The organism is Pararhizobium sp. DWP3-4, from assembly GCF_049898205.1.
Taxonomy (GTDB): domain Bacteria; phylum Pseudomonadota; class Alphaproteobacteria; order Rhizobiales; family Rhizobiaceae; genus Pararhizobium.
On the sequence record NZ_JAFCXF010000001.1, the window covers coordinates 621,924 to 676,432 of the forward strand.

At 60.5% G+C, this 54,509-nt stretch carries 58 protein-coding genes and 1 other RNA gene (2 of these 59 cut by a window edge); 37 read left to right on the forward strand and 22 right to left on the reverse strand.

Annotation, left to right across the window (positions count from 1 at the left end):
- The 3 genes from ACP7E6_RS02890 to ACP7E6_RS02900 form a co-directional block, all read left to right on the forward strand.
- Window positions 1–45: the 3' end of a nucleobase:cation symporter-2 family protein gene (locus ACP7E6_RS02890; protein ID WP_426227719.1), read on the forward strand. It extends 1,452 nt beyond the left edge of the window; the window shows 45 of its 1,497 coding nt (coding positions 1,453–1,497); the start codon falls outside the window, past its left edge; the stop codon is at window positions 43–45.
- Window positions 46–225: 180 nt separating this feature from the next.
- Window positions 226–504 carry a CopG family ribbon-helix-helix protein gene (locus ACP7E6_RS02895; protein ID WP_426227721.1) on the forward strand — a complete coding sequence of 93 codons (279 nt, stop codon included), beginning with the start codon at window positions 226–228 and terminating at the stop codon, window positions 502–504.
- Window positions 492–782 (forward strand): type II toxin-antitoxin system RelE/ParE family toxin, encoded by a 291-nt coding sequence (locus ACP7E6_RS02900; protein WP_426227723.1) that lies wholly within the window; start codon window positions 492–494, stop codon window positions 780–782. The genes ACP7E6_RS02895 and ACP7E6_RS02900 overlap by 13 nt, the downstream gene beginning before the upstream one ends.
- 89 nt (window positions 783–871) lie before the next feature.
- Here the strand turns inward: ACP7E6_RS02900 and ACP7E6_RS02905 are convergent, their stop codons facing one another.
- Together ACP7E6_RS02905 and ACP7E6_RS02910 are read right to left on the reverse strand one after the other, a co-directional pair.
- On the reverse strand, window positions 872–3,343 hold the full coding sequence (locus tag ACP7E6_RS02905; protein WP_426227725.1) for an ATP-dependent helicase: 2,472 nt from the start codon (window positions 3,341–3,343) through the stop codon (window positions 872–874).
- A 103-nt stretch (window positions 3,344–3,446) separates the two neighbouring features.
- Complete coding sequence (locus tag ACP7E6_RS02910; protein WP_426227727.1) at window positions 3,447–3,857, reverse strand: carboxymuconolactone decarboxylase family protein; 411 nt, start codon at window positions 3,855–3,857, stop codon at window positions 3,447–3,449.
- Between the two features lie 221 nt (window positions 3,858–4,078).
- Between ACP7E6_RS02910 and ACP7E6_RS02915 the strand changes: the two genes are divergently transcribed.
- From ACP7E6_RS02915 to ACP7E6_RS02930, 4 genes are all read left to right on the forward strand, one after another.
- Window positions 4,079–5,299, forward strand: coding sequence for an efflux RND transporter periplasmic adaptor subunit (locus ACP7E6_RS02915; RefSeq protein WP_426227729.1), 1,221 nt, complete (start codon window positions 4,079–4,081; stop codon window positions 5,297–5,299).
- The gene (locus ACP7E6_RS02920) at window positions 5,296–8,436 is read left to right on the forward strand and encodes an efflux RND transporter permease subunit (protein WP_426227731.1); all 3,141 of its coding nucleotides are present in this window, start codon (window positions 5,296–5,298) and stop codon (window positions 8,434–8,436) included. Before ACP7E6_RS02915 ends, ACP7E6_RS02920 begins: the two co-directional genes overlap by 4 nt.
- A 226-nt stretch (window positions 8,437–8,662) precedes the next feature.
- Window positions 8,663–10,072, forward strand: coding sequence for an FAD-binding oxidoreductase (locus ACP7E6_RS02925; RefSeq protein WP_426227733.1), 1,410 nt, complete (start codon window positions 8,663–8,665; stop codon window positions 10,070–10,072).
- Window positions 10,073–10,155: 83 nt separating this feature from the next.
- Window positions 10,156–13,965, forward strand: a complete 3,810-nt coding sequence (locus tag ACP7E6_RS02930; protein WP_426227735.1) for an AsmA-like C-terminal region-containing protein — start codon at window positions 10,156–10,158, stop codon at window positions 13,963–13,965.
- A gap of 50 nt (window positions 13,966–14,015) precedes the next feature.
- On the opposite strand, the gene ACP7E6_RS02935 is transcribed toward ACP7E6_RS02930, so the two are convergent.
- The 4 genes from ACP7E6_RS02935 to ssrA all read right to left on the reverse strand — a co-directional run bounded on the left by ACP7E6_RS02935 (window position 14,016) and on the right by ssrA (window position 15,627).
- Window positions 14,016–14,231: a ribbon-helix-helix domain-containing protein gene (locus tag ACP7E6_RS02935; protein ID WP_426227737.1), complete on the reverse strand. Its 216-nt coding sequence runs from the start codon at window positions 14,229–14,231 to the stop codon at window positions 14,016–14,018.
- Between the two features lie 99 nt (window positions 14,232–14,330).
- Window positions 14,331–14,528: a DUF4169 family protein gene (locus ACP7E6_RS02940; RefSeq protein WP_426227739.1), complete on the reverse strand. Its 198-nt coding sequence runs from the start codon at window positions 14,526–14,528 to the stop codon at window positions 14,331–14,333.
- A gap of 25 nt (window positions 14,529–14,553) precedes the next feature.
- A complete protein-coding gene (locus ACP7E6_RS02945; RefSeq protein WP_426227741.1) occupies window positions 14,554–15,084 on the reverse strand; it encodes an SspB family protein in 531 nt (176 codons plus the stop codon).
- 162 nt (window positions 15,085–15,246) lie between these two features.
- Window positions 15,247–15,627, reverse strand: a transfer-messenger RNA (tmRNA) gene (ssrA, locus tag ACP7E6_RS02950).
- 141 nt (window positions 15,628–15,768) lie between these two features.
- On the opposite strand from ssrA, the gene ACP7E6_RS02955 reads away from it, so the two are divergent.
- From ACP7E6_RS02955 to ACP7E6_RS02995, 9 genes are all read left to right on the forward strand, one after another.
- Complete coding sequence (locus ACP7E6_RS02955) at window positions 15,769–16,077, forward strand: DUF2853 family protein (RefSeq protein WP_426227743.1); 309 nt, start codon at window positions 15,769–15,771, stop codon at window positions 16,075–16,077.
- Between the two features lie 105 nt (window positions 16,078–16,182).
- Window positions 16,183–16,977 (forward strand): thymidylate synthase, encoded by a 795-nt coding sequence (locus ACP7E6_RS02960; RefSeq protein ID WP_426227745.1) that lies wholly within the window; start codon window positions 16,183–16,185, stop codon window positions 16,975–16,977.
- Window positions 16,978–17,039: 62 nt separating this feature from the next.
- The gene (locus ACP7E6_RS02965; protein ID WP_426227747.1) at window positions 17,040–17,645 is read left to right on the forward strand and encodes a glutathione S-transferase family protein; all 606 of its coding nucleotides are present in this window, start codon (window positions 17,040–17,042) and stop codon (window positions 17,643–17,645) included.
- Window positions 17,638–18,153: a dihydrofolate reductase gene (locus ACP7E6_RS02970; protein WP_426227749.1), complete on the forward strand. Its 516-nt coding sequence runs from the start codon at window positions 17,638–17,640 to the stop codon at window positions 18,151–18,153. The genes ACP7E6_RS02965 and ACP7E6_RS02970 overlap by 8 nt, the downstream gene beginning before the upstream one ends.
- A 149-nt stretch (window positions 18,154–18,302) precedes the next feature.
- The gene (gene hflK / locus ACP7E6_RS02975; RefSeq protein ID WP_426227751.1) at window positions 18,303–19,418 is read left to right on the forward strand and encodes an FtsH protease activity modulator HflK; all 1,116 of its coding nucleotides are present in this window, start codon (window positions 18,303–18,305) and stop codon (window positions 19,416–19,418) included.
- The gene (gene hflC / locus ACP7E6_RS02980; RefSeq protein ID WP_426227753.1) at window positions 19,418–20,335 is read left to right on the forward strand and encodes a protease modulator HflC; all 918 of its coding nucleotides are present in this window, start codon (window positions 19,418–19,420) and stop codon (window positions 20,333–20,335) included. The genes hflK and hflC overlap by 1 nt, the downstream gene beginning before the upstream one ends.
- Before the next feature lie 8 nt (window positions 20,336–20,343).
- Window positions 20,344–20,529 carry a DUF2065 domain-containing protein gene (locus ACP7E6_RS02985; protein ID WP_037096230.1) on the forward strand — a complete coding sequence of 62 codons (186 nt, stop codon included), beginning with the start codon at window positions 20,344–20,346 and terminating at the stop codon, window positions 20,527–20,529.
- A 3-nt stretch (window positions 20,530–20,532) separates the two neighbouring features.
- Complete coding sequence (locus ACP7E6_RS02990) at window positions 20,533–20,919, forward strand: ACT domain-containing protein (protein WP_426227755.1); 387 nt, start codon at window positions 20,533–20,535, stop codon at window positions 20,917–20,919.
- Between the two features lie 207 nt (window positions 20,920–21,126).
- Complete coding sequence (locus ACP7E6_RS02995; protein WP_426227757.1) at window positions 21,127–22,665, forward strand: DegQ family serine endoprotease; 1,539 nt, start codon at window positions 21,127–21,129, stop codon at window positions 22,663–22,665.
- Between the two features lie 52 nt (window positions 22,666–22,717).
- On the opposite strand, the gene ACP7E6_RS03000 is transcribed toward ACP7E6_RS02995, so the two are convergent.
- Both ACP7E6_RS03000 and serB read right to left on the reverse strand, forming a co-directional pair.
- Window positions 22,718–23,275 (reverse strand): GNAT family N-acetyltransferase, encoded by a 558-nt coding sequence (locus tag ACP7E6_RS03000; protein WP_426227759.1) that lies wholly within the window; start codon window positions 23,273–23,275, stop codon window positions 22,718–22,720.
- Window positions 23,272–24,159, reverse strand: a complete 888-nt coding sequence (gene serB, locus ACP7E6_RS03005; protein WP_426227761.1) for a phosphoserine phosphatase SerB — start codon at window positions 24,157–24,159, stop codon at window positions 23,272–23,274. Before serB ends, ACP7E6_RS03000 begins: the two co-directional genes overlap by 4 nt.
- Here serB and miaA point away from each other — a divergent pair.
- Window positions 24,158–25,063: a tRNA (adenosine(37)-N6)-dimethylallyltransferase MiaA gene (miaA, locus tag ACP7E6_RS03010; protein ID WP_426227763.1), complete on the forward strand. Its 906-nt coding sequence runs from the start codon at window positions 24,158–24,160 to the stop codon at window positions 25,061–25,063. The genes serB and miaA overlap by 2 nt on opposite strands.
- 18 nt (window positions 25,064–25,081) lie before the next feature.
- Here miaA and ACP7E6_RS03015 read toward each other — a convergent pair whose 3' ends face one another.
- A complete protein-coding gene (locus ACP7E6_RS03015) occupies window positions 25,082–27,136 on the reverse strand; it encodes an ATP-binding protein (protein ID WP_426228528.1) in 2,055 nt (684 codons plus the stop codon).
- Between the two features lie 320 nt (window positions 27,137–27,456).
- Here ACP7E6_RS03015 and ACP7E6_RS03020 point away from each other — a divergent pair, with 320 nt between their 5' ends.
- Window positions 27,457–29,265 carry an acetolactate synthase 3 large subunit gene (locus ACP7E6_RS03020; RefSeq protein WP_426227765.1) on the forward strand — a complete coding sequence of 603 codons (1,809 nt, stop codon included), beginning with the start codon at window positions 27,457–27,459 and terminating at the stop codon, window positions 29,263–29,265.
- A gap of 23 nt (window positions 29,266–29,288) precedes the next feature.
- Entirely contained in the window at window positions 29,289–29,861 is a 573-nt protein-coding gene (ilvN, locus tag ACP7E6_RS03025; protein WP_113316728.1) for an acetolactate synthase small subunit, read from the forward strand.
- 67 nt (window positions 29,862–29,928) lie between these two features.
- Here ilvN and ACP7E6_RS03030 read toward each other — a convergent pair whose 3' ends face one another.
- Window positions 29,929–30,774, reverse strand: a complete 846-nt coding sequence (locus ACP7E6_RS03030) for an aldo/keto reductase (protein ID WP_426227768.1) — start codon at window positions 30,772–30,774, stop codon at window positions 29,929–29,931.
- 84 nt (window positions 30,775–30,858) lie between these two features.
- Here ACP7E6_RS03030 and ACP7E6_RS03035 point away from each other — a divergent pair, with 84 nt between their 5' ends.
- From ACP7E6_RS03035 to ACP7E6_RS03065, 7 genes are all read left to right on the forward strand, one after another.
- Window positions 30,859–31,128 (forward strand): AbrB/MazE/SpoVT family DNA-binding domain-containing protein, encoded by a 270-nt coding sequence (locus ACP7E6_RS03035; RefSeq protein WP_426227770.1) that lies wholly within the window; start codon window positions 30,859–30,861, stop codon window positions 31,126–31,128.
- The gene (locus tag ACP7E6_RS03040; protein WP_426227772.1) at window positions 31,121–31,480 is read left to right on the forward strand and encodes a type II toxin-antitoxin system PemK/MazF family toxin; all 360 of its coding nucleotides are present in this window, start codon (window positions 31,121–31,123) and stop codon (window positions 31,478–31,480) included. The genes ACP7E6_RS03035 and ACP7E6_RS03040 overlap by 8 nt, the downstream gene beginning before the upstream one ends.
- Window positions 31,481–31,561: 81 nt before the next feature.
- Window positions 31,562–32,155, forward strand: a complete 594-nt coding sequence (locus ACP7E6_RS03045) for a LysE family translocator (RefSeq protein WP_426227773.1) — start codon at window positions 31,562–31,564, stop codon at window positions 32,153–32,155.
- A 34-nt stretch (window positions 32,156–32,189) separates the two neighbouring features.
- On the forward strand, window positions 32,190–32,987 hold the full coding sequence (locus ACP7E6_RS03050) for a hypothetical protein (protein ID WP_426227775.1): 798 nt from the start codon (window positions 32,190–32,192) through the stop codon (window positions 32,985–32,987).
- Window positions 32,988–33,016: 29 nt separating this feature from the next.
- Window positions 33,017–33,640 carry a nitrile hydratase subunit alpha gene (gene nthA, locus ACP7E6_RS03055; RefSeq protein WP_426227777.1) on the forward strand — a complete coding sequence of 208 codons (624 nt, stop codon included), beginning with the start codon at window positions 33,017–33,019 and terminating at the stop codon, window positions 33,638–33,640.
- A complete protein-coding gene (nthB, locus tag ACP7E6_RS03060; protein ID WP_426227779.1) occupies window positions 33,637–34,296 on the forward strand; it encodes a nitrile hydratase subunit beta in 660 nt (219 codons plus the stop codon). Before nthA ends, nthB begins: the two co-directional genes overlap by 4 nt.
- On the forward strand, window positions 34,283–34,648 hold the full coding sequence (locus ACP7E6_RS03065; protein WP_426227781.1) for a nitrile hydratase accessory protein: 366 nt from the start codon (window positions 34,283–34,285) through the stop codon (window positions 34,646–34,648). Before nthB ends, ACP7E6_RS03065 begins: the two co-directional genes overlap by 14 nt.
- A gap of 63 nt (window positions 34,649–34,711) precedes the next feature.
- Here ACP7E6_RS03065 and ACP7E6_RS03070 read toward each other — a convergent pair whose 3' ends face one another.
- From ACP7E6_RS03070 to ACP7E6_RS03085, 4 genes are all read right to left on the reverse strand, one after another.
- A complete protein-coding gene (locus tag ACP7E6_RS03070) occupies window positions 34,712–35,512 on the reverse strand; it encodes an anti-sigma factor family protein (RefSeq protein ID WP_426227782.1) in 801 nt (266 codons plus the stop codon).
- Window positions 35,509–36,063 carry an RNA polymerase sigma factor gene (locus ACP7E6_RS03075; protein ID WP_426227784.1) on the reverse strand — a complete coding sequence of 185 codons (555 nt, stop codon included), beginning with the start codon at window positions 36,061–36,063 and terminating at the stop codon, window positions 35,509–35,511. Before ACP7E6_RS03075 ends, ACP7E6_RS03070 begins: the two co-directional genes overlap by 4 nt.
- A complete protein-coding gene (locus ACP7E6_RS03080; RefSeq protein WP_426227786.1) occupies window positions 36,047–36,421 on the reverse strand; it encodes a COG4315 family predicted lipoprotein in 375 nt (124 codons plus the stop codon). The genes ACP7E6_RS03075 and ACP7E6_RS03080 overlap by 17 nt, the downstream gene beginning before the upstream one ends.
- 102 nt (window positions 36,422–36,523) lie before the next feature.
- Window positions 36,524–37,624 carry an AbrB family transcriptional regulator gene (locus tag ACP7E6_RS03085; protein WP_426227788.1) on the reverse strand — a complete coding sequence of 367 codons (1,101 nt, stop codon included), beginning with the start codon at window positions 37,622–37,624 and terminating at the stop codon, window positions 36,524–36,526.
- A 218-nt stretch (window positions 37,625–37,842) separates the two neighbouring features.
- Here ACP7E6_RS03085 and ACP7E6_RS03090 point away from each other — a divergent pair, with 218 nt between their 5' ends.
- Window positions 37,843–38,973, forward strand: coding sequence for an ATP-dependent DNA helicase (locus ACP7E6_RS03090; RefSeq protein WP_426227790.1), 1,131 nt, complete (start codon window positions 37,843–37,845; stop codon window positions 38,971–38,973).
- Window positions 38,974–38,976: 3 nt separating this feature from the next.
- On the opposite strand, the gene ACP7E6_RS03095 is transcribed toward ACP7E6_RS03090, so the two are convergent.
- Window positions 38,977–39,657, reverse strand: a complete 681-nt coding sequence (locus ACP7E6_RS03095) for a MerR family transcriptional regulator (RefSeq protein WP_426227792.1) — start codon at window positions 39,655–39,657, stop codon at window positions 38,977–38,979.
- A 350-nt stretch (window positions 39,658–40,007) separates the two neighbouring features.
- Window positions 40,008–41,120, reverse strand: a complete 1,113-nt coding sequence (locus ACP7E6_RS03100; RefSeq protein WP_426227794.1) for a hypothetical protein — start codon at window positions 41,118–41,120, stop codon at window positions 40,008–40,010.
- Between the two features lie 372 nt (window positions 41,121–41,492).
- Here ACP7E6_RS03100 and ACP7E6_RS03105 point away from each other — a divergent pair, with 372 nt between their 5' ends.
- Entirely contained in the window at window positions 41,493–42,245 is a 753-nt protein-coding gene (locus ACP7E6_RS03105; RefSeq protein ID WP_426227795.1) for a pyridoxine 5'-phosphate synthase, read from the forward strand.
- Between the two features lie 52 nt (window positions 42,246–42,297).
- Here the strand turns inward: ACP7E6_RS03105 and ACP7E6_RS03110 are convergent, their stop codons facing one another.
- Window positions 42,298–43,185, reverse strand: coding sequence for an SDR family oxidoreductase (locus ACP7E6_RS03110; RefSeq protein ID WP_426227797.1), 888 nt, complete (start codon window positions 43,183–43,185; stop codon window positions 42,298–42,300).
- Window positions 43,186–43,338: 153 nt separating this feature from the next.
- Here ACP7E6_RS03110 and ACP7E6_RS03115 point away from each other — a divergent pair, with 153 nt between their 5' ends.
- Window positions 43,339–43,743: a winged helix-turn-helix transcriptional regulator gene (locus ACP7E6_RS03115; RefSeq protein WP_426227799.1), complete on the forward strand. Its 405-nt coding sequence runs from the start codon at window positions 43,339–43,341 to the stop codon at window positions 43,741–43,743.
- Window positions 43,744–43,826: 83 nt separating this feature from the next.
- Window positions 43,827–45,116: an FAD-dependent oxidoreductase gene (locus ACP7E6_RS03120; protein ID WP_426227801.1), complete on the forward strand. Its 1,290-nt coding sequence runs from the start codon at window positions 43,827–43,829 to the stop codon at window positions 45,114–45,116.
- On the opposite strand, the gene ACP7E6_RS03125 is transcribed toward ACP7E6_RS03120, so the two are convergent.
- Together ACP7E6_RS03125 and ACP7E6_RS03130 are read right to left on the reverse strand one after the other, a co-directional pair.
- Window positions 45,059–46,051, reverse strand: coding sequence for a bifunctional helix-turn-helix transcriptional regulator/GNAT family N-acetyltransferase (locus ACP7E6_RS03125; RefSeq protein ID WP_426227803.1), 993 nt, complete (start codon window positions 46,049–46,051; stop codon window positions 45,059–45,061). The two genes, ACP7E6_RS03120 and ACP7E6_RS03125, sit on opposite strands and share 58 nt — an antisense overlap.
- Window positions 46,052–46,115: 64 nt before the next feature.
- Complete coding sequence (locus ACP7E6_RS03130; RefSeq protein ID WP_426227805.1) at window positions 46,116–46,835, reverse strand: aspartate/glutamate racemase family protein; 720 nt, start codon at window positions 46,833–46,835, stop codon at window positions 46,116–46,118.
- Window positions 46,836–47,008: 173 nt separating this feature from the next.
- Between ACP7E6_RS03130 and ACP7E6_RS03135 the strand changes: the two genes are divergently transcribed.
- Window positions 47,009–47,473 (forward strand): Lrp/AsnC family transcriptional regulator, encoded by a 465-nt coding sequence (locus ACP7E6_RS03135; RefSeq protein WP_426227807.1) that lies wholly within the window; start codon window positions 47,009–47,011, stop codon window positions 47,471–47,473.
- A gap of 108 nt (window positions 47,474–47,581) precedes the next feature.
- Complete coding sequence (locus ACP7E6_RS03140) at window positions 47,582–48,877, forward strand: NAD(P)/FAD-dependent oxidoreductase (RefSeq protein ID WP_426227809.1); 1,296 nt, start codon at window positions 47,582–47,584, stop codon at window positions 48,875–48,877.
- 72 nt (window positions 48,878–48,949) lie between these two features.
- Here the strand turns inward: ACP7E6_RS03140 and ACP7E6_RS03145 are convergent, their stop codons facing one another.
- On the reverse strand, window positions 48,950–50,005 hold the full coding sequence (locus ACP7E6_RS03145; protein WP_426227810.1) for an SDR family oxidoreductase: 1,056 nt from the start codon (window positions 50,003–50,005) through the stop codon (window positions 48,950–48,952).
- A gap of 95 nt (window positions 50,006–50,100) precedes the next feature.
- Between ACP7E6_RS03145 and ACP7E6_RS03150 the strand changes: the two genes are divergently transcribed.
- Window positions 50,101–51,006 (forward strand): LysR family transcriptional regulator, encoded by a 906-nt coding sequence (locus tag ACP7E6_RS03150; protein ID WP_426227812.1) that lies wholly within the window; start codon window positions 50,101–50,103, stop codon window positions 51,004–51,006.
- Between the two features lie 75 nt (window positions 51,007–51,081).
- Here the strand turns inward: ACP7E6_RS03150 and ACP7E6_RS03155 are convergent, their stop codons facing one another.
- Window positions 51,082–51,393, reverse strand: coding sequence for a hypothetical protein (locus ACP7E6_RS03155; RefSeq protein WP_426227814.1), 312 nt, complete (start codon window positions 51,391–51,393; stop codon window positions 51,082–51,084).
- A 16-nt stretch (window positions 51,394–51,409) separates the two neighbouring features.
- Window positions 51,410–51,859 carry a hypothetical protein gene (locus tag ACP7E6_RS03160; RefSeq protein WP_426227816.1) on the reverse strand — a complete coding sequence of 150 codons (450 nt, stop codon included), beginning with the start codon at window positions 51,857–51,859 and terminating at the stop codon, window positions 51,410–51,412.
- A gap of 75 nt (window positions 51,860–51,934) precedes the next feature.
- On the opposite strand from ACP7E6_RS03160, the gene ACP7E6_RS03165 reads away from it, so the two are divergent.
- From ACP7E6_RS03165 to ACP7E6_RS03180, 4 genes are all read left to right on the forward strand, one after another.
- Entirely contained in the window at window positions 51,935–52,117 is a 183-nt protein-coding gene (locus ACP7E6_RS03165) for a hypothetical protein (RefSeq protein ID WP_426227820.1), read from the forward strand.
- Between the two features lie 14 nt (window positions 52,118–52,131).
- Window positions 52,132–52,782, forward strand: coding sequence for a TetR/AcrR family transcriptional regulator (locus tag ACP7E6_RS03170; RefSeq protein ID WP_426227822.1), 651 nt, complete (start codon window positions 52,132–52,134; stop codon window positions 52,780–52,782).
- Window positions 52,783–52,830: 48 nt separating this feature from the next.
- Entirely contained in the window at window positions 52,831–53,850 is a 1,020-nt protein-coding gene (ilvC, locus tag ACP7E6_RS03175; protein WP_426227824.1) for a ketol-acid reductoisomerase, read from the forward strand.
- Window positions 53,851–54,366: 516 nt separating this feature from the next.
- Window positions 54,367–54,509 carry the start of a PLP-dependent aminotransferase family protein gene (locus tag ACP7E6_RS03180; RefSeq protein ID WP_426227826.1) on the forward strand. The gene runs 1,087 nt beyond the window's last position, so only the first 143 of its 1,230 coding nucleotides appear in the window; its start codon is at window positions 54,367–54,369; its stop codon lies off the right edge, out of view.

Below are 54,509 nucleotides of genomic sequence, written 5' to 3' on the forward strand. Positions count from 1 at the left end.
GAGGTGCCGATTGTGGCTCAGCCGGAGCGGGTGAGCGGGCATTAGGGCGCCTTATGTGGTCGAGTGACCTTACCCTTATCTGCCCTCCCTTAAGGAGGAGGGTTGGACATGGCTGTTCAGGGGCGATGAGAGGTGTCCTGGCGCCAGACATTCGCTTTGCCTATGCGGTTGGTGTTTTCTCATGTAAAGTAGTGGGAGGTATTACCTGGTATTGAGGAATGGCAAATGGCAGTGGCGACATCCGTCAAACTTGAGGATGAGCTGAAGGAGCGCGTGCAGAGTTTGGCCACCGCGCGGCGCCGCACATCTCACTGGATCATGCACGAAGCGATCGCGCAATATGTCGAGCGCGAGGAGAGGCGCGAAGCCTTCCGCGAGGAAACCCTCAAGGCCTGGGAAGAGTTTCAGCAAACCGGCCTGCATGCCAGCGCCGAAGACGTTGAAAAATGGCTGTCGAGCTGGGGCACTGAAAATGAGGTGCCGGCACCTAAATGCCAACCGTAATCTTTGCTCCTGCCGCAATCCGCGATCTCCAAAGACTGCGTGAATTCCTACGGACGAAGAACCCGCAAGCGGCGCGGCGGGCCGGCGAAGCGATATTGCAAAGTATCCGTATCCTTGGCTTACAACCGCGTCTCGGCCGCCCTGTAGAAGACTTGCCGGAAGAGTTTCGGGAACTGCTTATCGATTTTGGTGACAGTGGTTATGTGGCTCGTTATCGGTTTTCTGAGGACGCGGTAACAATCTTGGCGGTGCGTCATCAGCGGGAGGTCGGCTTTTAGGAGCGGCGCAATTCACAGATATCGACGGGAGATCTTGTTGTTACTTGAAGGGAATCCTCGGGCTCGACCCGAGAATCCAGTTCCGATCCTCACACCTTCTCCACAAACCCGTCCAGCACGCGTTTCTGCCCGGCCCGGTCAAAATCGATCGTCAGCTTGTTGCCCTCTATCCCGGCAATATTGCCGTTGCCGAACTTGATATGAAACACCCGGTCGCCGACGACAAATTTCGAGGGTTCGTCGATCTTTGATTTGGCGATCAGTTCGCCGTCGATGGTGCGGGCCTTGGGGCCACTCTCGCCGTAGCCGATGCGGTCGATCGAGACGCCGGAGCGGTTGCCCCAGTTGTCGCGGGTGGCGTCGGTCTTGTTGGCCTGGGCGCGTTTCCAGCCGGGGGTGGAATAGGTGTTGGTGAAGGGTTCCTGCTTGTCGAAGCGCGACTGGCCGTAGCCGCCGCGATTGTAGCCACCATAGGATTGTTCGGCTTCCGACACCTCGACATGGGCGGTGGGCAGTTCGTCGAGGAAACGCGAGGGCAGGGTCGATTGCCACAGGCCGTGGATGCGGCGGTTGGAAACGAACCAGATGTGACAGCGGCGTTTTGCCCGCGTCAGGCCGACATAGGCAAGGCGGCGTTCTTCCTCAAGCCCGGAGCGGCCGCCTTCGTCGAGCGCCCGCTGGTGCGGAAACAGGCCTTCTTCCCAGCCGGGCAGGAAGACTGTCTCGAATTCGAGGCCCTTGGCCGAATGCAGGGTCATGATCGAGACGGCGTCGAGCTCGGCATTCTGCTCGACATCCATCACCAGCGCGATGTGTTCGAGGAAGCCGCGCATGCTCTCGAACTGTTCCATCGAGCGGATCAGTTCCTTCAGGTTTTCCAACCGGCCCGGCGCTTCGGCTGATTTGTCGTTCTTCCACATGTCCGTATAGCCGGACTCTTCGAGAATGGTCTCGGCAAGCTCGGTATGCGGTGTGTTTTCGAGCAGGCCCTGCCAGCGCTGGAACATCGAGACGACATCGAACAGCGACTTGCGCGGTTTTGGCTTCATCTCGTCGGTTTCGATGATATCGGCCGACGCTGCCAGCATCGGGATGTCGCGCTTGCGGGCATAGTCGTGCAGCGCACGCACCGTGGTGTCGCCAAGGCCGCGCTTCGGCGTATTGACGATGCGCTCAAAGGCCAGGTCGTCGGCCGGCTGGCAGACGAGGCGGAAATAGGCCAGCGCATCGCGGATTTCGAGGCGCTCGTAGAAGCGCGGGCCGCCGATGACGCGGTAGTTGAGGCCGAGCGTGACGAACCGGTCTTCGAACTCGCGCATCTGGAAGGAGGCGCGCACCAGGATCGCCATATTGTTGAGCGGGTGCTGCGTGCGCTGGAGCTGTTCGATCTCCTCGCCGACGGCGCGGGCTTCCTCTTCCGAATCCCAGGCGGCGTGCACCTGCACCTTGTCGTCGTTGGGATCGACGCGGTCGGTGAACAGCGTCTTGCCGAGACGGCCTTCATTATGGGCGATCAGGTGGCCGGCGGCACCCAAAATGTGCTCGGTGGAGCGGTAGTTGCGCTCAAGCTTGACCACCTTGGCGCCGGGGAAATCCTTCTCGAAGCGCAGGATGTTGTCGACCTCGGCTCCGCGCCAGCCATAGATCGACTGGTCGTCGTCCCCAACGCAGCAGACGTTCTGTGGAACGCCCTTCGGCCGCTGGGCAAGCAGGCGCAGCCACATATACTGGGCGGTGTTGGTGTCCTGATATTCGTCGACGAGGATATAGCGGAACTTGTCGTGATATTCGCGCAAGACATCCGGATTGATGCGGAACATGCGAATGGGATGCAGCAGCAGATCGCCGAAATCGCAGGCGTTGAGTGTCATCAGCCGGGCCTGATAAGCGGCATAGAGTTCGCGGCCCTTACCATTGGCAAAGGCACGGGCGTCACCCTCGGGAATCTCGGCGGGACCGAGGCCCTTGTTCTTCCAGCCGTCGATCATCTGGGCGAACTGTTTGGCCGGCCAGCGCTTGTCGTCGATGCCGTCCGCCTGGATCAACTGCTTGATCAGCCGCACCACGTCGTCGGTATCGAGGATGGTGAACGAGGATTTCAGCCCGACCAGTTCGGCATGGCGGCGCAAGAGCTTGACGCCGATCGAATGGAACGTGCCCATCCACGGCATGCCTTCGACGGCGCCACCGACGAGAACGCCGACGCGCTCCTTCATCTCGCGCGCCGCCTTGTTGGTGAAGGTGACGGCAAGAATCTGTGATGGGAAGGCGCGGCCGGAGGCAAGGATATGGGCGATGCGGGTGGTGAGAACGCGGGTCTTGCCGGTACCGGCGCCGGCGAGCACCAAGACCGGGCCATCCAACGCTTCCACGGCTTCGCGCTGTTCCGGGTTGAGGCCGGAGAGATAATCGGGAATACGGTGCTGGTCGCGGGCTGCCATGGCGCGCGCGGCGATGCCGCCGCCGGGCGCAGGCGGTGCCGGCTGCGGGCTCAGGCCACGCTGCGGGCGTGGCGCCGGTTCCTCATCGAAGAAGGGAATATCGTCAAAACCATTGCTCATGCGGCTCAATGTAGTGATTCGGAGCCGAAAGGCCAGAATTCCGTTCTGCTTTTATTCCAGAATGTCCAGCTTGCTTGTGGAGACAACCGCTTTTTGGCCGCGATCAACGCCGATGATCGGCATCGAAGACGGGATCGATGGGAAGCTGCAGGGCCGTTGCCAGCTGATTGGTCTTGGCGGCAAGCGCGATGACGCGCAGCAGATCGGCGTGCTGTTCATCCGTCATGCCCTTGGCTTTGGCGGCTGCCGTGTGGGAATGAGCGCAGTAACCGCAGCCATTGGTGACCGAGACGGCGATATAAAGCATTTCCTTGACGAGCGGGTCGAGCGCCGATGGGGTCGCCATCACGGTTTTGACCTCGGCCCAGGTGTTTTCGAGCAGGCCGCTGTCAAAAGCGAGATAGTGCCACATATTGTTGATGAAGTCGGATTTGCGGGTCGCGCGAATGTCGTCGAAGACGGCTTTGACGCGCGGATCGCTCTCCGGGTCCGGGTGTTTTGCGATGGTGCTCATGAGATCTCCGATTGTCTAGGCTAGTTGTCTGCGGCTAGGGGCAGTGCAGGGTCTTGTCGGGTCCGGGCAAGGGCTTGCGGGGCCAAAAAGGGCTTTTGTTACAATTGCGTAATGATGCCATTCTAGCATTGCCTGCAGTGCAGCAAAAAGAGATAGTTGCCGCAATATCGGGCTTCGCGCGCCAGAATGGCCGAAACCCGCTTAATCAATTGGAGTTTTGCATGCGGCTTTGGAAGCAGCTTTTGATCTGTCTGGTCATTCTTGCCGTCGGCCTTGGCATCTGGGTTCGCTTCGTACCGGGGGCCGGTGCGATGCTGGCCAAAGCCGGCGTGCCGGAGACGCTGCTTGCCTATGTTGCGAAACCTGCGGATGCCGCCAAACAAGGTGAAGCGCAAGGGCAGGGTGGCCAGAACCAAGGCGGGCGCGGTCAAGGTGGCGGTGCGCCGCTTGTCGTCATGCAGCCGGCCGATACCGCCGTCGTCAACGATAGGCTGAATGCCATCGGCAGCGGCGAAGCGATTCTTTCGGTCAGCGTCACGCCGCTGGCGACCGGCAATCTCTCGGAAATACTGGTGAGATCTGGCGATCGCATCGAGAAGGGGCAGGTCGTTGCCAAGCTCGACAGCGACGAGCAGAAGATTGCCGCGGCCCAGGCCAAGGTTGCGCTGGACAGCGCCCGCGAAAAGGTCGAGCGCAACCGCAAGCTCGGTAATGCCGTTTCGGTAGCCATCCTGCGCGAAGCCGAATTTGCCATGCAGGCCGCCGAACTGGCGCTGCAGACGGCGGAACTGGATTTGAAGCGCCGCGATATCGCGGCTCCCTCTGGCGGCATCGTCGGCATCATCACCGCCCATCCGGGTGACTACGTCACCACATCGACGCCAATCGCCGTGGTCGACGATCGCTCGCAGATCCTCGTCGATTTCTGGGTGCCGGAGCGGTTTTCGACCAAGGTCGAGGTCGGTCAGGATATTTCGGCGACCGCCATCGCGCTGCCGGCCTCGGAGCTTTCCGGCGTCATCGACGCCATCGACAACCGTGTCGACCAGGCCAGCCGGACGCTGCGGGTGCGGGCGCGGATCGACAATCCCGACGATACGCTGCGGGCCGGCATGTCGTTTTCCGTTTCGGTGCGGTTTGCCGGCGACACCTATCCGACGGTCAATCCGCTGGCGATCCAGTGGAGTGCCGACGGGTCTTTCGTCTGGCGTGTCGAGGACGAGAAGTCGCAGCGGGTTCCGGTCAAGATCATCCAGCGTAATTCCGACAAGGTGCTGGTCGATGCAAAACTGGCCAAGGGCGATGCCGTGGTGATCGAAGGCGTACAGCGGCTGCGTGATGGCGGGGCGGTTCGCATCGCCGGGGAGCCGCGGCAAGAAAAACAGAAACCGCAGCAGGCCGACCAGGAACAGAAGGTTTCCGAGGCGGAGGCAGCGAAATGAGCGGTGGTTCCGGACACAAGGGTACTGGCAGCACAGCCGGCTTCACAGCGCTTTTCATCCGCCGGCCGATCTTTGCGCTTGTCGTCAATACGCTGATCATCGTTGCTGGTCTTGCGGCGCTGAACGGTATCGAGATTCGCGAACTGCCCCAGGTGGACCAGCCGGTGGTTTCGGTCAACACACAGTTCGACGGCGCTTCGCCGGAAACGGTCGACCGCGAACTGACCTCGGTGATCGAGGGTGCCGTTTCGCGCGTGCAGGGTATCAAGGATATATCCTCGACCTCGCAATACGCGCAGAGCCGCGTCACGCTGCAGTTTTCCGACACGACCGATATCGGCCAGGCCTCCAACGACATCCGCGATGCACTTGGCCGGGTCAGCAACCAGTTGCCGGAAGATGCCGACGAGCCACGTATCGTCAAGGCGGATGCCGACAGCCAGCCGATCATGCGGCTGGCGCTGACGTCGGATACGCTGTCGATGGAAGACCTGACGCTTCTGGCTGAAAACGAGGTCACCGACCGGCTGGCCGCCGTCGAGGGCGTTGCCGACGTGCAGATCAACGGCGATCAGGAAAAGATCTTCCGCATCGACATCAATCAGTCCAAGCTTGCCAGCCGCGGCCTGACCGTCGCCAATCTGCGCACCGGCCTTGCCAGCGCATCACTGGACGTACCGGCGGGGTCGCTCACCAGCGCCAATCAGGATATTTCGGTGCGTGCCACTGCCGACCTGCAGACGCCGGAACAATTCGAAAACCTCATTCTCGGCAACAATGTCCGCCTCGGCGATATCGCCACGGTGACGCTCGGGCCTGATATCGGCACATCATCGCTGCGCTCGGATGGCCGCCAGGGCATCGGCCTTGGCATCATCCGGCAGGCGCAGTCCAATACGCTCGATATTTCCGTGGGCGTGAAGAAGGCCGTGACCACCATCGCCGAAATCCTTCCTAAGGGAACGCAGCTGAAGGTCACCAGCGATGACGCCGTGTTCATCGAAGGCGCGATCCACGAAGTCGAGATCGCTCTGGCCGCTTCGGTCATCATCGTCACGTTGGTCATCTACATGTTCCTGCTCGACTGGCGGGCAACGCTTATCCCAACGCTGACCATGCCGATCGCGCTGATCGGCACCTGCGCTGCGATCTACATGGCCGGGTTCTCGATCAATATCCTGACGCTTCTGGCCATCGTTCTGGCGACGGGGCTGGTGGTGGACGACGCGATCGTTGTCTTGGAAAACATCGTGCGACGGCGCGGCGAGGGCATGGGGCCGCGTGCTGCCGCCGTGCACGGTACGCTTGAAGTGTTCTTCGCCGTGATCGCCACCACGGCGACGCTTGCCGCCGTGTTCGTGCCCCTGTCGTTCCTGCCGGGGCAGACCGGCGGGCTGTTCCGCGAGTTCGGTTTCGTGCTGGCCTTCGCCATTCTCCTGTCCGCCTTCGTGTCGCTGACGCTTTGCCCGATGCTGGCGTCGCGCATGCTGAAGCCGCATGCCGAAAACCATGGCCATACCGGCTTCATGGGCCGGATCGGCGCGTTTGCGGCGTCATTCTACAAGCGCACGCTGCGGGCCTGCCTCAATTCGCCGCTGATCGTCTTCATGGTCGCCATCATCGTGACGGCTGCTGGCGGCGGCGCCTTCACGCTGCTCAAATCCGAGCTGACGCCGACGGAGGATCGCTCGCGCATCATGGTGCGGATCCAGGCGCCGCAGGGCGTGTCGCTGGAATATACCCAGGCCCAGATGCGCCGGGTCGAGGATGGCCTGAAGCCGCTGGTCGACAATGGGGAGATTGCCAATGTCTTTTCCGTGTCCGGCCAAGGCGGATCGGTCAATACCGGCTTCATGGTGCTGACGCTGGCGCCCTGGAGCGACCGCGATCGCACGCAGCAGCAGATTTCGGCCGATATCACCAAGATAACGTCGAACATTCCCTCGATCCGCGCCTTCCCGATCCAGCCGAACAGCCTTGGCATTCGCGGTGCAGGCAACGGCCTGCAGGTGGCGCTGGTTGGTAATGATTATGCCAAGCTCGGCGATGCCGCGTCCAAGCTGGTGCGGCAGATGGAAGATAGCGGCCGTTTCGAAAACGTGCGGTTGAATTACGAGGCTAACCAGGCGCAGTTGTCGGTGACGATCGACCGCGAACGGGCATCCGATCTCGGCATCGATATTGTCGGCCTGTCGGCAGCGCTGCAGGCCATGCTTGATGGCAACAGCGTGCTCGACGTGTATGTCGAGGGGGAATCCTATCCGGTCAAACTGTTGTCGACGACCAATCCCGTCAACGATCCGACCGACCTGCAGAATATCTTCCTGAAGACCGGCGATGGCAAGATCGTGCCGATGTCGACCATTGCCACAGTCGAGGAAAAGGCCGTTGCGCCGCAATTGTCGCGCGAGCAGCAGCTTCGTTCCGTGTCGCTGTCGGCGGGTCTGACCTCCGGTATCGCGCTCGGTGATGCACTGACCATGGTCGAGCAGATGGCCGAACCGCTCTTGCCGCCGGGCTCGCGCGTCGTGCCGCTGGCAGAAGCCGCGACCCTGGACGAGAATGCCAATGGCATGTTCGTCACCTTCGGGTTTGCGCTGGTTATCATCTTCCTGGTGCTGGCCGCGCAATTCGAAAGCCTGATCAGCGGCCTGATCATCATGTCGACCGTGCCGCTCGGTCTTGCCTGCGCCGTGTTTGCCATGCTGCTCACCGGCAATACGCTCAACATCTACAGCCAGATCGGGCTTGTGCTGCTGGTCGGTATCATGGCGAAGAACGGCATTCTGATCGTTGAATTCGCCAACCAGTTGCGTGACCGCGGCGAGGACCTGCGCTCGGCGATCGAGAACGCGGCGAATATCCGGCTGCGTCCGGTGATGATGACGATGATCGCCACCATCGTCGGTGCGGTGCCGCTGGTGCTGGCAAGCGGCGCTGGTGCGGAAGCCCGTGTGGCGCTCGGCTGGGTGCTGGTTGGCGGTCTCGGGCTTGCGACCATTGTGACGCTCTATCTGACACCCGTCGCCTATCTGGTCATCGCCCGGTTCACCAAGCCGCAAGTCGATGAGGAGCGGCGGCTGCAGAACGAGATGCAACATGCCGAGACGCTGCCATTGGCAGAATCCGCCGAATAGAGGCTCGGCGGCAAACCAGGCGTTTGCCGTCATCTTCTGCGTCCGCCTCTACGCCGGTGCATAGGCTATTTCTCCCCTGTGTCCGGACTGTCTCACTTTGTCGCAATTCTTTGCTAAACCCATCACTTACCGGATGAGGTTCTGGACAAAGTGATTCCGATTTGCACAGTAGAGCGTTGAAATCTAAGAATTTCCGCGATACGGCGCGGTCGTTCGGGGGAGAGATATGGCGCTGAAAGCGATCAAGGCGGGTATCCGCAACGAAACCGGTATAGCTGCAGCACTGCAGTTGATGAGCGAACGGTTTGGCGATCGACTCCAGACCGGGCAAGCTATTCGCGGCCAGCACGCGCATACGACCACCTATATTCCGGCTCAGCTCCCAGATGGCGTCGTTTTTCCGGAGAGTTCGGCCGAGGTCGAGGCGATCGTGGCGATTGCCAGCGAGCACCAAGTTCCGCTGATTGCCTTTGGTACCGGCTCATCGCTGGAAGGCCATATCAACGCGCCGCATGGCGGCATCAGCGTCGATATGAGCCGCATGGACAAGGTGCTGGAGGTCAATGCCAGCGATTTCGATTGTACCGTCCAGCCGGGGATCACCCGGGAAGCGCTGAATGTCTATCTGCGCGATACCGGCCTGTTCTTTCCGATCGATCCCGGCGCCAACGCCTCGATCGGCGGCATGGCTTCCACCCGGGCTTCGGGCACCAACGCGGTGCGGTACGGCACGATGAAGGACAATGTGCTGGCGGTGACGGCGGTGACAGCAGCCGGTCGGGAAATCCGCACCGCTCACCGCGCCAAGAAATCATCGGCTGGATACGATCTCACCCGTCTGTTCGTCGGGGCGGAAGGCACGCTCGGTATCCTGACCTCCGTTACGTTGAAGCTGCAGGGCATTCCGGAACTGATCGCCGGCGGCGTCTGCTCGTTTCCATCGGTCGGGGACGCCTGCAACACGGTGATCCTGACGATCCAGTCTGGCATTCCCGTGGCGCGCATTGAGCTGCTCGATGCCTTGCAGATGAAGGCGAGCAATGCCTATTCCGGGCTGGCTTTTGCGGAAGCACCGACATTGTTCGTCGAGTTTCATGGAAACGCCGAAAGTGTCGCGCTGCAATCCAAGCAGTTTGCCGAGATTGCCGCGGAGTTCGGAAGTTCGCAATTCCAATGGACTGCCAATACCGAGGAGCGCAATGCGTTGTGGAAGGCACGTCACAACGCCTATTGGGCGCAGAAGAGCCTGGCGCCGGGATTGGCCATCCTCTCCACCGATGTCTGCGTGCCGATCTCGCGGCTTGCCGATTGTGTCGAGGCGACCCATGAGGATATCGCCGCACACGGGCTGATCGCGCCGATCGTCGGGCATGCGGGAGACGGCAATTTCCACGTTGGCCTGCTGTTCGATGACAAGGACGACGCCGACATTGCCAAGGCGGAGGCCTTTGTCGCGCGGCTCAACAGGCGGGCGCTGGACATGGATGGAACCTGCACCGGCGAGCACGGCATCGGCCAGGGCAAGATGCCTTTTCTCCAGGATGAACTCGGCGATGCGCTGGATCTGATGCGGCAGGTCAAGCGGGCGCTCGATCCCGGCAATATCTTCAATCCCGGCAAGATTTTTGCCATGTGAAAATGACGGCTGGATGGTAAGGAGTGGTAGACGCCCATAAGGGCGCTATCTTCTGCGGTAGAATGGGATAGGGCTTTCAACTGGTGCTTTCGCGAATTCTGGTTTTTGTCGGTGGTCTTCTGGTCGTGGCGCTGTTTGCCGCGCTGATTGCGCCGCTGTTCGTGGACTGGACCGACTTCCGCAAGGATTTCGAGCGCGAGGCAACCCGGATCATGGGCAAGCCTGTGGTCGTTCACGGCAGCGTCGATGCCCGCCTCATTCCCTTTCCCTCTGTGACGCTCAATGACGTGCGTGTCGGCCAGTCGGAAACCGGCGAACCACTGATCCAGGTCGCGCATTTTTCCATGGATGCCGAGCTTGCTCCCTTCCTCTCCGGCGAAGCGCTGATCTTCGACATGCGGCTGGAGCAGCCCAAGGCGAAAATCCGCCTGTTGCCGGATGGCACGCTGGATTGGGCGCGGGGCCGCAAAGCCTCCATTCCCGCCAAGACCGTGATCCTTGAAAACGTCGCCATCACCGGCGGTCAGATCGATTTCATCGACGAGCAGACCGGCCGTACACGGCACGTCACCGGGCTTGAGGCCGATCTTTCGGCCCGCTCGCTGGCCGGCCCTTGGAAGGTGGAGGGCCGTGCGGCGCTCGACGGCGAAGCCGGCAGCTTTGCCTTTTCCAGCAGCCAGGCAGATGAAACCGGTTCGCTCGGTCTCCGGTCGCGCCTGACGCCTGACAAGCGGCCCTTCGGCGTCGAGCTCGACGGTGACCTGAAGATCGTCGATTTCAAGCCTGTGTACCAGGGCAAGTTTACCCTGACGGAAAACAAGCCGGCGGAAGCACAGAAAGCGCAGGACAAATCGGCAGCCCTAAGGGTGACCGGCGGGTTCGAGCTGACCAATGAGCGCATTCGCGTGCCCGATTACCGGCTGGAGATCGGTCCCAAGGACGACCCCTATCTGGTGACTGGCGAGGCGACGCTCGATACCGGCAAGGAGCAGGAATTTCTGCTTCTGGCCGACGGACAGCAGATCGACGTCAGCCGCATCGGCAATGCAGGTGCTGCCGGCAAGACCGGCCGCGACCCGGCTTTTTCGGTGCGCCAGAGACTTGCGGCAATCATGGCGATCGCAGCAGATATTCCAATCCCGCAGGTACCGGGCCGGGCGAGCCTGAAACTGCCGGCCATCGTCATCGGCGATACGACCGTGCGTGACGTAAGGCTTGATCTGCGGCCCGACGGGGCAGGCTGGATGGTCGATAATGCCGTTGGTCAACTGCCCGGCCGCACGCAATTCGAGGCCAAGGGGCGGTTGCAGCTGACAGGCTTGCGCGCCTTTCGCGGCGAGATGCTGGTTGCGTCCAACCAGCCTTCGGGTCTGGCGACCTGGCTTGCGGGCTCCGTCGATCCAGCGATCCGCAAATTGAAGACCGCCGGTTTTTCGGCGACGGTGAACCTGACGGATACCTTGCAGCAGTTCGAGCGGCTGGAGGTGGCGGCGGGTCCTGCTGTCTTGCGCGGCCGTATCGAGCGGCAGGCACCCGAGGGCGCGCCGCCGAACCTGTCGCTACAACTCAACGGCAACAGCATCGATCTGGAAGCGCTGCAGGCGCTGGCCGGTCTGGTGGCCGGCGACGCCTCCACCGCGACGCTGCTGTCGCATACGATCGCGGCGGACCTTTCGGCGGATAAATTCTCCGCTTTCGGCGAGGATGCCAGCGACGTGCAGCTGGTGGCAACGCTGAAGAACGGGCAGCTGCAGGCGGAGCGCGTATCGATCGGCGATATTGCAGGCACGCAGCTGGCTCTGTCGGGCCGGATGAGCGGCGAAATGACTGCGCCGGTGATTTCGGCCAAGATGAAGCTGGCTTCGCCGGATATTACCCCGTTCCTTAAGATGATCGAGCGCCATGCCGAAGCGCATCCGGCGCTGGAGCGGCTGGTGAAGAGCGGCCCTTACTACAGCAATACGGCACTGGACCTGACGCTGTCCGCCGGCAGCCAGGACGGCAAGGCGCCGGTGACATTCGGTATTGTCGGCTCGGCCAACGGCACCAAGATCGCCGCCAATTATCAGGCACCGGATATCGCGCAGGCCCTTGCCGGGCAGGGCATCCTCTTGGAAGCGACGATGGAAAACCCGTCCACGCCGGTTCTGCTCGGCCAGGTCGGTTTTGATCCCTTGCCGTTCGACGCGGACGAGAATGCCATCCTGTCGGTAAAGCTGCAGGGTACCGATGGCCAGAAGGCCAATGCCAGCCTGACGTTCACGACGGCCCGCACTGCCCTTTCGGCCAACGGCGATATTGATCTTTCGCGCGATAATTTTTTGTCCGGTCAATCGAAGATCTCGCTCGAAAGCCAGGATTTCGAGCCCTTCCTGTTGTTGCAGGGGATCGGTTTGCCGCAGATGGGAACCGGCCTGCCGCTGGCTGTGAAGGCGGATGTAGCGACGACGGCCGATGCCGTCAGCCTGTCATCGATCGAGGGCAAGGCGGACGGCAACGCTTTTTCCGGCACGTTTGCGATCGACCGGAAGATGCCGGGCAAGGCGACCGGCCAGATTGCATTCGACACGCTTGATATGGCCTGGGTCGGCGAGGGCATTCTTGGCCCCGTGCAGGACGCTGCAAGCGGCGATCTGTCCGAACTGCCTGTGGTTCAGCCGGCCTGGAGCGGGCTCGATGTGGCTGTCGATATCTCCGCCAAACGCTTCTGGCCGGGTATATATGGGGCTGTTTCCGATATGTCCGGCAAGCTTGCCTGGAAAGGCGACCAGATTGCGATCGACACGATCGCCGGCAGCTGGCTGGGCGGCAGGATCGATGGCCGCCTGCTGCTTGGCAACGGCGATGGCTCCGGCTTTTTCCAGACCCGGCTTAACCTCAAGGACGGCGATCTGGCTGCTGCGGTCTGGAAAACCGGCGGTGCAGCCGTTGCCGAGGGAAAATTCGATCTGACGCTGGCCGTCGAGGCCTCGGGCAAGACGGCACGGGCCATGGCGGAATCGGCAAGCGGCTCGGGGACGGCGACGCTGCGCGATACGATCGTTCATGGCCTGAATAGCGCCGCGCTGCCGGATATCATGGCAGCGGCAGATCGGATCGACGGCGATATCACGCCGGCTTCGGTCAGGCCGCTGGCCGAAAAGGCCGTTCTCGCCGGGCAGACGGCTTTGGGGGCGGTGACGGTGCCGTTCAGCATTGCCGGCGGCACGTTGCGGGCGCAGAACGTCACTGCAGGGGATGCTGGCGCCAATCTTTCCGGAAATCTGGAAATCAGCTTTCCCGACGAACGGATGACTGCGGATGTTGCGGTCGATTTCCGCCCGGGCGAGGAAGCGCTTACGGGCGCCGAGGCGCAGGTGAGCCTCGACTATGCCGGACTTCTGCATTCGCCGGGCCTTACATTCGACGCCACGGATATGTCGAATTTCCTGTCGCTGAGAGCCTTTGAGCGCGAACGCCGCCGCGTCGAGACGCTGCAGGCAAACGTGCTTGAAAAACAGCGGTTGCGCCGTGAGGTGGCGCTCTACAAGGCCAATGCGGTCGAGCGCGAGGCGGCACGTCTGCGGGCCATCGAAGAGCAACGCCGGCGCGAACTGGCTGCGGAGGCGGCTGCGCGGCAGAAGGCAGAGGCCGATGCACGGGCGCTCGCCGATAAAAACGCGGCGGACGAGGCCGCAGCTGCCAAGGCGGCCGAAGACGCTGCCCGAAAGACCGATGAACAAAGGAACCAGAGCCTTTTGCCGTTCGATCCGACGGGCGGTGGTGTACAACGTGTCGATCCAGCTGCACCTCAGGGTGGGATTCTACAACAGCCCGCCGAGCAGTCGCCGGTCATCCCGACCCCGCAGCAAGGGCTTAATTTTGAAGCATTGCCGGGTGTGCGGCCGCAATAGGCTTTCCAAGATCATCGCTAGGTGAAGGCGGTCGCGGCATCCAGGCCGGTTCACGTTTTAGCGGCCTTGATCCAGTTCAGCACGTACACCCTGAGTGCCGAGGACAGGTTGCTATCGGCCGGGCGGGCGTCATCGATCTGTGCAATGAGTTGTGCGAGCGGCATCTGCCGGCCTTCTGCAATTACCTTCAACTCCTGCCAGAACGGTTCCTCCAGCGAAAAGCTGGTGCGATGACCGTGCAGGGTCGCAGAATGCTTGCGGATCACGATGTCGCCTCAGAAAATGAATCACCCTTCTTTGAAAGCGATTCCGGAGATTGGGCTTATCTATTGATTTCGTTGGAGATCGAGGGGCGCCTGAGGACCTCAGGGGCGCTTATCCGGTGGCGTCTCGCGCTTGCCATGGTCGAGGGCTTTGCCGGCCTTGTCGTTGAGCGCCTTGGTCAGCTGTTTTTCGACCTTCGTCCGGCCGAAGGAGATACGGTTCTGATCCGCGGCCTTGTCCTTCTCCGTCCGCGCCTTCTGCTTGCGGAACTGACGGAGATTGACGACGTCGCCGGTCATGATGAGCCTGTCTGCAGTTGGAGTTTCAGTTCTTCTTGCGGAAGGAATCCAGTGACACCACCGAGCCGCCTTCCTTCTTGCCATCATCGCCGGTCTTGCCATTGTCGCCGGTTTTGGCTTCGGTGTCCTGGTCGTCGGACTTTTCCACTGCGGCGACCGGATAAGCGGTGATTTCGGCGGTTTCTTCCTCGTCAAAGGCCGCGACATCGAACTCAAGCTCGAAATTGACGGACGGATCGTAGAAGCCGCGAATGGCGTTGAACGGGATAACCAGTTTTTCCGGCGTATCGGAGAAAGAAAGGCCGATTTCGAACAGCGTTTCGGTGACCTTCAGGTCCCAGAACTGGTGCTGCACGACGATCGTCATCTGCTCGGCATATTTGGCCTTCAGATGCTGGGAAATGCGCACGCCAGGCGCGCCGGTCAGGAATGTGATGAAGAAATGATGATCACCGGGAAGGGCGCCGGTTGCTGCGACTTCGATCAGGACCTTGCGAATGACGCTGCGAAGCGCATCCTGCGCCAGAATGTCGTAGCGGATATGGTCTTGGCCCATAAGATCCCCGTCTTTCTTGTAACTCAACTCTGTCACACTTATGCCATTTGCTCTGTACGCAGGAAAGTCCCGACATACGAGTCATTTGCATCATCTATAGACCATTTCAAGGCAACCGAGAAGGCGGCGTCGATGGGGAGAGGGTCGTGCGGAGATGGGAGAAGTGGAGGTTTCTGTTGCCAGGTACCTCCGAACCCCGCCTCACGGTGCGAACCGCAAGGACTTGATTTGAAGTGTCACACTGCGATTAAGCAGCGAGACGAGCTTCCGCATAGTTGTCGTTTGCAACTACAATTTTAGCCCGATAACGGTGGTACAATGCCGAGCAAAAAGTCGATCTTTACACCCTTGTCGATCCTATTTCGCCCCCATCAAAAGCCGGTCCGTCTTTCCTGACATGTAAGTCACGGCCGACCGGTTTTTGGTGGAGGCGCCGGGTACCGCCCCCGGGTCCAATAGGTTTATTTCATCGCCTGTTTATCACCATAGCCGCCCGAAGACGGCAACTGTCATATAGGTCCTAAACTGCGCCAAGAAAAGGGCCTTTGCGAAAATACAATAAGGCTTCACACGCATCGGGTCCGGATGGCTCTTGACATGCTCGCCAAGCGTGAAAAAACTCGTGTTGCGTATCTTTCATCAGGAAGAGTGCGGGCGTGAAGCCAAACCGTGTGAGGAGACACCATGACGGATTATCTCGCAGATGTGAAAAAATACGATGACGCCGCCGATGAGGCCGCAGTGAACAAAATCGTCAAGCATCTGGGCATCGCATTGCGCAACAAGGATTCCGCGCTCGTCTCCGCCTCCGACCCGACGGAACTCGACCGGGTCAAGGAAAAATGGTGTGGCAAGAAGCTCGGCGTCACCGGACCGGACGCCGACGCAGCCGTTAATGCGGTTGCCAAGACAATGGCTGGGGATCGTTCGAAGTCGCGTGTGACTTTCTACTACCTGGTGGCCAAACATCTCGACAAGCTGGCGGTGCTCTGATCATTCGCGGCATTTGAAGTCGAGCTTGGGGAAACCCAGGATTTACCGATTGGTTCGCCGCCGCCTTGCGCCTATTTTACCCCAAACGAATCGGCGGCGGACCCTATGAAACAGTATCTCGACCTCTTGCGCCATGTCATGGAGACAGGCTCGGACCGCGGCGACCGCACCGGCACCGGTACGCGATCTGTCTTCGGTCATCAGATGCGTTTCAATCTCGGCGATGGCTTTCCGGTCCTGACGACGAAGAAACTGCACCTCAAGTCGATCATCCATGAACTGCTCTGGTTCCTGAAGGGCGATACCAATATCGCCTATCTCAAGGAAAACGGCGTTCACATCTGGGATGAATGGGCCGACGCCAACGGCGATCTCGGGCCGGTCTATGGCTACCAGTGGCGCTCTTGGCCGACCCATGACGGCCGGCATCTCGATCAGATCGTCGCCCTTATCGAGGGGCTGAAGAAAAACCCCAACTCGCGCCGTCATATCGTTTCTGCCTGGAACCCGGCGCTGATCGACGAGATGGCGCTGCCGCCTTGCCATTGCCTGTTCCAGTTCTATGTGTCGGACGGAAAACTGTCCTGCCAACTCTATCAGCGCTCCGGCGACGTATTCCTGGGCGTGCCCTTCAATATCGCCTCCTATGCGCTGTTGACCCTGATGGTGGCGCAGGTCTGTGATCTTCACCCCGGCGATTTCGTCCATACGTTCGGCGACACGCATATCTATCACAATCATTTCGCCCAGGTCCGCGAGCAGTTGGCCCGCACGCCGAAGGCATTGCCGAGGATGATCATCAATCCGGATGTAAAAGACCTGTTTTCCTTTCGTTTCGAAGACTTTGAGCTCGTCGGATACGAACCCGATTCACATATCAAGGCACCGGTTGCGGTGTAACCGCAATGATGACACTGTCACGGCACAGGATGACCTGAGGTTGAACGGTCGAGGAGGACCCCATGCTGACGTTGATCCATGCGCCGCGGTCGCGCTCATCGCGAATCATCTGGCTGCTCGAGGAATTGGGGGCGGAGTATGAGATCCGCTATGTCTCCATCCGCCGCTGGGATGGCTCGGGCGGACCGGACGAAAACAATCCGCATCCGCACAAGCAGGTTCCGGCGCTTCTGCACAATGGCGCGCTGATCACCGAGTCCACCGCCGTCACCCAGTACCTGGTCGAACTTTATCAGGAGTCGGAACTGGGCCGCCCGCCGGGGCATCCGGAACGCGGTGCCTATCTGTCCTGGCTTGCCTATTATGCCGGCGTGATAGAGCCGTCCGGTAGTGCCTTCCTGTCGGGCGTCGCTGCCGCCAATCCTGCCCTTTTGAAGGTGTACGAGGACATGTGCATGCATGTGGTCGAGACGCTGACCAAACAGCCGTTTCTTCTGGGCAACACGGTCAGCGCCGTCGATCTCCTGCTGGTCAGCGCGCTGACATGGATGCGCAAGCTGTTGCCGGACAGTCCGGTGGTCGATGAATATGTGCAGTCGATGATTGCACGTCCGGCGCTTGCTCGTGCCAGCGCGATCGACGTCAAGCCGGATGGATTTCATGACTGAGCCGAAAATGAGCATTGTCGTCGCGGTCTCCGCCAATGGCGTGATCGGCAGGGACGGCGGCCTGCCGTGGCATCTGCCCAGCGACCTCAAGCGGTTCAAGGCGCTGACGCTCGGAAAACCGGTGATCATGGGGCGAAAAACCTGGGCCTCGATCGGACGCCCGCTTCCGGGCCGTCCCAATATCGTCGTCAGCCGGGATGCGCATTTCGCAGCGGAAGGGGCTATTGCCGTTCAATCTCTGGAGGCGGCGCTGGTTGAAGCGCGCAGATCGGCCGCCGAGCTCGGCGTCGATGAGGTTTGCGTAATCGGCGGTGGCGAAATCTACCGTCAGGCGATCGATCTTGCCGATCTCCTGCATGTCACGACGGTTGCCGCCGAGATCGAAGGCGATACCCGGTTTCCCGTGATCGATCCCGCTGTTTTCGAAAAGATCGTCGACGAACCCCTGCCGCGAGGCGAGAAGGACAGTCACGCCATGCATTTTTCGACCTGGCGGCGGAAAAGCTGAGCAATGCTAACTATTTTGCCGGATTTACGGTGAAGTTGGATGCATCGCGTTGAAAGCCGTTCTGGACATACCTATAACGGGTTCACATCATGGCTCGCGGCACGTCCGGGGGGCATTGATCTCGGAATTTTTCTATAGAAGAGGTATGAATGCCCTGGAGCAATCAGAACGGCGGCGGCGGTGGTCCTTGGGGCGGCGGCGGCGGTGATAACAAGGGTCCTTGGGGCCAGGGGCCGAACCGGCCGCGTGGCGGCGGCGGTGGCCGTGGCAATGGCGGTCCTCCAGATCTCGAGGAAATCTTCCGCCGGGGTCAAGACCAGCTGAAAAGTGTGGTTCCGGGCGGTTTCAACGGCGGTGTCGTTGCGATCATCGGCCTTCTGATCGTCGGCTTCGTCCTGATGAATTCGATCTACACCGTCCAGCCGGACGAGCGCGGCGTCGAGATGCGTTTCGGCAAGCCGAAGGACGAGATTTCCATGCCGGGTCTGCACTACCACTTCTGGCCGCTTGAAACGGTCGAGATGGTCAAGATCACCGAGCAGCAGCAGAATATCGGCAACAGGGCAGGCGTTGGCGATCAGGCCGGCAGCGGCCTGATGCTGTCTGGCGACCAGAACATCGTCAATGTTCAGTTTTCCGTGCTGTTTTCCGTGACCGATCCGAAGGCGTATCTCTTCAACGTCGAGGATCCGTCCGACACGCTGCAGCAGGTTGCCGAAAGTGCCATGCGCGAAGTCGTCGGACGTCGTCCCGCACAGGACATCTTCCGCGACAATCGTCAGGCGATCGCTGCCGACGTGAAGACCACGATCCAGGCGACGATGGATGCCTATGGTGCCGGCGTCTCCGTCAACACGGTTGCTATCGAGGATGCAGCACCGCCGCGCGAAGTGGCAGATGCGTTCGACGAAGTACAGCGTGCCGAGCAGGACGAAGACCGGTTCGTCGAGGAAGCCAACCAGTATGCCAACCAGGTTCTCGGTAAGGCCCGTGGTCAGGCAGCCCAGTTGCGCGAAGAAGCGGCCGCTTACAAGGGGCGTGTCGTCAAGGAAGCACAGGGTGAGGCGCAGCGCTTCATCTCGGTTTACGACGCCTATTCCAAGGCCCCCGATGTGACGCGCAAGCGGCTCTATCTCGAAACGATGCAGGGTGTTCTCGGCAAGTCCAAGAAGGTCATTCTCGACGAGAAGAACGGCCAGGGCGTCATGCCTTATCTGCCGCTCAATGAAATCGGCAAGCCCGCGCAGTCGGGAGGGGCCCAGTAATGACCAATCGTCTTCCCTATATCCTCATTGGCCTCGCGCTCGTGCTGATGGCGGTCTATTCCTCCGTGTTCATCGTCAACCAGCGCCAGCAGGCAATTGTCGTGCGTTTCGGTCAGATCAAGGACGTCAAGACCGAACCGGGGCTCTATTTCAAGCTGCCGTTCGCATTTATGGATGCCGACCGCGTCCAATATGTCGAAAAGCAGGCCCTGCGCTTCGACCTCGACAATATCCGCGTTCAGGTCTCCGGCGGCAAGTTCTATGAAGTCGACGCTTTCGTCGTCTACAAGATCGCCGATGCCCGCCGCTTCCGCGAAACGGTATCCGGTGATCGCGCTTCGGCCGAATCGCGCCTTCGCACCCGTCTCGATGCTTCGTTGCGCCGGGTCTACGGTCTGCGTGGTTTCGAATCGGCGCTTTCCGAAGAACGTGCATCGATGATGCGCGAAGTCCGGGCCGACCTGAAGACAGACGCCGAATCGCTCGGCCTCAACATCGAGGATGTCCGCATCCAGCGCACCGACCTGACGCAGGAAGTCTCGCAGCAGACGTTCGAGCGGATGAAGGCGGAGCGTTTGGCGGAAGCCGAACTGATCCGTGCCCGTGGTAACGAAAAGGGCCAGACCCGCCGCGCCGTCGCCGACCGTCAGGTTGTCGAGTTCGTTGCCGAAGCGCAGCGTGATTCGGAAATCCTGCGCGGTGAAGGCGAAGCCGAGCGGACCAGCGTGTTTGCCGATGCTTTTTCCCGCGATCCGAAGTTCTTCGAGTTCTACCGCTCGATGACGGCCTATGAACAGGCGATCGGAAGCCCTGACACCACGCTCGTGTTGTCGCCGGACTCGGAATTCTTCCGTTATTTCAACAGTTCGGATGGTGCACCCGCTCCGGCCGACACTCAGCCCGCTGCAGGAAACTGATCAGCGAAATGAGTGACTTTCTGACGGGAATTGCTTTTTTCCTGATCATCGAGGGGCTAGTGTACGCACTGGCCCCTTTGGTTTTGGTGGAAATGGCAAAGCGTTTGCCCCATATACCAGAGCAACAGTTGCGGCTGTTCGGGCTCGTTTCCGTCGTCATCGGCGTCGCACTTGTCTGGATGGTGCGAGGATAGGACATGACACATAAATTGCTCATTCGATTGGTGGACGCAGAATATGCGATCACGAGGCTCAAAATCGGAACGCCGCTACCCGATTGGCTACCGGGCGCCGGCTTCTGGGCCGTTTCCAGTTCGCGCGAGGAGATGACGCTTGTCTGCCGGGCGGCGCGCATCCCCTCCAATATCCAGTCGTCCGGCGGCTGGCGCTGTTTCCGCATCGAACAGCATTTCACTCTCGATATTCCCGGCATTCTCGCCTCCGTGCTGAACCCGCTTTCCGAGGCCGGCGTCGGCATCTTCGCCAATTCCACCTTCAGCACCGATTACATCTTCATCATCGGCTCCGACCTCGACAAGGCCCTGGCGGCGTTGAAGGCGCATGGTCACGAACTGATGAATTGAGGGACTGGCCCAGGCGGACCTTGAGACGCTGACGAAAAGATGACTGGACGCGTTCCAAATCCGCCTTATCTTCGAACAGATTCTACGCCACCTTGCACGGCATGGAGGTTGACGCAAAGCCAGCCTTGCAGTTGTGACCGTCCATATGACGAACACTTTTTTGCCGGTCGGTCTTAGCGGCCTGCCTTCCCAAATCGAGAGGACCCCATGGGCTTGTCCATCCGCGCTTCCTTCTTCCGGTCCGTCACGTTCGCTGCAAGTGCTACGCTGCTGATGAATGCGGTACCGGTGCTGTCGTCCGTGGCGCATGCGCAGACCAAGGCACCGTTGCAGACACAGCAGGGTCCGGAATCGGTTGCCGATCTCGCTGCCGGCCTGCTCGATGCGGTCGTCAATATCTCGACCTCGCAGAAGGTGAAAAACGACGACGAGGCACCGATGCCGCAGGTGCCGGAGGGATCGCCGTTCCAGGATTTCTTCGACGAGTTTTTCAAGGGCAAGGGCGGCGAGGGCGGCAGCCGCCAGCGCACCGTCGATTCGCTTGGTTCCGGCTTCGTCATCGATCCCTCAGGCATCATCGTCACCAACAATCACGTGATCGAAGGTGCCGACGATATCGAGATCAATTTCGCCAACGGCACCAAGCTCAAGGCCAAGCTGATCGGCACGGATACCAAGACCGACCTTGCCGTGCTGAAGGTCGAACCGAAGAAGCCTTTGACAGCGGTTCCGATCGGTGATTCCAGGCAGATGCGGATCGGTGACTGGGTGATGGCGATCGGCAATCCGTTCGGTCTCGGCGGTACGGTGACGGTCGGTATCATTTCGGCGCGCGGCCGCAACATCAATGCCGGCCCCTATGACAATTTCATCCAGACAGATGCTGCGATCAACAAGGGCAATTCCGGCGGCCCGCTCTTCAATATGAAGGGTGAGGTCATCGGCATCAACACGGCGATCATTTCGCCCACCGGCGGCTCGATCGGCATCGGCTTCTCGGTTCCGACGGAACTTGCCAGCAACGTCATTTCCCAGCTGAGGGAATTCGGCGAGACCCATCGCGGCTGGCTTGGCGTGCGCATTCAGCCGGTGACGGGCGATATTGCCGAAAGCCTGAAGATGGACACGCCGAAGGGCGCGCTCGTCGCCGGGATCATCAAGGGCGGTCCGGTCGATGGCGGCGAGATCAAGACGGGCGACGTGATCCTCAAGTTCGATGGCCGGGATGTCGTCGAGATGCGCGATCTGCCGCGCGTGGTCGCCGAAAGCCCGGTCGGCAAGGCCGTCGATGTGGTGATCGTGCGCGACGGCAAGGAAATGACCGTCAAGGTGACGCTCGGCCGTCTCGAAGACGGAGAAAACCTGGCCGAGGCAGAGGCGGCAAAGACCCCTCAGGCTGACGAGGGCACCGACCAGGCCGAGCCTCCGGCTGCCGAATTGCCGGCATCCGATGTGGTGCTCGGCATGAAGCTTGCCATGCTCGATGCCGATAGCCGCAAGACCTATGGAATTTCCGAGGATGTCGAAGGGGTCGTCATCGCCGAGGTCCAGCCGCAATCGGCCGCTGCCGAACGGCGGATCGCATCCGGCGACGTGATCGTCGAGATCGGCCAGGAAGCGATGAAGACGCCGGAGGATGTCTCGGCCCGGATCGAGGAACTGAAGGCGGACGGCCGGCGCAATGCGCTTTTGATGATCGCCAACAAGACCGGCGAACTGCGATTTGTCACGGTGCGGATGGAGTAGTTTTTCGTCTGAAGGCGATGACGGATTGGAAGGCGGGCTGAAAAGTCCGCCTTTATCGGGTCAGCCATTCCTCACGGCTGAGCGCATAGACGACGTGATGCTTGAGATGCGGCGTCGTATCCGGCACCCGTGGATGCTCGAAGTCGCGGGACGGATCGTAGCGCAGGCCGATGCGTGTCATCACGGCCGTCGAGCGCGCATTGTTCTCCACTGCGAAGGAGACGATTTCCGCAAGGCGGTGCTTTTCGAAGCCATGCCGGAGCATCGCTTGCCCAGCCTCGGTGACAAACCCCTGGCGCCAGAAGCGGACGGCCAGCCGCCAGCCGATCTCCACCGTGCCGTCCGGTAGGAAGGGTTCAAGATCGGTGCGGGCAAGGCCGAGAAAACCGATCGGCTCATCGGTGTCCTTCAATGCCAGCGCGAAAAAACCAAGTCCGGTCTCCTTGATCCGCCGCCGAACCCCGTCCATCAGGGCATCGGCTTCTTCGCGCGGGCGCCGGCGGGGAAAGAATTCCATCACCTTCGGATCGGCGTTGATTTCGGCAAAAAGGGGCCGGTCCGTTTCCAGCCAGTTGCGGATGCGCAGGCGCTCTGTTTCCAAAATGATCACCGGACGAAATCCGTCTTGCGGTAGCCCTGGATATAGAGCAGGGCTGTGAGGTCGGCGTGATCGATGCGGATCTTGACCTGCGCCGAGACCATCGGCTTGGCATGCAGCGCAACGCCGGCGCCTGCCAGATGCAGCATGCCGAGATCGTTCGCGCCATCTCCGACCGCAAGGGCGTCCGCGGTCGAAATGCCCAGCCGTGTGGTGATCTCGACCAGTGCGTCCACCTTGGCCTGCTTGCCGAGGATCGGTTCTGCGACGGCACCAGTCAGATGGCCGTCTTTTTCCAGCAGGATGTTGGCGCGGTTTTCATCGAAGCCGAGTGTCGCGGCAATCGGACCGGTGAAGACGGTAAAGCCGCCGGAGACCAGGGCGGTGTAGTAGCCCTTTGCCTTCATGGTCGCGACCAGTTCAGGGCCGCCGGGGGTCAGGGTGATACGTTTTTCGATGACCGCGCCGACGACGCTGAGCGGCAGGCCCTTGAGCAAGGCGACGCGCTCGGTCAGGGCCGGCTCGAAGGCGATCTCGCCGTTCATCGCCCGGGCGGTGATCGCGGCGACCTTGTCCTTCAGGCCGACTTCGGCGGCAAGTTCGTCAATGCATTCCTGACCGATTATGGTGGAGTCCATATCGGCGATCAGCAGTTTCTTGCGGCGCGTCTCGGCGTTCTGGACGATGACATCGATAGGGGCATCGCCGATGACGCCCCGCAGCAGCGCTTCCTGCCAGTCCGGATTGGCGCCGTCCTTGAGCGCGATATCGCAGGCGACGCCGTCGGCCAGCCAATAGAGGCCGGATGCGTCGACTGCGGCTGCGGCCTCCTCGGCGAGCGTTGTGGTCAGCACGGGATTTGACGGATTGGCAACAAGCGTGGCAACGAAGGCCATGATGAAAAACCTTGAGATTGGACAGGACGCAATCCTGATAACCGGGCCGACTGCCAGCGGCAAGTCCGCTCTCGCCGTCGCGCTGGCGAAACAGCACAATGGCGTGGTTGTTAATGCCGACAGCATGCAGGTCTATGACACCCTGCATGTGCTGACCGCGCGCCCGTCCGAGGCCGACATGCAGGGCGTTGTGCATCATCTCTATGGCCATGTGCCGGCCTCGCGGCACTATTCGACCGGCGAATGGTTCCGTGACGCGGTGGCGGTACTGGAAACCGTACGTAGCGAAGGGCGTATCCCTGTGTTCGTCGGGGGCACCGGGCTCTATTTCAAGGCGCTGACCGGCGGGCTGTCGGACATGCCGGCCGTACCTGCTGCGATACGCGACGCGGTACGGGGCCGCTTGCTGGCCGAGGGGGCCGAAGCCCTGCATGCGAGCCTGTCGGACAAGGATCCGGAAACCGCTGCAATCCTGCGGCCCGGCGATGGGCAGCGCATCGCGCGCGCGCTGGAAATATTCGAGGCGACCGGCCAGTCCATCCGCATCTTTCAGGCGCGCCAAGGTCCTGTCGCTGTCGATCCTGATTGCGCCATGAAAATCGTCGTGCTGCCGGACCGGGCGCTGCTGCGCCAGCGGATCGACCAGCGGTTTGCCGGGATGCTGGAAAGTGGCGCTGTCGAGGAGGTGAAGGCTCTCCTGTCCCTCGACCTCAAGCCGGAAATGCCGGCGATGAAGGCGATCGGCGTGCCACAGATTGCCGCTATGCTGTCCGGCACGATGAGCAAAGCCGAGGTGATCGAAACGTCGTCGGCGGCCACACGGCAATATGCCAAGCGGCAGATGACCTGGTTTCGCAATCAACTGGATGAAAGCTGGCTGCGCTTAGACCCGGCAAACGCCTGAGGCAGCCGATATCCTGAACTACTTGCGGATGATGCTGCTCAGCGGCTTTTTCAGCAGGCTCTCGCGCAAAGACGGCCGGGGTTGGTCGGTGCCGGATTGAGAGAAGCTTGGCGGGGTGCGCGGCGGGGTCCGGTAGGGATCCGGCCGGGGTGGTCCGCCCTGCTCGTCAGACATCAGCTGGCTGCGGATCTGGTTGAACCGCTCGAGCTGCGGGTTGGGTGGCTCCACCCGCGGTAGCATGGCCGGATTGTAAGGCTCGGCGGCCGCATCAAAGCTCTCGTCCGCAATGTCCGGATTTTCCCGGCCAAACCCGATGTCGTCGCTGTATTTCTCTTCAGTCCCGGCACCATTGCCATCAGACCCACCGAGGCTTGCGGTATAGGCGTTCTGAAAGCTGGAAATGTCCGGGCCGTTCATCGCGCGCATACGCGAGACGACATTGCGCAGATCGACGGTGTCCGGTGTTTCATCCGTTATCTTGACACCAATGCCGTTCGCTTTCGGCAGATTTTTCTCCTCGATGCGGGTAAAGCGCATGCGCATCGGTACAGCCACGGCCTCGCCGAAGGCAATCGCCTCGCCATTGCCGATCGAAGAAATGAAGCTGGTGGTCGAAATCGACGAATTGGGGATCGCCGAGCGAATGATTTCCTGGTCGCGGTCGTTGGAAAGCCGCATGGCAAAGACCGTCGAGCATTGCGACAGGATTGTCGGATCCAGTTCGCCGGGCCGCTGGGTGATGATCCCCAGCGAAACGCCGTATTTACGGCCTTCCTTGGCGATGCGGGCGATCGCCTGGCGGGTCGGCACGAAGCCGAGGCTGGCATCGGCCGGAACATAGCGGTGCGCTTCTTCGCAGACCACCAGCATGTGCACGCCGCCATTGCTCCACAGGGCGATTTCAAACGCCATGCGGCAGAGTACGGACGCCACCGAATTGACGACCTCGGATGGAATGCCGGCGAGCTGGAACGTCGTGATCGGCCTGCCATCTCCGGGAATGCGGAAGATCTTGGCGATCGTCTCCAGAATGGTATCGGTGATCGTGTTCGACGAGAACATGAAATTGTAGCGCGGATCGTTGATGGCACCGATCACTTTCACCTTCAGCGACCGCAGATGCGGCTTGTCATTGCGGCCTTCCAGGCGGCCGATGCGTTCGTCGATCATCGCCAGCAGATCGGCCATGCGGTAGGGAACCGGCGTGTCGGCGGTAATCGAGCTTTTCTCGCTGGTGCGGCGCGCCAATCCTGAGTCTGCGGACCCCTTGAAAGCTCGTTTGGCTTCCGGAATGACATCACGAAGGATGTCGAGTTCTTCCGGGACCGGCGGTCGGCCGCGGAAAATGACCTCGGCGAATTCTTCAAGCTTCATCAGCCAGAAGGGCAAATCAAGATTGTCGGTGTCGATGACGACGGCGATATCGGGAAAGGCGGCGGCGAATTCATTGTGCGGATCGAGGATCAGCACGCGTAGCTTTGGATCGGAGGCGATGGCCTTGTGCAACAGCAGGCTGACGGCAGTGGATTTGCCGACGCCGGTGGTGCCGACAATGGCAAAATGCTTCGACAGCATCGAGGGCACATGGATGCTGGCGTCGAGGCTCTCATCCTGGGTCAGCTTGCCGATGACGCAGGTGTCGTTCTTGCCGGTATCGTAGATGCGGGCAAGGTCGGCAGAGCGGATCCGGTGGGCAATGGCGCCGAGATAGGGGTACTGGGTAATGCCGGCGGAGAATTCTTCGCGGCCGCTCGGGCTGAGATGGACTTCGCCCATCAGCTCCACTTCGATGCGGAACGTGTTGTCGAGCTCTTCGCCCCATTCGTTGGTGGCTGTCTGCATCGAATAGACCAGAGCGACGACGCGGTTTTCGCCGACCGTGATGGAAATAAGCCTGCCGACGGACCATAATTCGGTCAGCGAGGTTTCGCCATTTTCGGCAATGGCTGCAATCGTCGCCCGCGAACCGCTGCACGCAACGACACGGCCGAGAAATCGGTTGCCCCGTTTCAGGGTATCCCGTCGATCCTGCTCTGCGGCGCTGATCGAAGAATGGAGCTCATTGTTTAGCAATAGGAAACCCCTGGCCACGAATGCTCCATATTACCGGATGGGATTTAACAAGTTGTTTCACGGACTTGAGCGTGTTTTGTTGAATTAAGCTCGCTCTGGTTGTTTTCGGGAAAGACGTTGACGGAGCGGACATTTCTGTTTATCAATCCCGCCCATGATCAATATCGTAGTTATTCTTGTGGTGGGACGGCGCATGGGCAGGATGGTGTAACCATCCGGCGATAGCCACCCATGCGCAAAACGCCAGGCCCTCGAGGGGCCTTTTTTTATGCCTTCAAACACGATACAGCCAAAACGCGAACATGGACGGAAACAGGCCAATGAGCGGTACAGACAACCAGACGGAAGCAAACCAGATGCAGGACAATCGCATGACTGGGGCGGAAATTGTTCTTCAGGCACTGAGGGACAATGGTGTGGAGCATATTTTCGGTTATCCGGGCGGTGCCGTTCTGCCGATCTATGACGAAATCTTCCAGCAGGACGATATCCAGCACATCCTGGTCCGCCACGAGCAGGGCGCCGGCCATATGGCCGAAGGTTATGCTCGCTCGACCGGCAAGGTCGGGGTCATGCTGGTCACCTCCGGTCCGGGTGCGACCAATGCCGTGACGCCGCTGCAGGATGCGCTGATGGACAGCATTCCGCTGGTTTGCCTGACCGGCCAGGTTCCGACGTCGCTGATCGGTTCCGACGCTTTCCAGGAATGCGACACTGTCGGCATCACGCGGCCCTGCACCAAGCACAACTGGCTGGTCAAGGACGTCAACGAACTGGCCAGCATCATTCATGAAGCGTTCCGCATCGCCCAGTCAGGCCGTCCTGGACCGGTTGTCGTCGATATTCCGAAGGATGTTCAGTTCGCCACCGGCACCTACACGCCGCCATCGGCCTCGAAGGTCCAGAAAAGCTATCAGCCGAAGCTGCAGGGCGACATGCGCCAGATCGAGCAGGCGATCGAGCTGATGAAAACTGCCCGCCGCCCGGTCATCTATTCCGGCGGCGGCGTCATCAATTCCGGCCCGGAAGCATCAAAACTGCTGCGCGAACTGGTCGAGCTGACCAATTTTCCGATCACCTCGACGCTGATGGGGCTAGGTGCCTATCCGGCATCGGGTAAGAACTGGCTCGGCATGCTCGGCATGCACGGCACGTACGAGGCCAATATGGCCATGCACGATTGCGACGTCATGGTCTGCATCGGCGCCCGCTTCGACGACCGCATCACCGGCCGCCTCAACGCCTTTTCGCCGAACTCCAAGAAAATCCATATCGACATCGATCCGTCGTCGATCAACAAGACCGTTCGCGTCGATGTTCCGGTCATCGGCGATATCGGCAATGTTCTGGAAGACATGGTGCGCGTCTGGCGGGCTTCGGCCAAGGATGCCGACAAGGCACGTCTGGCCGAATGGTGGGAAGGTATCGTGCGCTGGCGGGCTCGCCACTCGCTCGCCTACAAGATGAACGACGACGTCATCATGCCGCAATATGCCATCCAGCGCCTGTATGAGTTGACCAAGCATCGCGACACCTACATCACCACCGAAGTCGGCCAGCACCAGATGTGGGCGGCGCAGTTCTATGGTTTCGAGCAGCCGAACCGCTGGATGACCTCGGGCGGCCTCGGCACCATGGGCTACGGCTTCCCGGCGGCGATCGGCGTTCAGGTCGCCCATCCGGATGCCCTCGTCATCGACATTGCCGGCGACGCCTCGATCCAGATGTGCATTCAGGAAATGTCCTGCGCCGTGCAGCATAACCTGCCGGTCAAGATTTTCATCCTCAACAACCAGTATATGGGCATGGTCCGCCAATGGCAGCAGTTGCTGCACGGCAACCGCCTGTCCAACTCCTACACCGAAGCCATGCCCGATTTCGTCAAGCTGGCAGAGGCCTATGGCGGTGTCGGCATCCGCTGCGACAAGCCTGCTGATCTCGATGCTGCCATCCAGCGGATGATCGACAGCCCGGCGCCGGTCATCTTCGATTGCCGCGTCGCCAATCTCGCCAACTGCTTCCCGATGATCCCGTCGGGCAAGGCCCATAACGAGATGCTTTTGCCGGACGAAGCCACGGACGAAGCGGTCGCCAATGCGATCGACGCCAAGGGCCGTGCACTGGTTTGATGGAATAGGAAAAGGACACGATCATGAACGCACATCTTCAGCCGACCGGCTCCGCCTATTTCATCGCCAAGGAAACCGAGAAGGCGGAAAACCATACGCTTTCGGTTCTCGTCGATAACGAGCCGGGGGTCCTTGCCCGCGTCATCGGCCTGTTTTCGGGCCGGGGCTACAACATCGAAAGCCTGACGGTTTCGGAAACCGAGCATCAGTCGCACCTGTCGCGCATCACCATCGTCACGCGCGGTACGCCGCACGTGCTGGAGCAGATCAAGGCGCAGCTGGAACGCATCGTTCCGGTCCACCGCGTCGTCGACCTGACGGTACGGGCCGCCGAACTTGGCCATGACCGGCCGATCGAGCGCGAAGTGGCGCTGGTCAAGGTCAGCGGCCAAGGCGAAAGCCGCGCCGAAACGCTGCGCCTCGCCGACGCCTTCCATGCCAAGGTCATCGACGCCACGCTCGAGCATTTCATCCTGGAAATCACCGGTAAATCCTCCAAGATCGACCAGTTCGTGGCGATCCTAAAGCCGCTCGGCGTCCTGGAAGTCTGCCGCACCGGCATCGCAGCGATGAATCGCGGCCCGCAGGGGATGTGAGTTAGCGGTAGATTTGAATGATGAAGGGCGCCATTGGCGCCCTTTTCATTTCATGAAGATAGTTATCTCAGATCATCTCAAGCGGCATTTTTCGGCCTGGCGGCGGAAAAGCTTTGTCGAGGATCGAGAGGTCGTCGTCTGTTAGCTGGACCTCGACAGAGGCCCGGTTTTCGCGCACGCGTTCCGGCATTGCAGTTTTCGGGATGACGATGACGCCGGGATTGCGGATCAGGAAAGCGAGGGCGACCTGGGCGACGGTCGCCTGATGCGCCTTGGCGATATGGATGAGATCGGGGTGGCGCATCAGCCGGCCTTCGTCGAGCGGCGAATAGGCCATGAGCGGGATGCCGCGTGCCTGGCTATCCTTTAAAAGGTCGTATTCGATGCCGCGGCGGGCGAGATTATAGAGCACCTGGTTGGCGGCGACGTTGCCGCCATCCGGCACACCCAGCAGCTCTTCCATATCGTCTGCATCGAAATTGGAGACGCCCCAGGCGCCGATCTTGCCGGATCGGCGCAAAGCCTCGAAGGCTTCGACCGTCTCCGCCAAGCGGTAGCGGCCGCGCCAATGCAGGAGATAGAGGTCGATATGGTCGGTGCCGAGCCGCTTCAGGCTGGCTTCGCAGGCCTTGATCGTGCCATCGCGGCTGGCATTGGTGGGGAGCACCTTGCTGACGACGAAGGCGTCGTTCCTGCGGCCTTTGATGGTTTCGCCGACAATCCGCTCGGCACCGCCATCTGCATACATTTCCGCAGTATCGATCAGCGTCATGCCGAGATCAAGCCCATGGCGCAGGCACTTGGCTTCCTCGACGGCGCTCGCCTTGCGCTCGCCCATGTGCCAAGTGCCCTGACCGATCACGGGGATGGACGTGCCCGAGGGGAGGGATGTGGTGGGAATGGGGAGTTGCATGCCAGACCTCTCACGTGTCAATGACCGATACATTGTTCGCATGTCAGCGTCATGATATACACAGTATATCATTGAGGCACGGGCATGACCAAGGTCACAATCTCCAGATGGGGTAACAGTTCCGCTATCCGGTTGCCGAAGGCAGCTATGGATGAACTTGGCTTTGCAGATGGCGATACCGTCGATCTGACTGTTCGCGATGGTCAGGCCATTATTGAAAAAAAACGGCTGCTGCTGGCGCCGCCGCTGACGGAAATGGTCGCCGAAATGGACCGTATCGGGTGGGAAAACGAGCCCAAAACCGTCGATTGGGGACCCGACGTCGGGTCCGAACGCATTTCAGATCATGACTGACAAGATTCCAGCCGCTGGCGATATCTACCTTGCCAATCTCGACCCGACAAGGGGGAGCGAACAGTCCGGTATTCGGCCAATCCTGATTATTTCGTCCAATCTCATGCATGAGAAATCGCGACGGGTAATCGTCTGCCCGATCACAAGCAATATGGAGGCCTGGGCAACGAAAGTGGCCCTGCCGGCGGGCATGAAGACGGTGGGCATGGTTCTGGCCGACCAGATCCGGGCGATCGACAAAAGCGAAAGACTTCTTCGGTATGTCGAAACCGTTCCGGCAGACTTCGTCACAATCGTTCGCAGCTATGTCGGCCGATTACTCGAACTCGAAGTACCCCCGCATGCACGCTGAGTGCTTCTTGTCACCCTGACAAGTTTCGGGTGGTCTTCACAGATAGGTCAATTAACCTGACCTAAGTATCGGGAGGACTTCATGCAGGCCGACACGCTTCTGGCGCTGTTTCTTTTTGCGTTCACCACATCCATCACGCCGGGGCCGAACAACATGATGCTGTTCGCATCGGGGGTGAATTTCGGTTTCGTCCGCACGATCCCGCATATGCTGGGTATCGGCGCGGGCTTCCTCTCACTGCTGGTCGCCGTCGGCCTCGGCCTCGGCGCGCTGCTGCATTCCGTACCGATGCTCTACACCGGGCTGAAATTCGCCGGTGGCGCCTACCTCGTCTGGATCGCCTGGAAGATCGGCACATCGCGGACCTTGTCGGAAGGCAAGGCGGGAGCGGTGCCGATGACCTTCCTGCAGGCGGCGGCATTCCAGTGGATCAATCCGAAAGCCTGGGTGATGGCTGTGACGGCCATGGCGACCTACACGACTGAACAGAGCTATATCACCAGCGTCCTTATCGTCGGTGCCATCTTTGCGATCGTCAATGTGCCCAGTGTCTCGACCTGGGCGGGTTTCGGGTCGGCGCTCAGGCAATGGCTGTCCAAACCGGTGCGGCTCAAATGGTTCAATATCACCATGGCGGTCTTGCTCGTTCTCAGTCTTTGGCCGATGCTGCGCTAGCGCGGCCGGTTTCACGGCGGGATGGGAGGCGAGCATGCCGGGTCTGGTTGTCTTGATCATTGACGGACTTGCCTTCGTGGCCGGCGCGCTTGTGATTGTCTTCGGCAGCTATTTTGCGGCGCGAAAATGTCTCAACCCTGGAGTGGAAAGCGACCGGACCCATGACGCGGCGGCGACCATTGCGGTACGGATTGCCGCCTTGCATGGTTTGATCCTGGCGCTGGTCTACGCGCAGGCGCTCGGCGACTACAAGGGTATTCGCAACAACCTGATGGAAGAAGCGGTGGCGATATCGGATGTGTTCAATGATGCCGGCCGCTACGGCGGCCCGGTGGTTGCTCCGGTCCAAAAAGGGCTGGCGAATTACGTTTCAACCGTTGTCGGCGAGGAATGGGACTTGCTCGGACGCGGCCAAGGCCTCTCGCCGAAGGCCTGGGCGCTTTGGAACGATGTTTATGAACACCTACTCGATCTGGAGCCGCAAACCGATCGTCAACGCTTTCTCAGCAACAGGATGCGCGACCGGGCAGCGGCGATTGCACGCTTTCGCGAGATTCGCGAGCAGACGGCGGCGGGCGGTTTCGAAGGCATGTTCTGGGCACCGGCGGTGATCGGGCTCTGCCTTCTTTCCATCCCGTTCTACGTCTATCGTCCGAACCGGACGCATCTGTTTCTGCTATCGATTTTCGGCGCCTATTCCGGCGTCGTGCTCTTCTTCATTTTCGCTTTTTCCAATCCGTTCGGTCAGCCGGGAGGGCTCGACCCCGTAGCCTTCCAAAATCTGTTGCGCGGGGACATGGGCAGCGGCCTGCCGCCGGCCGCAACGAACTGAGAAACCAGACCGCGATATTCGAGGGTAGCATGCACGATCACCATGACCACGATCACCACGACAACCATTTTTCCGCCATGCAGGCGCGGGTGAAGGCGCTTGAAACCGTGCTGACCCAGAAGGGGCTGATCGATCCGGCGGCGATCGATGCCATCGTCGAGACCTATGAAACGAAGATCGGGCCGCGCAACGGCGCCCGTGTCGTCGCCAAGGCCTGGAGCGAGCCGGACTTTGCCGACTGGCTGCGCAGCGATGCGACGGCGGCGATTGGGAGCCTTGGCTATACCGGGCGGCAGGGCGAGCATATGCGCGCGGTGTTCAACACGCCGGAGACCCACAATCTCGTCGTCTGCACGCTGTGCTCCTGCTATCCGTGGTCCGTGCTCGGCCTGCCGCCGGTCTGGTACAAGACGCCGCCCTATCGTTCGCGCGCGGTGATCGATCCGCGCGGGGTGCTGGAGGAATTCGGTGTAACGCTGGACGCTACCAAGAAAATCCGCGTTTGGGATTCGACGGCAGAGCTTCGCTATATCGTCATCCCGGAGCGGCCCGATGGCACCGATGGTCTTAACCAGGAAGCGCTTGCCGATCTCGTCACGCGCGATGCGATGATCGGCACGGGCCTGGCAAAACCGGCTGGAGAGGCACGATGAACGGCGCGCAGGATCTGGGCGGACAGCATGGCATGGGACCGGTGGCGCCGGAAAAGAACGAGCCGTATTTCCATGCCGAATGGGAAAAACGGGCGCTCGGCCTGACGCTTTCCTGCGGTGCTTTCGGCGCCTGGACGATCGATGAAAGCCGGCATGCCCGCGAAAGCCTGGCGCCTGCCACCTATCTTTCTGCCAGCTATTACGAAATCTGGATGCGCGGTCTGGAGGCCCTGTTGAAACGGCACGGTTTCGTCTCGGCCGCCGAACTGGCTGCGGGACAGATGCTGGATAAGGGCAGGGAGCCGAAACGCATTCTGACGGCGGACATGGTGCCGGGTGTTTTGGCCAAGGGCGGGCCGTGCGACAGGCCCGCGACGGACGCTCCGCGTTTTGCGGCCGGTGATCGGGTGCGCACGAAAAACTTCAATCCGCAGACCCATACGCGGCTACCCCGCTATGCCCGTGCCAAGCATGGTTCTGTCGAGGCCGTGCAGGGCTCGTTCGTGTTTCCCGACGACAATGCCCACGGCAAGGGTGAGAACCCGCAATGGGTTTACACCGTGGTCTTCGACGGGGAAGAAATTTGGGGCGAGGGCGCAGACCCGACGCTGACCGTGTCGATCGATGCCTGGGAGAGTTACCTTGAACACGTTTGAATCGTCGCTTAGCGGATCTCCGGGCTTACCGAAATCGCAGGAAGGCGACCCGGTTTTTGCCGAGCCCTGGCAGGCGGAGGCCTTTGCCATGACCGTCCGACTGCATGAAAAAGGCGTGTTTTCCTGGAGCGAATGGGCCGAGGCGCTGTCGCATGAATTGTACAAGCCCCACCGGCGGGCCGATGCGAGCGATTATTTCGATTGCTGGGTGGCAGCGCTGTCACGCCTCGTGACCGAACTGTCGATCACCTCGCCGGACCATCTCGATCAGCTGACGCAAAGCTGGCACAGGGCCGCAGAAGCGACACCGCACGGAAAGCCGATCCTTTTGGAAAACGACCCGCAACGCTGAATCTGCCGATGTCTTGACGAAAGGCAGGCCGTTTTTGCAGCCTGCCCTTTCTTTGAAAGCGTGTCAGGTCTCGAATTGCCGGTAACATTCCTCGGCGATTTGCTGCAGCCTGGCGCGGCTGACTTCGCCGGTGACGGCGTAGCCTATGCTGCCGTCGATCCAGTAGAAAGTTTCGAGAGAGCCAGCGGATTCGAAGCGGAAACTGGTTTCGGCGTTCTCCGGGTTTTTGCCGAGAAGAACGGTCAGCCGCTGGCCGGCCGTATCCTGATACATCAGCATCGCGCCTGCCTTGCCGTTGACCGGCAGGAGCCGGCCGCCGACCAGAGTAAATCCGAGGCCTTTGAGGTCCGGGGCAACCAGCTTGTAATCCAGGCGCTTGCCGAGCCAGGTAACCAGGTGGTCCTCCTGATCGGCCCCGACCTCGACGGGGTGGCGTTTTTCGCTGGCATAGACAAGAAACGCCGTCTTCGATTGAGCTGGCAGGCTGTCGAGTGCGGCAGCAGTTTCGATCGTCACTTGGCTAGTCAACAGTCTCTCGCCATAGACACCTGCCGCTGCGCCCGACAGGAAGAGTGTGAACGAAGCGGCGATGAGGGCGGCCCTGCGCCACCAGGGGGTCGGTGATGTTGCGGCCGTTTCTCTTCGAGCGTTCAACAGCGTACGGTCGCTTTCGTTCGCTTGTGCATAGCCTGAGAATGCGGCTTTCAGTTCAGCCGCCTGTGTCTGCCATTGGCGGACCTCGGTTTCTTCCTCTGGATGGCCACTCAGCCAGAGTTCGACCTCGCCTCGGCGTTCCTCATCGAGAAAGCCATCGACATAGGCATGCAGATCAACCTCGGTGACCGGTTTGTGGTCGTCTGTCATTTCGGTCTCCGGAGTGCCACGATGTTGTTTTCGGCAAGATGCGCTGCCATTTGACGGCGCGCGCGCGACAGGCGGGACATGACGGTGCCGATCGGGATCGCCAGCATGTCGGCGACATCCTGATAGCCGTAGCCCTCGATAACGACGAGCATCAGCACCGAGCGGTGATCCGGGCTCAACGCATTCAGCGCCTTTTGGAGCCGGGTCTTTTCCAACGGGTCGCCCGAAACGTCTTCGGCCGTCAAGCCGAGTGTATCGTTGAGCTCCACCGACGGATGCTGGGCAAAGCGACGGTGCCGGTCGCGATAGAGATTGGTCATGATGGTGAACGCCCACGCGCGCAGGTTGACGCCGCGCCATTGGCCGCGGCGCACCAGCACTTTTTCGACGCAGTCCTGCAGAAGGTCTTCGCCGTCGCTGTCGGATTTGGCCAGGCTGCGCGAGTAGCGCCGCAGGGAGGGCACCAGCGACAGGATCTGGTTTTCGAACGTATCCGCGGAAGGGGGATGTCCCCCCTTCACGCGAGCGTCCTGATCAGGGGCGTGCGGCATCCCAGACCTTTCCTACACCGTCACCGGTGGCGTCGCCCTTTTTCGCGTCCTTGACCCAGAAGTAGAGCGGCATGCCCTTGAGAGCCCATTGCTTCTTGCCATCCTTGCGCTCGACCAGCGTATAGTCGCCGTCGGCCTTGGCGGATGCATCGCCAAGATAAGGCGGCCAGTTGGTGGCGCATTTATCATAGCAGTAGGATTCGCCCTTTTCATCCTTCTTATAGGTGTAGAGCGTCATGCCGTTTTCGGCGGCGACAACCTTACCCTTGTCGGTCTCGACCGTCTGGACTGCGGGGGCGGCGAAAGCGGAAGCGGCGGATATCAGGGAGAATGCGGTAACGAGCGGAAGAAATCTCATGGGATGTGTCCTCTCTGGAAGTGTCCAATCGAACCGTTGTTTCAGCCGGTTCGAACGTAAGACAGATGAGGGGCGCTTCTTATTCCCGGTTCGCGCAAAAACTTATCGCGGCGGTATCGCTTTTGAGGCGACGAAGCGGGCAAGCGATGGGCCGATGGCCATGATCATCAGCAACCGTGCCGTCTGCAGCGCCATCACGAAGGGCACGTCGACATTGCTGGAGGCGGCGATGATGGCGATCGAATCCATGCCGCCGGGGCTGGTGGCAAGATAGGCAGTCAGTGGATCGATGCCGGCGGCGTGTACGAGGATATAGGCAAGCAGTCCGGAAAAGCCGATCAGCACGAGAATCGAAATGACTGTTGGCACCAGCGCGCGGCGGGCATGGGCAAGGATCGGGCGGGTAAAGCCAAGGCCGATATTCCAGCCGAGCATGGCATAGCTCAGCGCCAGCAGCCATTCGGGGATTTCGATGACCAGCATGCCACTGACGCTGAGCGCCGAGCCGAGCAGAAACGGCACCAGAAAGACGCCGGCGGGGATGCGCAGCCATTTGCCGAGACAGCCGCCCACAAGCGCAAGTAGGAGGGTCTCAAGGAACGGCACAAGGTGGATCGGCCCGAACCAGATGATTTCAGGTCCGGATCCATCGATCCCGGCCCAGTATCGCGCAACGAGCGAGGCGGCGGCGGCCACGAAAACGACGCGCAGATATTGCATGAAGGCAACCAGCCTGACATCGGCGCCATAGGCGTCGGCCATCACCAGCATCGAGGTGGCAGCCCCTGCCGAAGAGCCCCAGATCGCCGTCGTGCCGGGCAGGATGTTGAGCTTGCTGATGACGAAACCGCTGAGCGTGCTCATGGCGATGACCGACAGCACGATGGCGAGGAACAGCGGCCAGTTTGAAAAGAAGGTGGTTAGAATACCGGGGCGGATGGTTTCGGCGATCATCGTGCCGATCAGCGCTTGGGCGCAGAGGAAAGCCGGTCGTGGCAGCCGGATGGTGCCGCCATTCATGCCGACGATGGCGCCGGCCACCATCGGTCCCATCAAAAGGGCTGCCGGAATGCCGGTGAGTTCGAGCCCGCCGGCAAGGATTGCCGAGATGAGGAGGAGAAAACCCCATTGTATCGGGGCAGACCAGCGGCCGATGCCCGAGGCCACGGGAGCGGACGGGTCTTCGGAAGGTTCAGGCGTCACGTTGGGCACTTTCGAATTGCAGAAGAGGCAGGCGCTCGGGAGGCGGGCGGAGAGATTATTATCACGGGTTGTAGGCCTGCGATACGCGAACGGTGTGGCAGTTTCTTGCTATCTCCGGCACTTGCGAGCGAAAATGTGATGCGGACGGCGCGAGCGCAGGCCATCGATCAGCGCTGCAGGACGCGACAGGCAGCCCCGAATCGGGCAATAGAACAAACATGGAATTCGCACCGCAACAGGATGAGGCCCTCAAGGCCGTTTCGCGCTGGTTGAAGGAAGGGCGTTCGCCGCTATTCCGGCTGTTTGGCTATGCGGGGACCGGAAAGACGACGCTTGCCCGGCATTTCGCCGAAAATGTCGAGGGCGAGGTTCTGTTTGCCGCCTTCACCGGCAAGGCGGCGCAGGTGTTGCGCTCTAAGGGCGCCAAAAACGCCCGGACCATTCATTCGCTGATCTACCGGCCGCGCGGCGAAGAAGAGGTGTCGGACGAAGAGACAGGCAAGACCTCGATCGCCCCGATGTTTTCGATCAACAGGCAGTCGCCAGTTGCCAAGGCGGCGCTGATCATCATCGACGAATGCTCGATGGTCGATGAGGCGCTCGGCCGCGACCTGATGAGCTTTGGCACGCCGATCCTGGTGCTGGGCGATCCGGGCCAGCTTCCGCCGGTCTCGGGCGGCGGTTATTTCACCAATGAGGAGCCGGATTACCTTTTGACGGACATTCACCGTCAGGCGCGTGACAATCCGATCATCCAGCTTGCCATGCATGTGCGTGAAGGCAAGGAGATCATGCACGGCGACTATGGTTCGACGGCCAGGATCATCTCCAAGAACGAGGTGACGCAGGACTTGGTGCTCGGAGCCGATCAGGTGCTGGTCGGCACCAACAAGACGCGCCGCCGCTACAATACCCGCCTGCGCGAACTGAAGGGCTTTACCACCGAATACCCGCAGTCTGGCGACAAGCTCGTCTGCCTGCGCAACGATCCGGCCAAGGGCCTGCTCAACGGCTCGCTCTGGCAGGTGATGACCTCGTCCAAGGAAACGGTGAAGCCCGGCATCAACCTGATGATCCGCCCGGAAGACGACGACATGGACCGGGGTGCGGCCAAGATCAAGCTGCTGAAAACCGCCTTTGAAGACGTGGAAGGGGAAATTCCCTGGTCGACGCGCAAGCGCTACGACGAGTTCGACTATGGCTACGCCCTGACGGTGCACAAGGCTCAGGGCTCGCAATGGAACAATGTGGTTCTGTTCGATGAGAGCTGGGCGTTTCGCGATACCCGCGAGCGCTGGCTTTATACCGCGATCACGCGCGCGGCCGAGACGCTGACGATCGTGCGCTGACGCCTATTCGGCGGAGACAAATCCCAACAGCACAGCTTTAGCGACCGCCTGGAAGCGGTTGTGGCCGTTGAATTTGCGGATGATGTCGGATTCCAGCGTCAGGACGGCCGTCAGGTCCATATCCATCATCGTGGCGATCCGGTTTGCGGGGTAACCTTCGGCCATGAACACAAGGCACTTCGTCTCGATCGGGGAAAGATGGATCGGCGGCAGAGCGGTGCGCTCGGGGTTGTCGCCGTCGGCAGCCGATTCCAGGAGTTCGCTGATCCGCTGCATCTGGCGCCGCAGGATGGACTGCTGGGCCGCGAGTTCCCGTTTTCGCGCATGCAACGCATCCTCGAAAATCTGCGCTGCATCGTGTTGGCTGGTCGCGGTGCCGAGGGCTGACATCAGGTCCTGGATCGTCGCGATCGGCATGTCGATCTCGCGGCAGGCATTGATGACGGTCATGCGGCGGATGTCTTCCAGTCCATAGACCCGCATCGGCCCCATTCTGTCGGCCGAGAGTAGCCCTTTTTCCTCATAGAAATGCAGCGTGCGGTGGGTGACGCCGAAGGCATCCGCCATATCGGCGATGCCGACATGATTGTCCGCTATGGTGCCCGGCAAGGGCAGATGGGGGAGAAAACCGGACGATTGCCGGCTACCGGGTGGAGAAGGATGTGCTTTTCCCTGTTCTGGCATTCTTTGACATAACCCCGCTGGTCAGTTGGCGGGAGAACATATCCTGGAGACGGCATCCGCCTTTGGCGCATCGAGATGCGGCGCGTGTCTCCTTGGGCTGCTCTTCAATGTCATGCACGCCATCCCGGCGGGAAGGATACTCGCAACCATCGTGCTTGCCTGATGAGCGACCAAGCTTTCTCCCACTTGCACAATTAGAATACACGCGCACGTCGGCGATGAACAGCTAGTAACTTTAGGGATGGAATCTAATGTTTTTCAAAGGTTTCGGTGGTTTTGCTGCTCACAAATACTATTTTTCAAGGTGATTTGTGACAGTTTTGTTCCGGCGCCTGAAGGCGTTGCTCGACCTAGCGAATAAGGGTCAGGGGCAGTGCGCCGGCGTTGATCACGAATTTCAGCTTGCGCTGATGACTGATCGACAGTTTTTCCTGGCAGGACTTGGCATCCTGGAAAGCCTCGCGGGTCTGTTGGTGGCGATACCTATCGGTCAGTACCATGCATTCCATCAGCGGACTGTCGATCTTAGCCTCGCTGGCATAGCGGAAAATATTGCCGTCCGAAGCCAGAACCTTGGCCGCAAGCGCCAGGCTCTCGTAAAGAATGTCGGCTTCGCTCGCCAACTGCGCGCCATCGAGGAACTGGTCGTAGACAATGTCCGACGACGCATCATTCTTGATCAGCACGCGAAGACCTGCGGGTGATTTCTGTGGCAGGATGGAAACCGTGAAAGCCAGTGGATTGGTTACCGATCGTTTGGGCCGTTGCCACAGAACGGCACCAGGCACCGGTGCGATCGTCCGGTAATGTGACGCGGCATTGCGAAACGCGTCGGCAAAACGTCCGGCTGTTCCGCTGCGCGGCCACTGAGAACGCACCGTTATCTTCGGCAGGTCATCGGCGAACTTGCGCTCCAGCACTGCACCATGCAGGCCCGATTGCGCGGGAATGTTGACGCTCAGCGCCGGTGACGACAACGGAACGAAAATCAAAAGCGGCAGCACCGACAGGACAGCAAGCGGCGAGGACAGGGGGGCAGGCAACCAGGAAAAACGCCGTTTTCCGGACCGGCGCGGCGGTGCAGGCGCGCGCCGGGCTTCCGTCTGGTGCGATGAGAGCCGTTGGCGCGTATACTCGGGCACATAGGTGCCCTTCGGAATGTCGATGCGCCAGGCGTCGTGTTCGCCTTCGCCGGCATAATAGGCAGCCAGCAACTTGCGCAATTTGCCTGCGTGGACGCGGACCAGGGGATCGCTATCGGCATTGAAGGCCTGGGGGCGATCGAACACGTCGATGCCGATCGTATAGCCCTTCAGCTGGTGCCCCGTGCCCTCCATCTCCTTGTCGACGACATATTTCAGAAAGGCACGCAGCCGCTCGGAGCGCGAAAAAAGAGCGCTCGACAGCACACCGTCAAGCGATTGACGGATTGCCTGGTCGTCCGGTCTCTCATGCTGCGCCATTACTGCGTCATCCCCGAAAACACCATCGAGATCAGCGCTTCCTTTCCAGGAGCGGGTGGTGATTGGATAGTGTCGAGGCAAAAACGAGGGTTCATCGGTTCCGGCTTGGATGATTCTATGGTTTTCAGCACTGCCGCTCACCATTCGGGATGCATGGCCTGTACTGTGAGTCTCTATTAAATCGAAATTTTATCATTTTGTCAGGTGCTGCATTCTCTTAACGTGAGTTTTGTCTGAAATAAAGGCGTTGAACGGTCTGCGTACGATTATTGTAACGGAGACGCTTTCTCTGCCGCAGTTTTGTTGCGGGGTGGCTGACGAACCGCTAGAAAAGGCGCCATACCGACGGCGGTATCCTTGGAAGGTGCTGAAATGGCTGCGAAACTCTCCGTGAACCTGAATGCGATCGCGATGCTGCGCAACCGCCGCGATCTTCCTTGGCCGTCGGTTACCGGACTTGGGCAGATTGCGCTGGAAGCAGGCGCTAGCGGCCTGACGGTGCACCCGCGGCCCGACCAGCGGCATATCCGTTTTTCCGATCTGGCACCAATCCGCGCACTGATCGACGATCTGTATCCTGAGACTGAATTCAACATGGAGGGATTTCCGAACGAGGAATTCCTGCAGCTTGTCGAGCGCCATCAGCCCGAACAGGTAACGCTGGTGCCCGACGACCCGGCCCAGGCGACCTCTGATCATGGATGGGATTTCCGCAAGAACCACAATCTGCTCGGCAATGTCGTCGGACGCTTGAAGAAGAGTGGTTTTCGAGTGTCGTTGTTTGCCGATGCAGATCCGGACCTCGAGGCACTGACGATTGCCAGGGAAACCGGTGCCGACCGGATCGAGCTTTACACCGGTCCCTACGGCGGCTGCTACGACGATCCCGCGCGCGGCGCAATGCTGCTGGAGAAACTGGGCGAGACCGCCGATCTTGCAGCGACTTTGGGGCTCGGCGTCAATGCCGGCCACGACCTGACGGTTGCCAATCTGCCGGCTCTTGCCGCGCGGATTTCCAATCTCACCGAAGTCTCGATCGGCCATGGCCTGACGGCGGACGCACTGGAATACGGAATGGCGGAAACCGTGCGCCGCTTCTGCCGCGCCTGTGGGCAGGATGTTTGATTCTATCTGACAGGCAGGCAGAAGGGCTCCGTTTTGCGGAGCCCTTTGTCGTTTACCCGAGTAGCACCGCTTTGCTGGCGGCCAAAAAATCTTCGAGCGAGGCCAATTTCTGACCCGAAAGCGTGCCCGCATCGGCCGTCACCAGGTCGATATGGCCTTCGCGGGTGTTGGTGTCGAACGAGACGACGACGGGGATGATGAAGTCGGGGAGGCCAGCCGCCTTCAGGCCGCCTGCGAGCTGCTCGTCGGAGACATGCACGACCTCAAGCGGCTTGCCGGTGACTTTTGCGACAAGGGCTGCAACCTCGTCGACCGTATGCTTCGTTTCGCCGGTCAGCGTGTAGGTCTTGCTTTCGGTCGAGCCCGACGCAAGCGCGTTCGCCGTCGCCTTGGCAATGTCGGCGCGGGCAATATGGGCAAGCTTGCCCTGTCCGGATGCGCTGTACCATTTGCCTTCGGACAGCGCATGCGGCAGAGCCATGAACAGGTTTTCCATGTACCAGCCGTTGCGCAGGATGGTGTAGGCGATGCCGGTTGCCTTGATCGCATTTTCGGTGCCGAGATGGTCCGGCGAGAAAGGAATGACCGAGGTCTCCGGGTTCGGCATCGAGGTGTAAAGGATGTGCTTGGCACCGGCCTTCTTGGCGGCGGCAACGGCTAAGAGATGCTGGCGCAGGCGCTTGCCCGGTTCGTCGAGGGCATCGGTTGAGATAATCAGGATGCGGCCGGCACCCTTGAAGGCGGCATCCAGCGATGCGGCGTCGTCAAAATCGGCAGCGCGGGTCTGAACGCCTTTTGCCGCATAATCGGCGAGCTTTTCGGTATCGCGGCTGGTGGCGATGATATCGGAAGGCGCGACCTTGCCGGAGGCGAGCAGTTCGTCGAGGACGAGGCGGCCGAGCTTACCGGTGGCACCGGTGACGAGGAGGGTTTCGGACATGATGGTTCCTTTGTTCAAATGATGCCGGTTTGTTGCCGAAGCATCCCGTTTGAGATATGGTTCCGAAATGAGACCTTCTCTTATTTCGTTATCTGGAAACGGATGTAAAGGAGGCAGTAATTTCTCTGGTGGTTACGTGAAGGGAACCAGCCTATGAACACGGCGGCAGGAAAGACAGAGGGCGAGCAGGTGACCGTCTTTGCGGGCATGGTGTTCACGGGGCAGGATTGCCCGGTCCGCGACGTCGTCGACAATATCGGCGGCAAGTGGAACACGCTGATGATCCTGGCTCTGGCCGATGGGCCGATGCGGTTTTCGGCGCTGCGGCGCCTGATCCCGGATATTTCCCAGCGCATGCTGACCCAGACGTTGCGAGACCTGCAGCGCGACGGCTATATCGGCCGTCAGGTCTTTCCGACGCAGCCGCCCAGCGTCGAATACAGCCTGACGCCACTCGGTCAGTCTTTCCTCGTTTTGGTCAAGGGGCTGGTCGACTGGTCGGTGGAGCATCATCAGGCGATCAGGGCTGCCCGCGTCGAGTATGACGCAGCTGCCTGACGCCGTGATGCCTTTTATCGGCTGGACGGTTCGTTGCGCCCGCTGGTAGAGATGCGGCTGGGGCGATATCCGGATAGGCATTGATGAAACAGCTCGATATTGGCGTGGTGGGAGCGGGCCCTGCGGGACTGGCGGTTGCCCTTTTCCTGTCGCGCGCCGGTCATCGCGTCGAAATCCTTGAACGTTTCGATACACCGGCACCCGTCGGCTCGGGCCTGTTGATGCAGCCGACGGGGCTTACGGTGCTCGCTGCACTCGGCCTGTTTGACACTATTCAAGGCCTCGGAAACCGCATCGACCGGCTGCACGGCGCCGATGCTGTCACTGGCCGGACGGTTCTGGACGTGCGTTATGATGCGGCACCGGGCGGGCGCTACGGGCTGGCGGTGCAGCGCGCGGCTTTGTTCAACACCTTGCATGATGCGGCGGTTGAAGGTGGCATTCCGATCCGCACCGGGATCAGTCTTACCTCGACTGTGCAGCATGGAGAGCGCGCCGTGTTAAAGGACCAGGCGTTACGCGATGCCGGTGATTACGATCTGGTCATCGATGCAAGCGGCGCGCGCTCGACGCTGGCAGCCGGCTCCACTGCGGCGCCAACCATTCGCGACCTCACTTATGGCGCCTTCTGGGCGACGCTGGACGGTGCGGGTGCCGACTATGATCCAGCCGCGCTGTCGCAACGCTACGACAAGGCCAAGGTGATGATCGGGCTGCTGCCGGCCGGCCGCGCCACCGTCGATGATCCGGACAAGGTGGCGTTTTTCTGGAGCCTGAAGATTGCCGATGTCGAGACGGTCAAGGCGGCCGGTCTTTCACGTTGGAAGTCGGTCATTCGCGACTACTGGCCGAAGTGTCAGCCGGTTCTCGACCAAATCGGCGATTGGGAGCAACTGACGCTGGCCCGCTATGCCCATCGTACCGCGCTGCCGCCCTACAGCGGCAACCTGGTTTTCATCGGTGACAGCGCCCATTCGACCAGCCCGCAACTGGGGCAGGGCGCCAACATGGCCCTGCTCGATGCGGCGGCGCTCAGTCATGCGCTGGCGAGTTCCGTCGATATCCCCTCTGCGCTGGCCGCCTATGCCCGTGCCCGGCGCAACCATGTTCGGCTTTTCCAGCTGTTGTCGCTTGCCTTCACGCCATTCTACCAATCGGATTCGGGGGCGATTGCCTGGGTGCGCGACCGGCTGGTCTCTACCGTTGCCAAAGTGACGCCGATGCCGGGCTTGTTGGCTGCGATCGTCGCGGGCACCGTGATCGACCCGTTTAGATCAGCCGGTTTGACGGAGCATGACTGGCTTGCGCAGCGATATCAGGCCGGTAAGGCCCTTTCTGAGGTTGGGGCTGTCAAGTCCAGCGCCCAGATCTGACCCATCAAATCCATGCCGAAGGAGTGGTGCGCCCCCTCATTCTCCAAGGTGAATCCGGCAGCGACATAGATGCGGCGTGCCGAGACGAGGATATCGTTGGTCCAGAGTTCGAGCCGCCGGTACCCCGCCTCTCTGGCAAAGCCGATGCATTCGTTGACCAGTTTTGTGCCGAGGCCTTGCCCGCGTGCGGCGCTGTCGACGTGCAGAAGGCGCAGTTTTGCCGTCCCTTCGCTGCTGCCCTTGACGAGAAAAATGCTGCCGAGGAATGTGCCATTGCGTTCTGCGATCCAGCAGCGTTCGCAGGCGGGATCGAAATTGCGGATGAAGGCGGCGCAGATTTCCGCGACCAGCGCTTCGTATTCGCCGTTCCAGCCGTAGGTTTCGGTATAGGCCTTTGCCTGGCTGGAGATGACCATGCCCATGTCGCCGATCCGGTGCGACCGGATGGTGATGGCAGCTGCGGTGTTCCTGCCGCTGGACAGCAGCGTCTGCACCGACGCCATGGCGGCGCCGAGATCGCGGCGGCCGTCTTCGGAGATCGGCTCTAAGAGAGCGGCGATTCGCCGGCGCGACCGTTGCGCGAGATCAGTGGCAACGCCCCTGCCGCGCAGCGTCAGTTGCAGCAGACGGCCTCGGCCGTCAGCCGGATCTCTGGTGGTTTCGAGCAGGCCGGCATCGGTGAAGGATTTGAGCAGGCGGCTGAGATAGGCCGGGTCGAGCGAAAGCTCTTCCGTCAGCCGGGATGCCGATGTGGTGTCATGCGCCGCCAGCTCATAAATGACGCGCGCTTCGGTCAGCGTATAGGGCGTGTCCATGAAGGCGCGGTCGAGCACGCCGATCCGGTTGGTGTAGAACCGGTTGAAGGCGCGGATCTGCTCGATCTCGTCGTCACCGATTTCGGCAAAGGCCGGATGTGACAGTGCTTGGTGCGACATGGCATTCTCCTATAAATGCCATGATCGCAATTTATTTGACTGAGTCAAGTATTTTGAGCTGACCTCAGGCAGCCTGCTTGCCGCTCTGCGGCACGCCTTCAAGCGCAAATTCAACCGCCGCGTCTGCGTGGATGGCTGTGGAATCGAAGCCGGGCAGAGGCAGGTTTTTCGGATCCAAGATCAGGCAGATTTCGGTGCAGCCGAGGATGATGGCGTCGGCGCCCTGATTCTTTGCCCGCTCGATGACGGCCATCAGTGCCTGCCGCGAGCTGTTGCGGATGGCGCCGGCGCAGAGTTCGTTGAAAATGATGTCGTGCACGAGCGTACGATCCTCGGCATTCGGCACCATGACATCGACACCATCGGCAGCCATGCGGTTGGTATAAAAACCGTGTTCCATCGTGTAGCGTGTGGCCAGCAGCAACGGACGCCTGACGCCGGCGGCCTTCATCGAGGTAGCTGTTTCGTCGATGATGTTGATCAGCGGCACGGCAATCGCTGCCTGAACCTGGTCGGCGATCAGGTGCATCGTGTTGGTGCAGATCAAAACGCAGGAAGCGCCGGCGGCTTCGAGCCCTTGCGCGACCTCGGACAGGCGCTTGGCAGCGTCGTCCCAGCGGCCGGCCTTCTGCATATCGACGATGGTCTGGAAATCGACGGAATGCAGCATGACTTCGGCGGAATGCAAGGCCCCGAGGCGCTCGCGAACGGCCTCGTTGATCATCCGGTAATAGACTGCCGAGCTTTCAAAGCTCATTCCACCGATGAGACCGATCTTGCGCATGATGCCGTTCCTGTTCCGCTGTGTTTTTTGATACTGCGATTGTCACTGATATATGGCGGAAAGAGTTCGCTTTTTTGGGTGACATTGCGATCGTTCGCGCGTATTTTTTGCATGATTTGAATTTTTGGCGCAAATATTTTTTGAGTGCGCAAAGGTGCCGGGGAGAACAGGGCGTGCTGGACGAAAGGGACCGGAAGATTCTGTCGTTGCTGCAGGAGGATGCCAGCCTGTCGGTTGGCGATCTCGCCGACAAGGTCAGCCTGTCGATCTCCGCCTGTTCGCGCCGCATCCAGCGGCTGGAAGAGACCGGCTATGTCGCCCGCCGGATCGCGGTTCTCGACCGTGACAGGATGGGCGTGCCGACCACGGTCTTTGCGCTGATCAAGACCGCGCACCATTCCGACGACTGGATCGACATCTTTCGCAGGGTGATCGCCGATATTCCCGAGATCGTCGAGGCGCACCGGTTGACCGGCAATTACGATTACATCCTCAAGGTCGTGCTGCCGCGCGTCGAGCATTACGACGTCATTTACAAGCAGATCGTCCGCAAGGTCGAGCTGTTCGATGTCTCGGCCTCGATCTCGATGGAAATCCTCAAGAGCGGCATGTCGGTGCCGGTGGAATATGCGCGGTAGGTGACGTTTCGAATCCCCTTCCTGCCTGTGCACGGGTGCCATGCCGAAAGCGCAGTTGTCTATCGGTGCCGAAGCGTAGAAGTTGTACGCAAAACAGGAGATACGATCATGCCGCAGGATAACCTACACCATGTCGTCGTCGTTGGTGGCGGGTTTGGCGGTCTGCAGCTGGTCAAGGATCTTAAAGGTTCGCCCGTTAGAATCACCCTGATCGACCGGCGCAATCATCATCTCTTCCAGCCGCTGCTCTATCAGGTCGCAACGACCCTTCTGGCCACCTCGGAAATCGCCTGGCCGATCCGGCGGGTGTTTCGCGACCGGCCGGAGGTCACCACGCTTCTGGCGGAAGTCGATAGCGTCGATCCGGTAGCCAAGACCCTGGCGCTGGATGGCGGCGAGACCATTGGTTACGACACGCTGGTGCTGGCGACAGGGGCGACGCATGCCTATTTCGGCCGTGACGAATGGGAACCCGTGGCGCCGGGACTGAAGACGCTGGAGGATGCCACCACCATTCGCCGGCGTCTGCTGCTGGCCTTCGAGCAGGCCGAGATGGAAACCGATCCCGACGCACGGGCCGCACTCTTGACTTTTACCATTGTCGGCGCTGGGCCTACCGGCGTCGAGCTTGCCGGGATCATCGCCGAACTGGCGCATGTCACCCTGCTGCAGGAATTCCGCAACATCGATACCCGCAAGACCCGGGTGGTGCTGGTCGAGGCGGGGCCACGGGTGCTGGCGAGCTTTGCCGAAGAACTGTCGGTCTATGCGCAAAAGGCGCTCGAAGAGCTCGGTGTCGAGGTGCATACCGGCGAGCGGGTGACGGAATGCACGGCGCAGGGCGTGATGATCGGCGAGCGTTTCATCGGCAGCCGGACAATCGTCTGGGCTGCCGGCGTCCAGGCTTCGCCCGCTGCCGCGTGGCTGAGCGTCCCGGCCGACAAGGCAGGCCGCGTCATCGTCGACAAGGACCTGAGCGCACCAGGCCTGCCGAATGTCTTTGTTGTCGGCGATACGGCATCCGTGATCCAAGAGGATGGCAAGCCGGTGCCGGGTATTGCGCCCGCCGCCAAGCAACAGGGCGCTTATGTGGCAAAGGTCATCAAGGCGCGGCTGGCGCAGAAGCCGGCGCTGCCACCTTTCCGCTACCGCCACCAGGGCAGTCTGGCGACGATCGGCCGGCGGTCGGCGATCATCGATTTCGGCCGGTTCAAGCTGAAAGGCGCGCTCGCGTGGTGGATCTGGGGCATTGCCCATATCTACTTCCTGATCGGCACGCGCAGCCGCTTCGTCGTCGCCTGGAGCTGGCTGTGGATCTATCTCAGCGGCCAGCACACCGCCCGGCTGATCACCCAGAAGGAAACGCTACAGGCCATTCCGCCGGATGGCGGCAAGGGCGTGTAATTAAGCCACCAGCGTATTCGGCCATACGGCGCGGGGTGGCCCGCACGCCGGATGGCCGAATGTATCGTTCGCTTACGGAATGATGCGCTGGGCGCGCATTTCGCGAAACACCGAGAAGAACATCTCGTCGGTCTTCACATAGTCATGGAAACCCAGCCGCCGCGCCTTGCTGCCATCGGCGAAGAAATCATAGTTCCAGCTGAACACCGCATCGCCGAAAGCCCAGGACGAGACGGCCTCATAGGGGTGATTGGCGAGCCCGTATTTTTCCTTCATCTTTGACCAGAGTGCTGCCTTGTCGGCCATCACCCCATTGAGCGACATCGGTAATGGTGCCGCCGTTTCCATTTCGAAGAAGCGGGCGATCTTCGGCCACATCTCGTTCCAGCGGAACAGGTCGCCATTGGCGATGTTGAAGGCCTGGTTGGCGCATTGCGGATGGGTGGCCGCCCAGACGGTCGCGCTCGCCAGAAGGCCGGCGTCGGTCATTTCGAGCAGCGTGTCGTAGGCGCCGGGTTTGCCGGGGAAGCGCAACGGCAGGCCGAGTTCCTTCGACATCGAGGCATAGAGGCCGATGACCATCGCCAGGTTCATCGGATTGCCGGTGGCAACGCCGATGACGACGGAGGGGCGCAGTGCCGACCACGTCCAGGCTTTGCCTTGCTGCTGGCTTTGCAGAAAGGCCTGCTGGTCCATGTTGAATTCCGGCGGCATGTGCTTGTCTTCGTCCTCGCGCGCCGGTGTCTTGAAAGGCCCGAGATGGGCGCCATAGACCTTGTAGCCCTGCATCAGGCTGACATGGGCAAGGTTCGGCGCCACCTGTTCGATGGTGGCGACGACATTGACCAGCATAGCCAGATTGGGCTCGACCAGCTCGGCCCAGGTCGGGCGGTCCTGATAGGCGGCGTAGAAAATGTGAGTCACTTCCGAGAGTTCGGCAAGTTTGTTGAAGCAATCTACCGGGTCGAGCAGGTCGACCGATATGTGCCGGATCTTGTCCGTCGAGGTGCCGCCGCGCCGGGAAAGGCCGATGACCGACCAATCCTCCAATGTTTCGAGATGGCGGGCGAGATTGCCGCCGATGACGCCTTGAGCGCCGACGATGAGGGCGGTTTTGTGCTGGTCCATGACAGTCTCCTATGTGTCGATGGATCAGATATGGACGCGCGCCGATTTGAGAACTAGACAACGATAAGGCACAGGATTTGTGAGGTGAGGGCACAATGGCGCGGCTGGATATCAATCGCTCCGGCGAGATGGAAGTGTTCGTGCGGGTGGTCGATCTCGGCGGCTTTTCGGCCGCCGCCCGTGATTTCGCCATGACGCCCTCGGCGGTCAGCAAGCTCGTGACGAGGCTGGAAACCCGGCTGAATGCACGGCTGGTCAATCGCTCGACGCGCAAGCTGCAGCTGACGCCGGAAGGCTGCCGCTACTACGAACATGGCGTGCGGGTGCTGGCCAATCTCGATGAGGCCGAACGGGCGGCTGCGGCTTCCGACAGCCCGAGCGGGCGCATTCGTGTGAGCACCAACGTCCCATTCGGCCGCCATATGCTTTTGCCGGTCCTTCCCGATTTCATGGCGCTGTTTCCGGATGTGTCGCTCGACCTATCGCTGACGGATCATGTCGTCGATCTGTTGGAAGATCGCACCGATGTCGCCGTGCGGGCCGGGCCGTTGAAGAACTCTGCATTGATGGCGCGAAAACTGGGCACGGTGAAACTGCATATCGCGGCGGCCCCCGCCTATATCCAGCGCAGGGGCATGCCAAAACATCCGGACGATCTGGCCGGGCATAATCTGCTTGGACCCAACTATGTCCGCGCCAGCGGCGGCTGGCCGTTATGCGTTGACGGAGTGGATCGGGTGATCAAGCCGGTGGGTAGCATCCAGGCGAGCGACGGAGAGGCATTGCGGGAGCTGGCGCTGGCGGGCGCGGGCCTAGCGCGGCTTGCGAATTTTCAGGTGCGGGGCGATTTTGCGCGCGGTACGCTGGTGCCGGTGTTGGAGAGCTTCACGGTGTCAGATAGCGAGGAGGTTCACGCGATCTTTCTCGGCCAGGGCGGCCATATGCCGGCGCGGGTGCGGGTGTTTCTCGATTTTCTTGCCGAGCGTTGCCGGGTTGGCTGACTGGGGCGATGCCATCAGAAGCGTTGCGATGCAAGCTTCATGGAAACGTCCTCGGGCGCAGCGGGCGACGAAAAATCAGGGTTTCAGGCGTTTGCAGTCGAACGTGTCGCCGCTTGCCATCGACAGCCATTGCATCGACGTCGGCGTAACGCTCGAAAGGCCGATCCGGTAGTTATCGTCGAAGGAAAGGATATAATTGCCATTCTCCTTTTCGACCTTGCGGATCGGCATCGGCCCTTCGCCGGCGTCATAGGTGGCCTTGGTGAAGCGGAAGGTGGCGACGCCGCAGTCCCAGCTTCCGGCATAGGGCGCGTCTTCTGCGGCAGGGACGGGTATTGTTGTGGCAAGGGCAATGACGGCTGTCACCGCGATGACGTGAAGACGCATGGTTTTTCTCCGCCGATTAGTTGTTGATGCTGATCACGGCCCAGTGGGATGAGCTGCAATCGCCGTTGTCGCAGACATTGCTCATCCACACCGCGCCATCCGCCAACATCACGCCGTCGCTGTTGACGAAGAGTTTGGCGAAGGTCTGGCCGGCAACGGCATCGCGTGTGTCCTGCGTCACCAGCGTGTCGAAATTCTCGATGAAATCGTCGGCGTTCTGAATCTCGTAGCTTTCGCCATTGGCGGCGACCCGCAGCGGATATTCGGCAAGCCCGGCGATCGTCGCCGCATCGCTGTTGCCCATCGCTTCCACCAGGCTGAGCAGCGGCTCGCTCAGGTCCCCGGCATTGCCATGCAGGGATTCGATCCGGTTGTAGACGTCTTCATCGGATTGAGCGGCAGCAGACATGGGGAAAAAGGCAAGCGTGGCGGACAGGAGCAGGGCAAGGGTACGCAGGCGGGGCATGAAAACTCCGGAATATGGGTGTCTGAAGCCGCACACTAGCTGACCAGATCCTGAAACGGAACGGGATCGGATTGCATGGACGTGTCCATTTTTGGTGATCGTATCCATTATTCTTTCGACGTTTCCCGGGGGACCGATATTCGCGATGCGCAAGATTTGTTTTTGCGTATCGCCGTGTGTCAAAATCCTTTGCCAACAGGGTTGACCCGTTCCCGGCTTTGCGGCATAAGCGGCGAACCGTACCGTACGGTACTGTGAATGGAGATGATGTCTTGCAGCTTGCCGCACACCCGCACCAGCCGGACTATTCGCCGCGCCAGAACGATGTTCTGGACAGCGCGTTGCGTCTGCTGGTTGATGGCGGCGAAAAGGCTTTGACGACGGCGGGGGTGGCGCGGGCCGCCAATTGCTCGAAGGAAAGCCTGTACAAGTGGTTCGGCGATCGCGACGGTTTGCTGTCGGCGATGATCGGCTTCCAGGCCAGCAAGGTCCGCACCTTCGACGATGCCGCCGAAACGCTGACGGCGGCGACGCTGCAGGAGCACCTGGTGTTGTTCGCCCGCGACCTGCTGGAGGTTCTGGCCGGCGATGTTTCGCTGGCGCTGAACCGTCTGGCGATCGGGCAGGCGAGCCGCGACGGCTCCAAGCTCGGATCGATGCTGCAGGAACGCGGCCGCCGGCAGATCGGCAAACGGGCAGGGGCGCTGCTGGAAGCGGGGCGCGAAGCCGGGCTTCTGGTATTCGGCGACCGCGACGACGCCTATGATACGCTGTACGGCCTGATCGTATCCGACCTGCATCTGCGTATGCTGCTCGGCGAAGACAGCGGCCGTTTGGTCAAGGATTTCGGCCGTAGGGCAGAGAAGGCGGTGTCTGCTTTCCTCCGTCTCTACGGCAGTGAAAAGAGTTCGGCACAGTCCTGAGGACGGCCGGAAGAGTTTTGTAAGACAAGCAAAGGGAAGGAAATTACAATGCGCGTCTATTACGATCGTGATGCTGATCTCAACCTCATCAAGTCCAAGAACGTCGTTATCGTCGGTTACGGTAGCCAGGGCCGCGCCCATGCGCTGAATCTGAAGGATTCGGGCGCCACCAACGTCGTTATCGCGCTCAAGGCTGGTTCCGCCACGATCAAGAAGGCCGAAGCCGATGGCTTCAAGGTCATGACCGTTGCAGAAGCCGCCAAGTGGGGCGACCTGTTGATGATGGCGACCCCGGACGAGCTCCAGGCCGACATCTATCGCGACGAAATCGCCGGCAACATCCGTGATGGCGCGGCCATCGCTTTCGCACACGGCCTCAACGTACATTTCGGCCTGATCGAGCCGAAGTCGACGCTCGACGTCGTCATGATTGCACCGAAGGGCCCTGGCCACACGGTTCGCGGCGAATACCAGAAGGGTGGCGGCGTTCCCTGCCTCGTTGCCGTTGAGAAGAATGCTTCCGGCAACGCGCTTGACCTCGCTCTCTCCTACGCCTGCGGCGTCGGCGGCGGCCGTTCGGGCATCATCGAAACCAACTTCAAGGAAGAGTGCGAAACCGACCTCTTCGGCGAACAGGTCGTTCTCTGCGGCGGTCTCGTCGAGTTGATCCGCGCCGGTTTCGAAACGCTGGTCGAAGGCGGGTATGCGCCGGAAATGGCCTATTTCGAGTGCCTGCACGAAGTCAAGCTGATCGTCGACCTGATCTATGAAGGCGGCATCGCCAACATGAACTACTCGATCTCCAACACGGCCGAGTGGGGCGAATACGTCTCGGGTCCGCGCATCATCACGGCTGAAACAAAGGCTGAAATGAAGCGCGTCCTCACCGACATCCAGACCGGCAAGTTCACTTCCGACTGGATGCAGGAATACCGTTCGGGTGCTGCCCGCTTCAAGGGTATCCGCCGCATGAACGACAACCACCAGATCGAGGAAGTCGGCGCCAAGCTGCGCGGCATGATGCCGTGGATTGCCAAGAACCAGCTGGTCGACAAGGCCAAGAACTAATATTGCTGCAGAGCAAAATTAGCGTATTGCACTAGCGTAATACTGAAGAGGCCGGGAGATATCTCCCGGCCTCTTTCGTTTCGTAAGTAATGTCTGGAAAATAATCGGTTTTGGAGTATTCTATTCGTCAGGAGGATACTGCAATGACAACGTTCTTCTATCATTTCGCTATTTTCGATGCTTTCATCATCGGTGCCATCGTGCTCCTCGTCGGCCTGAGCATGTTCGGGCATCACGAAGCGTGACCAATTCTCCGGACTTGCTTTGGTCCGTATGCGCAGCTTGATAACGGCAGAATCGATCGCGGCAACAGACGCGGCGGTGATCTGAGTGCGATATGCTTTGGAGTGTCTTCACTCGCGGCATCGGCCGCTTTTCTGCGATTTCTTCAAAGGCTTTTCGGGACAGCCCTTTTCACAGAAAGTGCATCTTGGCATCAAAGTATAGGTCAGCATTATTGACTTAATAAGCGCAGCATGATGTGCTCCGGAAAAAGCATAATCTGAGGAAACTTCCATGCTCAATTGGGAAAACATCTTCGCGACGCGATCTTCACGGATGCGCGCCTCGGAAATCCGCGAACTGTTGAAACTGCTGGACCGGCCTGACATCATCTCCTTTGCCGGAGGTATTCCGGATCCGGCGCTGTTTCCGGATGA

What these genes read in the sequence shown, in the direction of transcription:
- ACP7E6_RS02895 (WP_426227721.1), top strand. Translation starts at nt 226, where the DNA reads ATGGCAGTGGCGACATCCGTCAAACTTGAGGATGAGCTGAAGGAGCGC.
- ACP7E6_RS02900 (WP_426227723.1), top strand. Translation starts at nt 492, where the DNA reads ATGCCAACCGTAATCTTTGCTCCTGCCGCAATCCGCGATCTCCAAAGA.
- ACP7E6_RS02905 (WP_426227725.1), bottom strand. Translation starts at nt 3,343, where the DNA reads ATGAGCAATGGTTTTGACGATATTCCCTTCTTCGATGAGGAACCGGCG.
- ACP7E6_RS02910 (WP_426227727.1), bottom strand. Translation starts at nt 3,857, where the DNA reads ATGAGCACCATCGCAAAACACCCGGACCCGGAGAGCGATCCGCGCGTC.
- ACP7E6_RS02915 (WP_426227729.1), top strand. Translation starts at nt 4,079, where the DNA reads ATGCGGCTTTGGAAGCAGCTTTTGATCTGTCTGGTCATTCTTGCCGTC.
- ACP7E6_RS02920 (WP_426227731.1), top strand. Translation starts at nt 5,296, where the DNA reads ATGAGCGGTGGTTCCGGACACAAGGGTACTGGCAGCACAGCCGGCTTC.
- ACP7E6_RS02925 (WP_426227733.1), top strand. Translation starts at nt 8,663, where the DNA reads ATGGCGCTGAAAGCGATCAAGGCGGGTATCCGCAACGAAACCGGTATA.
- ACP7E6_RS02940 (WP_426227739.1), bottom strand. Translation starts at nt 14,528, where the DNA reads ATGACCGGCGACGTCGTCAATCTCCGTCAGTTCCGCAAGCAGAAGGCG.
- ACP7E6_RS02945 (WP_426227741.1), bottom strand. Translation starts at nt 15,084, where the DNA reads ATGGGCCAAGACCATATCCGCTACGACATTCTGGCGCAGGATGCGCTT.
- ACP7E6_RS02955 (WP_426227743.1), top strand. Translation starts at nt 15,769, where the DNA reads ATGACGGATTATCTCGCAGATGTGAAAAAATACGATGACGCCGCCGAT.
- ACP7E6_RS02960 (WP_426227745.1), top strand. Translation starts at nt 16,183, where the DNA reads ATGAAACAGTATCTCGACCTCTTGCGCCATGTCATGGAGACAGGCTCG.
- ACP7E6_RS02965 (WP_426227747.1), top strand. Translation starts at nt 17,040, where the DNA reads ATGCTGACGTTGATCCATGCGCCGCGGTCGCGCTCATCGCGAATCATC.
- ACP7E6_RS02970 (WP_426227749.1), top strand. Translation starts at nt 17,638, where the DNA reads ATGACTGAGCCGAAAATGAGCATTGTCGTCGCGGTCTCCGCCAATGGC.
- hflK (WP_426227751.1), top strand. Translation starts at nt 18,303, where the DNA reads ATGCCCTGGAGCAATCAGAACGGCGGCGGCGGTGGTCCTTGGGGCGGC.
- hflC (WP_426227753.1), top strand. Translation starts at nt 19,418, where the DNA reads ATGACCAATCGTCTTCCCTATATCCTCATTGGCCTCGCGCTCGTGCTG.
- ACP7E6_RS02985 (WP_037096230.1), top strand. Translation starts at nt 20,344, where the DNA reads ATGAGTGACTTTCTGACGGGAATTGCTTTTTTCCTGATCATCGAGGGG.
- ACP7E6_RS02990 (WP_426227755.1), top strand. Translation starts at nt 20,533, where the DNA reads ATGACACATAAATTGCTCATTCGATTGGTGGACGCAGAATATGCGATC.
- ACP7E6_RS02995 (WP_426227757.1), top strand. Translation starts at nt 21,127, where the DNA reads ATGGGCTTGTCCATCCGCGCTTCCTTCTTCCGGTCCGTCACGTTCGCT.
- miaA (WP_426227763.1), top strand. Translation starts at nt 24,158, where the DNA reads ATGATGAAAAACCTTGAGATTGGACAGGACGCAATCCTGATAACCGGG.
- serB (WP_426227761.1), bottom strand. Translation starts at nt 24,159, where the DNA reads ATGGCCTTCGTTGCCACGCTTGTTGCCAATCCGTCAAATCCCGTGCTG.
- ACP7E6_RS03020 (WP_426227765.1), top strand. Translation starts at nt 27,457, where the DNA reads ATGAGCGGTACAGACAACCAGACGGAAGCAAACCAGATGCAGGACAAT.
- ilvN (WP_113316728.1), top strand. Translation starts at nt 29,289, where the DNA reads ATGAACGCACATCTTCAGCCGACCGGCTCCGCCTATTTCATCGCCAAG.
- ACP7E6_RS03030 (WP_426227768.1), bottom strand. Translation starts at nt 30,774, where the DNA reads ATGCAACTCCCCATTCCCACCACATCCCTCCCCTCGGGCACGTCCATC.
- ACP7E6_RS03035 (WP_426227770.1), top strand. Translation starts at nt 30,859, where the DNA reads ATGACCAAGGTCACAATCTCCAGATGGGGTAACAGTTCCGCTATCCGG.
- ACP7E6_RS03040 (WP_426227772.1), top strand. Translation starts at nt 31,121, where the DNA reads ATGACTGACAAGATTCCAGCCGCTGGCGATATCTACCTTGCCAATCTC.
- ACP7E6_RS03045 (WP_426227773.1), top strand. Translation starts at nt 31,562, where the DNA reads ATGCAGGCCGACACGCTTCTGGCGCTGTTTCTTTTTGCGTTCACCACA.
- ACP7E6_RS03050 (WP_426227775.1), top strand. Translation starts at nt 32,190, where the DNA reads ATGCCGGGTCTGGTTGTCTTGATCATTGACGGACTTGCCTTCGTGGCC.
- nthA (WP_426227777.1), top strand. Translation starts at nt 33,017, where the DNA reads ATGCACGATCACCATGACCACGATCACCACGACAACCATTTTTCCGCC.
- nthB (WP_426227779.1), top strand. Translation starts at nt 33,637, where the DNA reads ATGAACGGCGCGCAGGATCTGGGCGGACAGCATGGCATGGGACCGGTG.
- ACP7E6_RS03070 (WP_426227782.1), bottom strand. Translation starts at nt 35,512, where the DNA reads ATGACAGACGACCACAAACCGGTCACCGAGGTTGATCTGCATGCCTAT.
- ACP7E6_RS03075 (WP_426227784.1), bottom strand. Translation starts at nt 36,063, where the DNA reads ATGCCGCACGCCCCTGATCAGGACGCTCGCGTGAAGGGGGGACATCCC.
- ACP7E6_RS03080 (WP_426227786.1), bottom strand. Translation starts at nt 36,421, where the DNA reads ATGAGATTTCTTCCGCTCGTTACCGCATTCTCCCTGATATCCGCCGCT.
- ACP7E6_RS03090 (WP_426227790.1), top strand. Translation starts at nt 37,843, where the DNA reads ATGGAATTCGCACCGCAACAGGATGAGGCCCTCAAGGCCGTTTCGCGC.
- ACP7E6_RS03095 (WP_426227792.1), bottom strand. Translation starts at nt 39,657, where the DNA reads ATGCCAGAACAGGGAAAAGCACATCCTTCTCCACCCGGTAGCCGGCAA.
- ACP7E6_RS03100 (WP_426227794.1), bottom strand. Translation starts at nt 41,120, where the DNA reads ATGGCGCAGCATGAGAGACCGGACGACCAGGCAATCCGTCAATCGCTT.
- ACP7E6_RS03105 (WP_426227795.1), top strand. Translation starts at nt 41,493, where the DNA reads ATGGCTGCGAAACTCTCCGTGAACCTGAATGCGATCGCGATGCTGCGC.
- ACP7E6_RS03110 (WP_426227797.1), bottom strand. Translation starts at nt 43,185, where the DNA reads ATGTCCGAAACCCTCCTCGTCACCGGTGCCACCGGTAAGCTCGGCCGC.
- ACP7E6_RS03115 (WP_426227799.1), top strand. Translation starts at nt 43,339, where the DNA reads ATGAACACGGCGGCAGGAAAGACAGAGGGCGAGCAGGTGACCGTCTTT.
- ACP7E6_RS03120 (WP_426227801.1), top strand. Translation starts at nt 43,827, where the DNA reads ATGAAACAGCTCGATATTGGCGTGGTGGGAGCGGGCCCTGCGGGACTG.
- ACP7E6_RS03125 (WP_426227803.1), bottom strand. Translation starts at nt 46,051, where the DNA reads ATGTCGCACCAAGCACTGTCACATCCGGCCTTTGCCGAAATCGGTGAC.
- ACP7E6_RS03130 (WP_426227805.1), bottom strand. Translation starts at nt 46,835, where the DNA reads ATGCGCAAGATCGGTCTCATCGGTGGAATGAGCTTTGAAAGCTCGGCA.
- ACP7E6_RS03140 (WP_426227809.1), top strand. Translation starts at nt 47,582, where the DNA reads ATGCCGCAGGATAACCTACACCATGTCGTCGTCGTTGGTGGCGGGTTT.
- ACP7E6_RS03145 (WP_426227810.1), bottom strand. Translation starts at nt 50,005, where the DNA reads ATGGACCAGCACAAAACCGCCCTCATCGTCGGCGCTCAAGGCGTCATC.
- ACP7E6_RS03150 (WP_426227812.1), top strand. Translation starts at nt 50,101, where the DNA reads ATGGCGCGGCTGGATATCAATCGCTCCGGCGAGATGGAAGTGTTCGTG.
- ACP7E6_RS03155 (WP_426227814.1), bottom strand. Translation starts at nt 51,393, where the DNA reads ATGCGTCTTCACGTCATCGCGGTGACAGCCGTCATTGCCCTTGCCACA.
- ACP7E6_RS03160 (WP_426227816.1), bottom strand. Translation starts at nt 51,859, where the DNA reads ATGCCCCGCCTGCGTACCCTTGCCCTGCTCCTGTCCGCCACGCTTGCC.
- ACP7E6_RS03165 (WP_426227820.1), top strand. Translation starts at nt 51,935, where the DNA reads ATGGACGTGTCCATTTTTGGTGATCGTATCCATTATTCTTTCGACGTT.
- ilvC (WP_426227824.1), top strand. Translation starts at nt 52,831, where the DNA reads ATGCGCGTCTATTACGATCGTGATGCTGATCTCAACCTCATCAAGTCC.